Origin of the sequence: Kineococcus haloalkalitolerans, assembly GCF_050871905.1 — a bacterium.
Classification (GTDB): Bacteria; Actinomycetota; Actinomycetes; order Actinomycetales; family Kineococcaceae; genus Kineococcus.
In genome coordinates this window covers 57,672-101,177 of record NZ_JBJLSH010000007.1, presented here as the reverse complement: position 1 = coordinate 101,177, position 43,506 = coordinate 57,672, and the positions used below count along the sequence as shown (strand labels likewise).

Genomic DNA, 43,506 nt, shown 5'->3' with positions numbered 1-43,506 from the left:
TGGTCCGGTGGTCATAGCGGTGGGGAAACGCCCGGTAACATTCCGAACCCGGAAGCTAAGCCCACCAGCGCCGATGGTACTGCCCGGGAGACTGGGTGGGAGAGTAGGACACCGCCGGCCACACTTCTTCGAGCAAGGGGTGTCGGTCCCTGGCACCACCCGTGAGGGTGGGTGCCGGGGACCGGCACCCCTTCCTCATGTCCGGGCGCACCCCCCGACGGTGGGCCTTGAGGCGAGTCTCGAGCGGGCGGTGCGCTGACCGGCCGCCACGCGCAGGAGGGCCAGCGTCTCCTCGTCCGGGGAGCCGGTCCTGACGGTGTGGACGACGAGGCGCACGTCGCTGGCCCGGCACCGGCATGACGTCGCAGTCACAGGTGACGTCCCCGACGAGGGGGTGCTCGACCGTCTTGTGCGCCGAGACGTGGCGGCCCACCGAGCCCCGCTCCCGCAGGCCGACGAGGCGGTGCGCGTGCTCGGCCTCGATCGCGCTCAGCTGCAGGGACCGGGCCAGCGACGCCACGCCCTGCGCCGACGGGTGGCGTGCCCGCCCCTGCTCGAGCCGGACCACGTGGTCCACGGGCAGACCCGCCAGCTCGGCCAGCTCTTCCCCGGACCGCTCGGGCCCCGTGCCTGGTGAGGCGGGGGCTCAGGCGGGCTTCCACCCCATGTGCGGGGCGACGTCCTCGGCCGTCGCGCGCAGGATCCGCTCGTGCGCCTCGACAGGTCCGTTCGCGGGGAGCACGACGACCAGCTCGTCCACCAGCGGCAGGGCCGCGTCGCGCAGGAGGGCCTCGACGAGGTCGTCGGGACGGCCGGCCAGGGCGGGGCTGAACCGCATCGGCGGCCCACCCTCACCCTTGGGGCGCCCGTCCGCCGTCATGCCGGAGCGGTAGCCGTCGAGGAACTCGCGGTGGTCGGCTTCGTCCCGCGCGTCGAGCTGCGGCAGGAGGATCCGGCCGGCGCTGACCCGGCCGTCCCCGTGCCCGGCGGCGGCGCGGGCGGCGCGGTAGGCCTCGACCTGGTGGGCCTGCGCCACGTCGAACGGCTCGCCGGTCTCCTCGGTGTTGAGGGTGGACACCTGCAGGTGCAGGCCCTGCTCGCCGGTGCGCGCCGCGCTGGCCCGCGAGCCGGCCCCGTACCAGAGGCGGTCGACGAGGCCGGGGCTGTGCGGGGTGGTGCGCAGGTCGCTGCCGGCGGGCAGCGACATGAAGCCGTCGGGGGCGTGGCCGACGGCGCGGCCGGCCAGCGCGTCGCGCAGCAGCGCGGTGCGGTGCTGCGCCTCGCCGGAGAACCCGCGCGGGGACGGCCCGTGCACGGTGTCGAGGACGGAGGCGGTGACGGGGATGCCGCCGCTGACGCCCAGCTCGAGGCGACCGCCGCTGAGCAGGTCGACGGTGGCGGCGTCCTCGGCCAGGCGCAGCGGGTCCTCGTAGCGCATGGGGATCACGCCGGTGCCCAGGTGGACGCGCCGGGTGCGCTGGGAGGCGGCGGCGAAGAAGGTCATCGGGGAGGACAGGAACGGCTCGTGGTGGCGCACGCGCACCCAGGCGGTGTCGTAGCCGAGGTCCTCGGCCAGCTCCACGAGCCGCAGGCCGTGCTCGAGCGCGGCCGCCCCGCCGGTGTGGTCGGGCACGAACGTCAGCAGCCCCAGACCCAGGCGCCCCGCACGTCGACCCACACCGCACCGTCCTCAATGGTTGTTGTTGCTTCAACTATACGCCGTGGGGGACGTTGCGGCCACCGCCAGCCGGGGCGATCGTCCCGCCGGGTGTTGACTGGCCGCGTGCACCCCCTGGTGAGCGTCGACGAGCTGCGCGCCGAGCTGGAGGGCGCCGACCCGCCCGTGGTGCTGGACGTGCGCTGGAGCCTCGGCGGGCCCGACGGGGCCGCCGAGCACGCCCGCGGGCACGTGCCCGGCGCGGTGTACGTCGACCTCGACACCCAGCTCGCCTCCCCACCCGGCCCCGGCACCGGCCGGCACCCGCTGCCGGACCCGCTCGCCCTGCAGGAGTTCCTGCGCGACGCCGGGGTGCGCGAGGGCTCGCGCGTCGTCGTCACCGACGCCGGCCCCGCCACGAGCGCCGCGCGCGGGTGGTGGGTCCTGCGCTGGGCCGGTCTGCGCGACGTGCGCGTCCTGGACGGCGGGTGGGCCGCGTGGGTCGCCGCCGGCGGCCCCGTCGAGACCGCCGCGCCGCTGCCCGCACCCGGCGACGTGGTGGTGCGGCCGGGCGCCCTGCCCGTCCTCGACGCCGACGAGGCCGCCAGCCTGGCCCGCGAGGGCGTCCTGCTCGACGCCCGCGCGCCCGAGCGGTACCGCGGGGAGGTCGAACCCGTCGACCCCGTCGCCGGGCACGTGCCCGGTGCCCGCAGCGCTCCCACCACCGCGGTCGTCGGTGCCGACGGCCGCTTCCTGCCGCCGCAGGAGCTGCGGGACCGCTTCGCCGCCCTCGGCGCCCTCGACGGCCGGCCCGTCGGGGTCTACTGCGGCAGCGGTGTCACCGCCGCGCACGCGCTGCTGGCCCTCGAGGTCGCCGGCGTCCCCGCCGTCCTGTGGCCGGGCTCGTGGTCGCAGTGGGTCGCCGACCCCGCCCGGCCCGTCACCACCGGCCCAGAGCCGGGCTGACGGGAAACTCCCGGGAACTCGTGCATCCGGGGGCGCCCCCGCGCCGGAAGAGGGGGCACAGGGACGCCGCACCGGCGTCCCACCGCCCGAGGAGGACCCCGTGCGCAAGGTTCCCAGCACCGCCGCCCTCGTCGCCGCGCCGTTCGTGGCGCTCGCGGCCCCGCTCGCCCTGGCCGGCACCGCCGCCGCCTCGACCGCGGGCACCGCGACCGTCTCGATCCTGCACGGCGTGCCCGACACCCCCGTGGACGTCTACGCCAACGGCGACGCGCTGCTCACCGGCTTCACCCCCGGCACCCTGACCGACCCGCAGGAGCTGCCCGCCGGCAGCTACGACCTGGCCGTGTACCCGGCCGGCGCGGACCCGGAGAGCACCGAGCCGGCCATCTCCGCCGACGGGGTGCAGGTGCCGGCCGGCGCGAACGTCACCGTCGCCGCCCACCTGTCGGCCGAGGGCACGCCCGTGCTGACCCCGTTCGTCAACGACCCGTCCGACCTGGCGCCCGGCGAGGCCGAGCTCACCGTCCGCCACACCGCCGCGGCCCCGGCCGTCGACGTGCGCGCCGGCGGCCAGCCGGTCCTGACCGGGCTCACCAACCCGGACGAGGCCAGCGCGACCGTGCCCGCGGGCACCGTCTCCGCCGACGTCGCGCTCGCCGGGACCTCCGACGTGGCGATCGGCCCCGCCGACCTGAACCTGCCCGAGGGCGTGCAGACCATCGTCTACGCGTGGGGCTCGGCCGAGGACGGCAACCTGCAGCTGGCCACCCAGACCGTCCACGGCGGCGGTTCCAGCCCGAGCGGCGTCCCCTCGGGCGAGGCCGGCCTCGCCAGCGCCGGGCTGCCCGGCTGGGTCGCCGGTGCCGGCGCCCTGGCCCTCGTGACCGCCGCCGCCGGTCTCGTCGCGATCCGCCGCACCCAGCCGGCCGACCGGTCGTGACCGGGCGAGCGCGGGCGCTGCTGTGCGCGGTGTCGGCGCTCGCCGGGCTCGCCCTCGTGGGGGCGTGGTGGGGCAGCCGGCCCGCCGAGGAGTTCGGGCCGGCTGCCGCCGCACCACCCCCCGCGGCGGTGGCCACCAGCGCGCCGACCGCCGGACCGGGCGCCGGTCCGGACCCCGCCGCGCGCCCGTCGTGGACCGCGCGACCGGCCACCCCGACGGTGCCGGTCGCGCTGCCCGCGCCCGTGGGGCTGCGCATCCCCGACCTGGGCGTCGACGCACCCCTCGTCGACGTCGGCGTGCGCGACGACGGCGCCTTCGACGTGCCCGCCGACGGCGACGTCGTCGGCTGGTACCGCTGGAGCGCCGCCCCCGGCGGTGAGGGCACCACCGTCGTCGCCGGTCACGTCGACACCGCCGCGGCCGGGCCCGGCGCCCTGTACCCGCTGGCGGGGGTGGCCGAGGGCGCCCGCGTGGAGGTGCTGCTGGCCGACGGGTCCACGGCGGCCTACGAGGTCGTCGCCCGCCGCTCGGTGGAGAAGACGGCCCTGCCGCTGGACGAGGTGTTCCGGCGCGCCGGGCCGCACGAGCTGGTCGTCGTCACCTGCGGTGGCGACTTCGACCCCGTCACGCGCAGCTACGAGGACAACGTCGTGGTCCGCGCGCAGCCGGTCCGGTGAGCGCCGCGGTGGTGGAGCGGACCGGTCTCCGGCTGGCGGACGGGTCGCCGCTCCGTACCGTGGAGGTCATGACTCCGCGCGCCGTCGTCGCCCTGCGGCGCGCCTGGGCCGGCCGCGAGGAGGCCGACGCGCTCGTCGCGCCCGCCGCGGTGCACGAACCGACCCGCCCGGACCTGTCGGTCGCCGACGACGCCACCGTGGCCGCCGCCTTCGCGCAGGGCGCCGAGGACGCCCTCGCCGAGGCCTTCACCCGCTGGTCCGGTCTCGTGCACGCCCTGGCCCTGCGGCGGCTGCCCGACGCGGACGCGCAGGACGTCGTGCAGGCGGTGTTCGTCTCCGCGTGGCGCTCGCACGACCGCTACGACCCGGCCCGCTCGGCGCTGCCGGCCTGGCTGGTCGGCATCGCCCGGCACCGCATCGCCGACGCCCTCACCGCCCGCCACCGCACCGCCGAGGTGGTCGCCGAACCGGGTAGCCTGCCCGCCGGCGAGACCGGGACGTCCGGCCCGCTGCCGCACGACCTGGTCGCCGACCGGATCGTCCTGCTCGACGAGCTGGACCACCTGGGCGAACCGCAGCGCACGCTGCTGCGGATGGCGTTCTTCGACGACCTGACCCACCGCCAGATCGCCGAGCTCACGGAGCTGCCCGTCGGCACCGTGAAGAGCCACCTGCGCCGGTCGTTGCGGCGCCTGCGAGACCGGCTGGAGGACGACGGTGCCCGGACCTGAGGACGGCGGCGCCGCGAGCAGCGGCGAGCACCTCAGCGACGAAGAAGCCGTCCTGACAGCTCTCGGAGAACCGGCCCCCCCGCGGGTGGCCGAGCACCTGGCCGCGTGCGCGGCCTGCCGCGAGGAGGTCGACCGCTTCGCGCGCACCGCCGCCGCTGCGCGCAACACCGAGCAGGTCGCGCCCGTGCCCGTGCCGGCCGGCACGTGGGAGGCGGTCGCCCGCGAGGCCGGGGTGCGCTCGCACCCGCAGCGGCCGGTGCCGGTGCCCGTGCCGGACGCCGTCCTGCCGCCGCAGCCCCGCCCGCTGCCGGTGTCCCGCCCGGCGCGCTGGCTGCCGGTGGCGGCCGCGCTGCTGGTGGGCGTCACCGCGGGCGCGCTGGGCGCCCGGGCGTGGGACCGCGGCGCGGAACCCGTGGCCGCCCCTCCGTCCGCTCCCCTCGTCGCCTCCGCGGTCCTGGACCCGTTGGACTCCGACGGGACCGGCATCGCCGACGTCCACGAGGTCGACGGCCACCACCAGCTCGTCGTGCGGGTCAGCGGCGTCGCGCCCGCCGCCGACGGGGTGCTGGAGGCGTGGTTGCTCGACGCCGACGGCGGCCTGATCGCCCTCGGCCCGCTGGTGGGGGAGGAGTTCACGGCGGTGCTGCCGGCCGACGTGGACCTGGACCGCTTCTCCACCGTCGACGTCTCCCGGGAGCCGCTGGACGGCGACCCGGGGCACTCCTCGGACTCGGTGCTGCGCGGCCAGCTGTCCCCGCGGGCCGAGAGCGCCTGACCCGGACGGGCGACGTCGCCGCCGCGGACGGGTGGTGCCCGCCGCCGCGGGTGCAGGGGCCCGGGGCGCCGGCCGATCCGCTGCTCGTGGAACGGACGACGACCGGGACGGTGCGGGGCCTGCTGCGCGGCCTCGCCGCGGGTGAGGCGCTGGGCGCCGCTGACGGTGGCGCGGGCGGCGTGCTGCGGCACGGGGTGGCCGCGCAGCTGGCCTGCGCCAGCGCCGAGGGGGTGCTGCGCGCCGGGGCGGGCGCCGACCCCGTCGCCGAGGTGCACGCCGCGTACCGCCGCTGGTCGCAGCGCCACCGGGCTCCCGTGGCGCCCGGTCCGTCCCCGCTGCACGAGGACCGCGGCCCCTCCGGCGCGACCTCGCGCGCGCTGGCCACCGGCGCCGCCGGGACGCTGCGCGAGCCGCTGACCACGAGCGCGGGCTGGCACGCCGTGGTGCGCGCGCTGCCCGTGGCCGCGCTGGGCCTCGCCGGGGAGGGCGCGGACGCCGCGGTGGCGCTCACCGCCGCGCGCACGGCCGTCCTCACGCACGGGAGCGTCACCGCGGCGCCCGCCGGGGTCGCCGCGCTCGTCGCGGCCGCCGCCCTGCGCGGGGCGCCGCTCGCCGAGGCGGTTGGGCACGCGCTCGCCGCGGCGGTGCTGGCCGGGCTGGACGCGCGCGCCGTGTGGGCGGCCGACGCCGCCGTGCGGGCCGCGCACCGCGCCCCGGGGGACCCTCAGCTCGCCGAGGTCCTGGCCGGCGGCCCCGCGTGCACGGGTGTGCTGGCCGCCGCCGTCTACGCCGTCCTGTCCCACCCGGCCGAACCGCGCCTGGCGCTGCGGCTGGCGCTCACCGGTCCGCGCGCGGCCGGGGCGGGCGCGCTGGCCGGTGCCTGGCTCGGCGCCGCGCACGGCCCCGCGGCGCTGCCGGGGCGGGTCGACGTCGCCGACGTCCTCGACGCGCTCGCCGACGGGCTCGGCGGCCTCCGCTGCGCCTGACGCCGTTCAGGGCGCCGGTCGCTCCGGTGCCGGGACGGGCAGGTGCTCGGCCAGTCCGGCGGCGATCGAGGCGGTGACGGAGCCGACGAGAGCGGGCAGCGCCGCGGACGCGACCGCCAGCAGGACGACGGCCAGCAGGAACCGGGCCAGGGTGCGGCGGACGGACCCGGTGACGGGGGGACGGCCCGCCGGTCGGGTGGCTGTGCGCGTGGTCGGGCGCCGGGCGGTGCCGCGGGCGCGGGCCGGGAGCTCGCGGGTGGCCGCGCGGGTGCGCGCGAGGTCCGCCGTCGTCGGCGTCGGGGGTGTGCGCCGGGACGTCAGCCGGTGCAGCTCGGCCGCGGTGGCCTCCACGGCGGCCGGGGACAGCACCGCGGGCAGCGCGGTCAACGCGTCGACGAGGTGCGCGCGGCCCACCACGGTGACCCCGGCGACGGGACGCGGGCGCACGTCCTGCTGCACGAGGCACAGCACCCCGGCCACGGTCGTCCGCCGCCTCGGCGGCAGGTGGGCGGTGACGGCGGCCGCGGCGTCGCGCACCCCGGCCAGCTCGCCCGCCTTGGACCGGGAGCCGACGCGGAGGGTGTCCGCCTGCACGTCCACGGTCCCGGACCAGTTCTTGCTGTCGACGACGACGACCCCGCCGGGTCCGACGGCCAGGTGGTCGATGTTGGCCCGCTGCCGGCCGGGCCAGTGCACGTCGTGCAGGACCCGCCAGCCGTGCGGGACGAGACCGTCGAGGACCTCGCCGACGAGGCGCTCGCCCTCCGCGCCGGCGGCCCACGCGTGGTGCCGCCGTTCGAGGTCCGCGAGCCGGGCCCGCAGGTCCTGCACCTGCTCCGCGTACCGGGCGGCCTGCTCGGCAGCGCCCTGGCCGGCGGCACGGTGCTCCACGGCGTGAGCGTCGGCGGGTGCGCGCACCGGCTGGAGGGGTGGTCACCCGACCGGCCCAGCGCCGCGGTCAGCGGGTCAGGACGGTGGTGCCCGCGCGGGCCGTCAGGGTCCCCGCGGCGGTGGCGACGTCGACCGTCCCGGGCACCGGTTCGGGCGGCAGGCCCGCGACGGACGCGGTCGCCGTCCACGTCGTGGTCAGCGCCACCTCGTACGTGCCCGGGGTCGTGTACGTGTGGGTGGTCGTCATCGCCGGCCACGGCGCGCCAGGGTCGGCCGTCGGGCCGAGGACCGCCCCGTCGCCGAAGCTCCACGTGAAGCTGACGGGGGTGGCGCGGATCGTCACCGGGAATCCCAGCAGTTCCGTCTCGCGGACCACCGGGCCGGTGTCCGCGAACACGTTGACGGGCACGTTGAGGACGACGTTCCCGGTGCCGGGTTCCAGCGTGGCGCGTGCGGGCGGTAGGCCGAGGCGCGCGACGTCCTCGATCGTCACGGCGGGCAGCACGACGACGGCCGTGCCGTCGGCTGCGCGGGCGGCGGGGACGCACGAGTTTCCTGCCGACGCCCATGGCCCCTCCGTGCCTGCCGACCGGGTCCAATTGGCCATGAGGGTTTCGCCGACGGAGCAGGCTTGGTCGCCACAGTTGTTGTCGCCACATGCTGGTTGAGACCGGCGTTCAAGGCTGGGTGGTCGTGGTGCCGATGGGGCGCTCTTACGCTGTGGCTTGGAAGGTGCTGTGCGAGGAGAACAGGTCTTCCGAATGTTTACCGAGAAGTCCTTCTTTCCAGCCGCGCTAGACCGAGACGGTGTACAAGCGGCCGATGCGTCAGGAGCGGGTGCGATCGAGGTGGCTAGGAGGACGGCTACACCGATCCCTACATACGTCAGACGATCTCCGCGATCTGCCACTTTCCGTTCTCCATGACGATGTAGACGGGACCCTCTTCGTATTCGTACTCAGGGAACTCTGCGAGCACTTCGCCGTCTCGCGAGAGAGCGCGTCCTGCCACGGTGCGAGTGATGAGTTCGACCGTCATCTTTTGCGTTTCGGGGAAAACTTCGGTGACCATGGTGCTGCGCAGATACGTCTCACCGCCTTCGTAGATAGTCCCGTTTCGCAAGGCGGCGTCCATCGACTCGGCCCACTCGGCACACGTCTGGCACGTCGGACTGCTGATGGCGCGCAGTGGCCGGCTGTCGTTGTACTTCCAGCCGTATGACATGACGGGAACGAGGTACGCGACAAAAAGCGATGCCTCGTTCTCCTCGAACCGCCCGTTCTGCTCGTACACCCACTCCATCCCCGGCCCGGTCGGCGTGGGCGCCGGCGCTGGCTCCTCCACGACGGGCGCCAAGACGTCGACGGGTGTCGGTTCCACAACCGGCGGCGGCGCGACGGAGGGCGCCGGCGCGAGCGCGGCGACGGGATCCGCGTCGCCGGAGCACCCGGTCAGCGCGGCGAGCGCGAGGACGGTCGCGAGGAGGGGGTGGGCACGCACCCGCGTAACGCTAGGCGCCGCGGCTCACCGCGGTCGCCGACCGGCGGGCCGGTGTGGACAACCCGTCCGCCGTCCGGGTGACGGCGGAGCAGCAGTGGTCTGCGGCGGAGTTCGTGGTCCGGCTCGCTCCCAGGTCGAGGAGGTGGACCGGTGGTGGGGGTGCTGGTGCTCGACGACGTGGCGGCGGGCGGGTGAGCTACCGGGGGAGGGTCAGAGGGGGAGGGTCCGGGAGCGTGCTCCGCTGGAAGTGGTGCCCCGGTCTTCGCGGGCGGCACTGTCCTCGCCGGTGGCGCTGGCGCAGCACGGGCTGCTCGAGGTGAGGGGGTGCAGCCGCCGGCCCAGTGACCCCTCGCCGTGGTCCCGACAGCTCGCGCCGTCAGCCAGTGGCACCCTTCGCAGGCCGCGGCGGCAGGGCCTCCCGCGGGCGCGTCGGCGTCGTCGCCGCCACCGTGCTCGTCCTGCTCCACTGCGACCACGAGCGCACGAGCTGGGCGCGGACGATCGTCACGGCTCCACGGTGGAGGACTCGTTGACCCGGTCGGTGACGTCGCGCAGGACCTCCGGCCAGTCCACGCCGCCGTGGTCGCGGCCGAGGCGGACGGCGACGACGTCGGTCGCCGGGTCGACGTAGACGAACTGCCCCTTGTTGCCGCGCGCGAAGAAGCGGCCCTCGCGCTCGGTGTCCACCCACCACCAGAGCTGGTAGTGCTCTGCCGGATCGGCGCTCGTGTCGCGAGCCGTGGCCTCGCGCACCCATTCCGCGCTGACCACCTGCCGGTTCCCGACCCGGCCCTCGTGGGCGAACAGGTAGCCGAGGCGGGCGAAGTCGCGTGGCCGCGCGTTCACACCGCTCTCCATCTTCTCGAAGCCGCTCGCCTCGCTGTCCAGGCTCCAGGAACCGTCCGCCTCCATGCCCGCCGGCCCCCACAGGTGCTCGCCGGCGTAGTCGGCGACGTCCGTGCCGGTGGCGCGCTCGAGGGCCATCCCCACGAGGAGGGGGTTGTAGTTGTCGTACACCCAGGTGCGGCCGGGCGGTTCGCAGATCCGCGCGGACAGGGCGGTGGCGCGCAAGTCGGTGGAGTAGTAGGTGACGGCGTCGTCGCTCCACGGCGTGCCGTGCTCGCTGTAGCAGATGCCCGAGGACATCGACAGCAGGTGTCGCAGGGTGATCCGCCGGAACCGCTCGTCGGAGTCGAGCAGTTCGGGCAGGTAGTCCGTCACCGGGTCGTCGAGGGAGCGGACGTCGCCGCGGTCGACGGCGATGCCCACCAGGGTGGACAGGAACGACTTCGCGACGGAGAACGACGTGTGCGACCGGTCCGGTCCCCCGCCGTTGGCGTAGCGCTCGTGAACCACCTCGTCATCGCGCAGCACGAGCAGCACCTCGGTCTCCGTGGACTCCACGAGCCCCGCCAGTGAGCGGGTCCGCCCCGCGACCGTGACCTCGTCCAGGGTGCCGGGCGGCAGCGCCGCGGTGCGCAGCGGTAGGACGGTGCGCCCTGCGGGGATGCGGCGGGCGGGGAAGCGGTCGATGTCGTCGACGTCGGCGTCCATCCACGCGATCGCCCGGGCGGTGCCGGAGCGGTCGACGGAGAGGTGCGCCCACCCCACGGTGCTGCCGGCCAGGAGCGCGAGGGTCGTGACGGCGCCGACGGCGGCGGCGAGCAGCCGTCCGTGGCGACGGCGCACGGTGCGGGTGGCGGCGAGGCCGACCGCGGCGGAGAGCACCGCGAGCAGCAGCAGGACCAGCGACGAGGACAACGCGCTCTCCAGTTCGAGTCGAGGGGAGTGCGGCGACGCTACAGCGGCTCTCTCGCCCTCCTCGCTCACGTCACGAGGTGAGCGTTCGAACGCAGGACGGCGATCGCCCTGCGTGGCCGCGTGCACCGCCGGACGACGGGGCGAGCGGACAGGTCCTGCTCCGCCGCGGTGGCACCGTCCACGGAATGTTCGTGGTGCTCGGCCCGCCGTGGCAGATCACTAGGGTCGGGCCGACACCGTCGTCGACCGAGCGGAGGGACCGTGGAGCGCAGCGGGACGCACGGACGCCTGGGCGTCCCCGAGGGGCTGGTGGAGCTGGCGGCCCGCAGCTGGCCGCTCTTCGGCGACGACGACCCCTCGGGCGAGGAGGTGTCGCGCCGCCTGCGCGCGGTGCTCGGGCTTCTGGAACCCCCGGTCGACCTCGACGTGCGGGTGGAGGCCGAGTGGACCCGCGACGGCCTGGACGGGACGGAGCTGTCGTGGGACGCGGGGTTCGGCCCGCGGGTCGCCGGCCGGCTGCTGCGCCCGGCGGGGGAGCGGTCGACGCTGCCGGGGGCGCTGCACCTGCACTGCCACGGCGGCCTGAAGCGGTTCGGCCTCGACAAGCTCGCCGACGGCGCCGACGGGCGGCCCGTCCACCCGGTGCTGCAGCGGGTGCGCGACGACCTGTACGACGGGCGGCCGGTCGCGGAGGACCTGGCGCGCACCGGCCGGGCCGTCCTCGTCCACGACGCCTACGGCTGGGGCAGCAGGCGCCTGCCGGTGGCGGGGATGCCGGCGCGCAGCGAGCACGTGGCCGCCCTCGACCTGGCGGCCCGCTGCGCGCGCGGGGAGGTCCCCGACGAGGCCGCCGAGTACGACGTGCACGCGGGGCCGGCGGAGGACGCGGTCGCCAAGGCGCTCGGCGTCCTGGGCACGTCGTGGGCGGGGGTGGTCGCGCGCGAGGACCTGCTGGCGCACCGGGTGCTCACCGGCTTCCCGGGCGTCGACGCGGACCGCACGGCGCTCCTCGGCCTGTCGGGCGGCGGGGCGCGCGCGGCCGTCGCGTCGGCGCTGGGTGCGCCAGCGGCCGCGGTGGTCGTCACGTGCATGACGTCGACGCTGCGCGAACTCCTGCCGGAACACCTGCACGGTCACAGCTGGGCGCTGGTGTCGCCCGGGCTGGGCCGGGTCGGGGACTGGCCGGACGTGGTGGCCGCGGCGGCGCCGCGCCCGCTGCTGGTGCAGTTCGGGACGCGCGACGAGCTGTTCCCCGCGGAGGGGATGCGCCGCGCGGACGAGCGGATCCGCGCCCGCTACGGCGACGGCCCCTACACCGGCTCGCTGCACGAGGCCGGGCACGTGTTCGACGCCGCCATGCAGCGCGAGGCGTTCACGTGGCTGGCGGAGGTCACCGCCTGAGTCAGCAGCCGGTGACCCACACCGGGTCGGGCAGGTCGTCGGGGCCGCCGTCGATGCGCACCAGGCCCTCGCAGGCGAACCCGAGCGCGACGACGTCCCCGCGGCGCACCACCCGCACGTCCGGGGCTGCGCTCGCCGCCGCCACCGTGGACTCCTTCGCGGCGCGGTTGCCGCGCGCCAGGTTCAGCACCATCCACTCCGCGGGGTTGGCGAACCGGGCGGCGGCCTCGCGCACGACGAGGTCGCCGCGGCCGGTCAGGTAGGCGCCGGAGTCGGCGTCGGCGGCGACGACCGCCCCGCGCGGCAGCTCGTCGCGGACGGCGACGAGGTCGCGGGCGACGGGGCCGGGCCGCCAGGCGTCGGCGTCGAAGGGGTTCGGGTCGTCGCCGTGGCGGGCGGTGTTCACGGCGCTGGCGGCCAGCCCGCACACCAGCGCCAGCGCGAGGACGGCCCGGCGGTGCCGGGTGCGGGAGGCGACGTCCACGACGGCGAGCGCCACGACCGGCATGAGCACCGCGTCGTAGTGGAACCCCGTGGAGGTGTGGTTCTCCACCGACGTCACCAGCCGCCACCCCACGGTGGGCAGGGCGACGAGCGCGAGCGGCGAGGCGACCCAGCAGAACCCGCCCGCGGCGAGCGCGGTGAGCACCAGCGCGACCTTCGGCCCGACGGGGGCCGACCCGTCCGACGACCCGCCCGACGACCCGCCGCCGAACAGCGAGGCGAACGCCGGTGCGAAGGGGTTCTGCCCCGACGGGTTCGCGGCCTGGATGACGAACGCCGCCCCCACGAGCCCGGCGACGGCGGCCAGCGCGAGCGCCACCGCCCAGCGCCGTTCGGCGCCCGTGCGCGCGCGCAGGAACAGCAGCACCGCCATCGCGCCGACGCTCAGGCCGAGGTCCTCCTTGACGAGCAGCAGCGGCAGCGACCACGCCACCGCGGCGCGGACCCGCCGTTCCAGCACGGCCGACAGCGCCCCGACGAGCAGCGGCACCGCGAACGCGACCTCGTGCACGTCGAACGTCGCCATCGCCACGACGCCGTACGACAGGACGAACAGGACGGTGACGGCCCACGCGCCGCCGCGGCCCACGTGCCGGGACGCGGTGCGCTGCAGCAGCCCTGCCGCGACACCGAGGCTGATCCCCTGCGCGACGAGCAGGGAGCGCGGGTCCTGCCACAGCGCCCACGCCGCCCCGAACAGGACGGTGACGGGGGAGAAGTGCTCCCCGAACAGCAGCCACCCGCCGGGGGTGCGGATCTCGCTGCGCGGCAGCTCACCGGCGACCCACGACTGCGCGGCCTGCACGAAGATCCCGAGGTCGTACGCGCCGGCGCGGCCGAGGTTCCACTGCGCCAGCCCCAGCCAGGTGACGACCGCGGTGCCGAGGAGGGCCGCGAGGGCGACGTCGAGGCGGTGCGTGCGCGGCGGGGCCGTGGACGGCGGGGCGGGACGGGCGGCGACGGGCACGGGCAGCATCGTCCCCCAGCGCGCGGGCCCCTCGTCGTCCCGCCCCCTCCCACCGTGATCTTGCTGGGACTACCTGCAAGATCACGGCAGGAGTGGGTGGGCCCGTCGTCGTCCTGCCCGGCCGGGACGGGTCAGCGGGGCTCGACGGCCGCGACCCGGCACACGGCGGCGCCGGCGACCCCGCCGGGCACGTCCACGACCACCTCCGCGTCGCCGGTGACCTCGACGTCCGCGGTGGCGGTGCCGAGCTGCGCGTCGGCGGCGTCCATCCACTCCACGGTGACGCGGTGCGCGCCGGGGGCGAGCGCGCCGGGCGCCACGGTGACGCGCGCTGTCGTCCCGCCCGGCGGGCAGGTCGCCTCGACGCCGGGGAACTCGTCCGCGAGCCGGGTGCCGGCGGCGTCACCGGGGTCCGTCGTGCTGCCCGCGGTCGGGGCGCCGCCCCGCGGTGCGGGATCCCGCAGCGACGCGCCCACGGCGACCGCCGCGCCGACGACGACCGCGGCGACGAGGAGGGCGAGGACGTGACGGCGTCGGCGCGCGCTCATCGGCCCACGGTAGGCGCGCCCGCCCATCCGGGCACCGCCGTCGGGTCGAGCAGGTCGTACGCGCCGCGCGCCCGCCACAGCGGCGTGCCCGGCGGGCTCGTGCGGTACAGGGTGCGCGCGGCGCCGAGGACGCGCTCGCGCTCCAGCGGCCAGCGCAGCGGTGCGGCCAGGGCGGCGAGGTCGCCGGGCGGGCGGTGCAGGGCGGCGGTGACGTGGTGCACCGCGGGCAGCGTCGCGGACTTGTCGCCGTTGCACCGCGGGTCGGCCAGGACGAGGTTGGCGAGACCGTCGATGCCCGTGCGCGACCACGGCAGGACGTGGTCGACGTGCGTCTCCTCGCCCAGGCCGGTGCCGCAGTAGAAGCAGCGGCCGGACTGCAGGTCGCGCAGGCCGGCGCGCACGGGCCCCAGGTCGATCCGGTCGGCGCCGAACAAGAACGCCTCGACGTCCGGGGCGGCCAGCTCGGCGCGGTTCATCCGCTGCACGTCGGTGACCCACCAGCGCTGCACGACCGGCTGCAGCAACCCCGACACCCGCGCCAGGGCGTGCGCGACACCGGGCAGCAGCTCGACGCTCCAGCCGTGGGCGTCCAGGTCGCGGGTCGTCACCTTCTTCGACAGCCACCCGTCGTCGTACAGGAACGGCCGCGCCCGGTCGCCGTTCCCCGTGCGCTGCAGCGCGAACAGCGGCTGCTGCGCCAGGGTGCGCGCCACCTCGCGGCGCTCGCGCGCCCACCCGGCGGGGTCGGCGGCGCGCGCCTGCGCGGGGGTAGCCAGACCCGCGGCGCCGGCGGCCGCGCGCAGGGCGGCGACCCGGTCCAGCAGGGTGCGGGTGGAACGCCCGGCCTGCTCGTTCTGCCGCAGCGGCCCGAGGTCGCCGAAGGGCCGCACCTGCGGCCAGTACAGCTCGACGACCCGGTCGGCGAGGTCGGTGATCGGGACGGTGAGGGCGTCCGCCGGCCCGGCGGGGTGCTCCAGGCAGTGCTGCAGCAGCGCGGACAGCGTCGCCAGCTTGTACGTGGACACGCGCCGACCGGTGGCGAGCAGACCGGCGACCCGGGCACCGACGTCCAGCGGGTCGAGCCCGCTCACGCGGCACCGGCCCGGCGCAGCAGGTCGTCGATCCGGCGCGCGTGCGCGCCGCGCCAGTACAGCGCCGCGCAGGCGGTGCAGCGGGAGAACTCCTCGTAGCTGCGCCGCGTCCCCGCCGGCAGCCGGTCCTCGACCTCGTCCTTGCCGACCGCCTCCAGCGGTGCGCCGCAGCGCGTGCAGCGCGTCAGCGGCCGCAGGGCGGGCGCGAACCGGTCGAGGACGTCGGCCAGCTCGGCGTCGGGGCCGTCGCCGCGCACGAGCGCTCCGCGGCGCAGCGCCCGGCGCAGCAGCAGGCCCCGGTCGCGGGTCAGCAGGACGCGGTCCTGCGCGACGGCCCGCTCGACGAGGTCGGGGTCGTCGGCGTGCGCGGACCAGGCGACGTCCAGGCCGAGCAGCCGCATCCGGCGCGCCAGCGTCCCCAGGTGCACGTCGAGCAGGAAACCGCCGGCCGGCACCGGCTGCGGCCGCCGCACCGGCGACACCCGCAGCACGGCGCCCGCGGCCGGGCGGGCCTCGGCGCCCACGGCGGCCCCGTCCAGCACCAGCGCACCGACCTCCGGCAGCGGGACGCCGAGGGACTGCACCACGTGCCCGGCGGTGGCGTGCTCCTCGTGCGGGACGTCGACGGCACCGCCCGCGCGCGCCCGCCGCGGCAGCAGGTCGCGCAGCGCCGCGTCGACCTCGACGCGCACGACCCCTCCACCGGTCACCGGCCCAGCCTGCCCGCGGCCGCCGTCCGGTGCAGCCTCGGGCAGGCTGGGCCGGTGACCAGCACCCCGGGCCCGCGCAGCGTCGTCGTCCTCGGCGGCGGCGTGCTGGGCGTCTCGACGGCCGCGCACCTGCGACGCGCCGGCGCCGACGTCGTCCTCGTCACCGAGGACGAGCTGGCCAGCGGGGCGTCCGGGCGCTCGCTGTCGTGGTTGAACTCCGCCGGCGCGCGCTCGGACGCCTACCACCTGCTGCGCAGCGTCGGGATCGACCGCTACCGCACCCTGTTCGCCGCGGACCCCTCGCGGGAGTGGCTGCGCTTCGACGGCGGGCTGTGGTGGACGACGCCGGACGACGAGGACGCCCCCCGCGAGCGCCACGCCACCGAGGTCGCTCACGGCTACGACTCCCGGCTCGTGACCCGCGAGGAACCGCCGGTGCCCGGGGTGGAGCCGGGGGACGCCGGCCACCTCGCGGTCCACAACCCCGGCGAGGGGTGGGTGTCGCTGCCGCACCTGGTCGAGCACCTGGCCGCCGAGCTGACCGCCGCCGGTGGGCGGGTCGTCATCGGTGCGGGCCGGTGCTCGGTGCTGGTGGAGGACGGCCGCGCCCGCGGGGTCCGCACGGCGGCCGGGGACGTCCACCGCGCGGACGCGGTCGTCGTGGCCTGCGGCGCGGGAACCCCCGCGGTCCTCGCCGCGCTTGGCGTGGACCTGCCCGACGCCTCGCCGCTGTCGGCGCTCGTGGTCACCGAGCCGGTCGACAGCGACGCCCGCGTCGTGCTCAACACCCCGCGGGCGGCGCTGCGCCCGCACCCCGGCGGGCGTTTCGCCGTCGACCACGACTGGTACGAGCAGCGGATCGTGGAAGGCCCCGACGGCTGCACCGTCGACGAGGAGGTCGTCGGGGAGCTGCTCGGCGAGGCGTCGGCCCTGCTGGCCGGCCGTCCGGCGCTGCGGGCGGCGTCGTGGCGAGCCGGGCGCAAACCCGTGCCCGCCGACGGCGAACCCGTCCTCGGTGAACTGGACGAGGTGCCCGGCTGCCACGTCGCGTTCACCCACTCCGGGGCGACGCTCGGGCTGATCGCCGGGGAGCTGCTCGCGCACCAGGTGCTCACGGGCACCGTTCACCCGCTGCTGGAGCCGTTCCAGCCGGGGCGGTTCCGCCGCTGAGGCGCCGCTCGCCGGAGCCGGGACGGTCTCCGCCCGCGAGGGCGCGTACGACCGCGGGAGCACGTGATGATCACCCCGCGGTCCGACGACGGCGCCTCCCGAACTCGGCACCCTCGACGTCGTGCCCCACCGCTCGTGCGCGTCCCAGGCCGCGCGCTGCGGGGGACGCCGCGGCCGACGAGCCGGGTGGTGGGGCCGTGCCCGGGCCGCCCCGTGGAGGGGAGGGGCGGCCTGGGGCTGTCGTCTTGCCGGAAAATCCTGGCGAGAGGCATGATGGTCCGCGATGACCGGAAATCCTGGCAATCGAGGTGTCCGACGGGTCGCCACGCCGGAGCAGCTCGGGCAGGCGCTCGCCGACCTGCGCCGGGCCGCGGGCATGAACCAGCAGGAGCTGGCCGAGTGGGCCGGGGTGAGCCGCCAGTACCTCAGCGTCTTGGAGACCGGTGACGTCTCGCTGCAGGTGCGGCGGCTCCTCGACCTGCTCGCGGTGCTCGGCCACGACCTCGCCGTCGTCCCCCGCGCCGGCCTGGAGGAGGGGTGAGCGCCAGGCCCAGCCCGCTGCAGGTGTGGCTGCGCGGCGAGCGGGTGGCCGAGCTCGTCGAGGTGCGCAGCCGCCACCTCAGGCTGCGGTACACCGCCGCCGCGGTCGAGCGGTGGGGCGAGGGGGCCGTCCTCCTGTCGGCCGCGCTCCCGGTGCGGAGCGAGCCCCACACCCTCGGGGCGACCCGTCCCTTCGTCGAGGGGCTGCTGCCCGAGGGGGAGTTCCGCACCGTCCTGGAGCAGCGGTTCGGCGTCCCCCGCGGCGACGCGGGACGCCTGCTCGCCGCCATCGGGGCCGACTGCGCGGGAGCGGTGCAGGTGCTCCCGGCGGGCGAGGAACCGGTCGACGACCTCGGCGCCGCGGAACCACTGGACGACCAGCAGCTGGTGCGGGCGATCGCCGACCTGCCGCGGCACCCCCTGGGCGCGGGGGACGGCGTGCGGCTGTCCCTGGCGGGCCGGCAGGACAAGCTCCTGCTGACCCGGCTCCCCGACGGGCGCTGGGCTCGGCCCGTGGGTGGGGCACCGTCCACGCACCTGCTCAAACCGCAGCCCGACACGTTCCCCGACCTCGTGGACGCCGAGCTCTTCGGGCTGGCCGTCGCCGCTCACCTGGGTGCCGGGGCGGCCGCGGCGCGGGTGCTCGACGTCGGCGGGCGGGCCGTCCTGGCCGTCACCCGGTACGACCGCGAGGTGAGCGCCGGCGGGAGGGTGCGCCGGCTGCACCAGGAGGACTTCTGCCAGGCCTGCGGTCGGCTGCCCGAGGCGAAGTACGAGGTGGACGGCGGGCCGGGGTGGCGCGACGTCGCAGCCGTCCTCCGGGCCGTCGCGACAGACCCGCGCGGTGAGCTGCAGGCGCTGGTCCGCGCTCTGCTCGTCACCGTTCTCGTCGGCAACGCCGATGCCCACGCCCGGAACCTGTCGTTGCTGCTGGAGCCCGGGCACCGCCGGCTGGCGCCCCTGTACGACGTCGTGCCGACGGTCCACCTCGCCAGGACCCCCGGCGCCGCTCCCTTGGACGAGCGGATGGCGATGGCCGTCGCCGGGCGGTGGAGGGTCGACGAGGTGGCCCGCGACGACGTCCTGGCCGAGGTGGCCTCGTGGCGGGTTCCGCGGACGGTCGCGGAGGAGGTCGTCGACGACGTGGTGGCGAGGACCGACAGGCCTGCGCTGAGCGGACTGCCGGGCGCGCGCCACGACGTCGTGCAGGGGCTCACCGCGCGGGCGGCGCGGTTGCGGCGCCCCTGACCGGTTCAGCTCTCCCGGGCCAGCAGCCAGTGCTCGCGCCCCGGCAGGTGCTCCTCCAGTTCGGCGAACAGCTCGTCGGGCAGGTCCGCCCCGGCCTGCGCGAGCGCCCGCTCCCACTGCTCCACCCGCGTCACGCCGGCGATCGTCGACGTCACCCGCGGCTCGCGCAGGCTGAACACCAGCGCCGCGGTCGCCAGGTCGGTGCCGTGGCGCTCGCACGCGGCGGCCATCGCGGTGGCCGCGTCGAGCAACGCGGGCGGGGCCTCGCGGTACGCGTACGTCGCGCCGGGAGCGCCGGGGCCCTTGGCGAGCAGGCCACCGCCGAACGGCGCGGCGTTGAACACCCCGAGACCGCGCTCGGCGCAGTCGTCCAGCAGGGCGTCCGCGGAGCGGTCCAGCAGCGTCCACCGGTTGTGGGTGACGACGTACTGCGCCTCGCCCGTGGCGACGAACCGCCGCAGCAGGCCCACCGGCCCGCCGGCGACCCCGACGGCGCCGACGACACCCTGCTCGCGCAGCTCCAGCAGCGCCCGCCACGGCCCGTCCGGCGCGACCGCGTCCTCGAAGCTGATCCGCTCGGGGTCGTGCAGCGACACCAGCGGCAGGTGGTCGGTCCCGAGCCGCTCGCGCGACTCCGCGATCGAGGTGCGCACCCGCTCGGCGTCGAACGGCCCGCCGGGCAGGGGGTCCACCTTCGTGGCGAGCGTCGAGGCGGTGCCGGGCCGGGCGGCCCACGCCCGGCCGACGCGGACCTCGCTGTTCCCGCCGCCGTACTCGTTGCTGGTGTCCACGGTCAGCCCGGCGTCCAGCGCGGTGGCGAGCACCTGCGCGGCGGTGTCGTCGTCGACGCGCTCGGTGCGGCCCAGCGCGGACGTGCCGAGGGTCAGGGCGGTGACGTCCGCGCCGGTGGCGCCGAGCGGTCGGGTGCTGGTTCCGGTCACGGTGCGGCTCCTCGTCGTCGGGGGTCGTGCGCCCACCCTGGCAGGCCGCGTCCAGGGCTCACCCGGCGGACCGCGGGCGGCTGACGACGACGAGCTCGACGGGCGACTCCTGCCCGGCCCGGTCGAGGACGTCTCGCACGTCCGGCCAGGGCAGGCCGCCGATGCCCGCGCCGATGCGGGGTACCCCCAGGCGCGGCAGGCCGCGGGCCGCGGCGTCGGCGAGCGCCGCGCGGACGGTGGAGCCGACCGCCTCCAGCCGCGCGTCGGCGCCCCAGTCTTCCTGGGTGGCGAGGTTGTAGACGACCACGCCGTCCTCCTCCCAGGGCAGGACGTCGCCGAGGCGGTACTCGCCGGCCTCGCAGGCGCGCCGGTACGCGCGGGCCATGGCCGGCCAGCGGCGCTCGAACTCGCGCGCGATGCCGCCGGCCATGGAGCCGCGGGTGTTGCAGCCGTGGGCGAGCGCCGGCAGGCCGAGGGTGAACAGGTCGCCGACGGTGTGGGTGACGGGCACGTGGACCTCCCGGGGTCGTGGTCGTCCCGACGGTCGCACGCCGGGCGGTCGTGTCGGTGGTGGCTGCCACGATCCGCGGCACCGGTCGGGGAGGGTTTCGGGTGGGTGCGTCGTGGCAGGAACCGGGTCCCGCGCCGCCCGCGTCGTCGGCGGCGACCGCCGCTCTCATGCGGCGCACGGGCCGGCGGGACACCCGTCCCGAGCTCGCGCTGCGCCGCGAGCTGCACCGCCGCGGCCTGCGCTACCTCGTGGACACGACCCCGCCGGGTACGAACCGGCGCCGCCGCGCCGACCTGGTGTTCCGCGGCGCTCGCGTCGCGGTGTTCGTCGACGGCTGCTTCTGGCACTCCTGCCCGGTGCACCACCACCCGCCGCGGGCCAACGCGCAGTGGTGGCGGGTGAAGCTGGCGAGCGTCGTCGCGCGCGACCGCGACACCGACGAGCGGCTCGCCGAGGCCGGGTGGACGGTGCTGCGGGTGTGGGAGCACGAGGACGTCGTGGCGGCCGCCGACCGCGTCGAGGCCGTCGTCCGGCGACCGCGCTCGGTGACGGCTGTAGTGCCGACGGTGGCGTGACGACGCGGACGGGTGATCGCTGGGCGCCCCCCAGGGACCTTCACGATCTCGAGTGGCGGGCCCCGCCGCGCGCTCCTACCGTCACTGGCCACCGGACGAGAGGAGAACACCATGCGAGGCAGCGGTCTCATCTGGACCATCGTCGGCATCCTGCTGGCGATCGCCCTGATCATCTGGATCGCCAGCGCCATCTGAGCCGGCGCTAGCCCCGAGCCGGTCCGCGGTCGAGACCTGGCCAGGACCGGAGCGGGGCCGCAGAAGGTAGCGCAGGGAGCCCGCAGAAGGTAGCGCAGCGGGGCTGCAGGAGGTAGCGCAGCGGCCTTCGGGCGGCGTCGGTGGGCTCTCGAGTCGCCACGGACGAGCGTCCCCGCGGGCGGTCGCCCGCCCACGGGGACCCGGCCGTCAGGACTCGAACGCGGTGGGCAGGTACTGGTCGACGTTGTCGGCGGTGACCACGGGCGCGTACAGCTGCACGGTCCGCGGCACCTCGACCTCGACGAGGTCGCTCATCGCCTTGCCCTGGACGAGCAGGCGGGCCAGGCGGATGCCGTCGGCGGCCTGGGTGGACGGGTAGATGACGGTGGCCTGCAGAACAGATCCGCCGGCCTGGATCTCCCGCATGACGTTCGCGGAGCCGGCGCCGCCGACCATGACGAACTCGTCGCGCCCGGCCTCCTGGATGGCGGCCATGACGCCGACGCCCTGGTCGTCGTCGTGGTTCCACAGGGCGTCGATCTGCGGCGCGGCCTGCAGGAGGTTCGCGGCGGCGGCCTGCCCGCCCTGGACGGTGAAGTCGGCGGCGACGCGGTTGTCGACGTCGAGGCCGCAGTCCTCCAGGGCGTCGGCGAAGCCCTGGCTGCGGTCCTGCGTCAGCGGCAGCGAGTCGATGCCGGCGATCTCGGCGACGACCGCGTCCGGGTTGTCGCCGACTTGCTCGCAGATGTACGTGCCGGCGGAGACGCCCATGCCGTAGTTGTCGCCGAGGACGGTGGTGCGGGCGGCGAACGGGGTGGAGAACTCCCGGTCGACGTTGACGACGGGGATGCCGGCCTCCATGGCGCGGGTGGCGACCTGGGTGAGCGCGGCCCCGTCGTAGGGCAGCAGGACGATGGCGTCGACGCCGTCGTTGATGAACTGCTCGACCTGGCTGATCTGCAGGTTGACGTCGTTGGTGCCCTCGGCGACGCGCAGCTCGACGTCCTCGTAGCGCTCGGCCTCGGCCTGCGCGGCCGTGGTGATGGCGCCCATCCAGCCGTGGTCGGCGGCGGGGGCGGAGAAGCCGATGACGACGGTGTCTCCGGGCTCGTCGTTGGCGCCGGCGGGAGCGGCGGGTGCCGCCTGGCCGCCGCCGTCGCCCTCGGGCGCCTCGGGGGTGTTGGACGTGCAGGCGGTGAGCAGGGCGACGGTGCTGACGGCGGCGCCGGCGCTGACGAGCCATCGGCGCAGGCCGGTGCGGGAAGCGGACACGTGATCCTCCTCGATCGGTGGTCCTCGGGACGGTGCGGGTTCTCGGCGTGCGGGGGTTCAGGTGCTGCGCGAGCGGGCGGCGAACCGCTGCTGCAGCATGACGGCGGCGACGATGATCGCGCCCTTGGCGATGGCCTGCGTGGAGATGGACAGGTTGTTCTGCGTGAAGACGTTCGTGAGGGTGGCGAAGATCAGCACCCCGAAGACGCTGCCGACGATGCTGCCGCGGCCCCCGGCGAGCAGGGTGCCGCCGACGACGACGGCGGCGATGGCGTCCAGCTCGTACAGCTGGCCGTTGGTGGAGGCACCGGCGGTGGTGCGGGCCAGCATCATGACGGCGGCGATACCGGCGGTCAGACCGGCCAGCGCGTACAGGTAGGTGGTGTGCCGCTGCACCTTGATGCCGGCCAGGCGCGCGGCCTCCGGGTTGCCGCCGACAGCGACGGTGCGGCGGCCGAACGTCGTGCGGTTCAGCAGGAACCAGCCGCCCAGCGCCACCAGCCCGAACATCCAGACGATGACGGGGATCCCCAGGACGCTGGCCTGGAACGTCTCCAGGAACGGGCGGACGGTGACGAGCTGGGTGCGGCGGTTGGCGATGATCTCCGCCAGGCCCCGGGCGGCGACGAGCATCGCCAGGGTCGCGATGAACGCCACGACCCGCCCGTAGGCGATGAGGACGCCGTTGACCACCCCGCACGCCGTCCCCACCAGCAGCGCGGTGCTCACCATGACGATCCAGTGGACGTCCGCCGCGATGGACTGCGTCGCCAGCGTCGTCGCCCACACCGACGCCAGGCCGAGGACGGACCCGACGGACAGGTCGATGCCGCCGCCGGTGATGACGAACGTCATGCCGACGGCCAGGACGCCGTAGACGGCGGCCAGCCGCAGGATCGTCAGGAGGTTGTCGACGCTGGCGAACCGCTCCCCGGCGGTGGCGACGCCCACCCCGCACAGCAGGGCGAGGGCGATGACGAGGCCGATGCTGCGGGCGGCGCTGCCGCTGAAGGGGTTGCGCCGGGCCGGCGGCGCGCCGGGGGCGGGTCCGGTGCGCGCCAGCGGCGTCTCGCGGTCCGGGTCGGGGGGGACGCTGCCCGCCGTGGACAGCGGCGGCGGCTGCTGCTCGCTCACGCGGCACTTCCTTCCATGACGAGGTCGAGCACCCGGTGCTCGTCGATCTGGGCGGCCGGGCCGCTGTGCACGACGCGGCCCTCGGCGAGGACGAGGACGTGGTCGGCCAGGCCGAGGACCTCCTCGATCTCGCTGGAAACCACGACGACGGCGTTGCCGGCGCGGGCGAGGTCGTTGACGAGCGCGTACATCTCCGCGCGGGCGCCGACGTCGACGCCGCGGGTGGGTTCGTCCAGCAGCAGGACGCGGCAGCCGTGCACGAGCCAGCGCGCCAGCATCGCCTTCTGCTGGTTGCCGCCCGACAGGGTGCGGATCGCCCGGTCGGTCTCGGCGGGCCGCACGTCGAGGGCGTCGATCTGCTCGCGCGCGCGGGCCCGCTCGGCCCGCTCGTCGAGGACCGGCCCGCGGGCGAACCGGGAGAACGTCGAGAGGGTGATGTTGCGATAAACAGGTTCGTCGAGGAGGAGCCCCTGCGCCTTGCGCTCCTCGGGGGCCAGCCCGATCCCGGCACGCACGGCCGTGGGCACGGAACCCGGGCGGAGCTTCTTCCCGTCGACGAGCACTTCACCGGCGGTGGCGCGCCGCGCGCCGTAGACGGTCTCCAGGACTTCCGAGCGCCCGGACCCGACGAGGCCGGCCAGGCCCACGACCTCCCCGGCGCGCACGGTGAACGAGACGTCGGAGAACACCCCGCGCAGCGCGAGGTGGCGCACCTCCAGCAGCGGCGGCGCGTCGGCGGGCACCGGTGAGCGGGAGGGGAACACCCGCTGCACCGAGCGACCCGTCATGAGGCGGATGAGGTCGGCCGTCGGGGTTCCCGCCACCGGCAGCCCGGAGGCGACGGTGCGCCCGTCCTTGAGGACGGTGATGCGGTCGCCGATCTGCCGGATCTCCTCCAGCCGGTGAGAGATGTAGAGGACGGCGACCCCGTCGGCGGTGAGCTGGCGCACCACCCGGAACAGGTTCGCGACCTCCTCGGAGTCCAGCACCGCGGACGGTTCGTCCATGACGATGAGCCGGGCGTCGTGCGAGAGGGCCCGCGCCATGCTCACCACCTGCTTGCCCGCCGCGGACAGCGTGCCGACCTCCCGGGTGGGGGACAGGTCACCGTGCCCGAGGCGCCGCAGGAGTTCGCGGGTGCGGGCGTGCGCGTCGTGCCGGCGGGTCACCCCGCCGCGGGACAGCTCGTGGCCCAGGTAGACGTTCTCGGCGACGGTGAGGCCGTCGACGACGTCGAGTTCCTGGTACATCGTGGCGATGCCGGTGCGCAGCGCGTCCACCGGGGAACTGGGCCGGACCTCCTGCCCGCGCCACTCCACCGTCCCGCTGGTGGGGCGGTGCGCGCCGGCCAGGACCTTGATGAGCGTGGACTTCCCCGCGCCGTTCTGCCCGAGCAGGCAGTGCACCTCCCCGGGGCGGACGTCGAGGTCCACCCCGTCGAGCGCGCGCACGCCGGAGAACTCCTTGACGATGCCCCGAACCGCGAGCAGCGGGGCGGTGGGACTGCCGGGCGCGTCGGCCCTCGTGCGGTCGTCCTCGACCATGCGGTGGAAACTAGAACTGCTTCTGACGGCCGTCAAGCAAAAGTCGCTCGCATTCTGCCGTCGGCCCCCTCCCGGGTGGCGGAAGTGGTGCTTCACTGTCCGCCATGCCCGGGCACGTCGGCGTCGACGGTCTCAGCTCCACCCTCCAGCTCCTGCGGGACGGGCGGCCCCGCACGCGCGCCGAACTGGCCCAGCTCACCGGCCAGGCCCGCTCGACGGTCTCCCAGCGCGTCGACGCGCTCATCGCCGCGCGGCTCGTCGCCCCCACCGGGGAGGCCACCTCCACCGGCGGCCGGCCCCCGGCGACGTTCGCGTTCAACCCCGCCGCCCGCGTCGTCCTCGCCGTCGACCTCGGCGCGACCCACGCCCGCGTCGCCGTCACCGACCTCGCCGCCACCGTCCTCGCTGAGGAACTGCGCTCGATCGTCATCGGCGACGGACCGGCCCCCGTGCTGGACGTCGTCGCGGCCGTCGCACACGAGGCGCTCGCCGCGGCGGGGCGCTCGCTCGCCGACGTCGCCGGGATCGGCGTCGGCCTGCCCGGCCCCGTCGACCACGCCACCGGACGCCCCACCAACCCGCCGATCATGCCCGGCTGGCACGACGCCGACGTGCGCGGCGAGCTGCACGCCCGCCTCGGCGTCCTGCCCGTCGTCGTGGACAACGACGTCAACGCGATGGCCGTCGGGGAGCACGCCGCCGCTTGGCCCGACGTCGACCACCTCGTCTTCGTGAAGGTCGCCACCGGTATCGGCGCCGGCATCGTCAGCGACGGCCGCATCGTCCGCGGCGCCCAGGGAACCGCCGGCGACCTCGGCCACGTCGCCGTCCCCGGCGGCGCCGACGTCCCCTGCCGCTGCGGCAGCACCGGCTGCCTGGAGGCCCTCGCCAGCGGCCGCGCCGTCGCCGGCGCGCTGCGTGCCGAGGGTCTGCCCGCGGAGGGGGGTGCCGACGTCGCCGCCCTCGTCGCCGCGGGGGACGCGGTGGCCGCCGCCGCGGTGCGGGACGCGGGGCGGGCGCTCGGGCGGGTGCTCGCCGGGTGCGTCAGCCTGCTCAACCCCTCCGTCATCGCTGTCGGCGGCAGCCTCGCCACCGCCGGCGAGCAGCTGCTCGCCGGGGTGCGGGAGACCGTGTACCGGCGCTCGCCGCCCATCGCCACGCAGCACCTGCGGATCGTCACCGGCAGGACCGGGGCGCGGGCGGGGGTGATCGGGGCGAGCACGATGGTCATCGAGCAGGTGCTGTCGGGGGAGCTGCTGGACGGGATCGTGTGAGGCGGGTCGTCGGCGCGGAGCCGCAGCGCGCGGCCGGCGGATCCCTCAGCCCCGACGCGCCAGGTCCTCCAGCGCCGCTGAGAAGCTCCCGTTCCACGTGCCCAGGTGCGGCCACACCGCCGCCACCCGCTGCGTCGCCTCCTCCGCGCTGAGCCCCTCCTCGCGCACCAGCCAGGCCCGCAGCACCAGCCCCGTGCGGGAGGCGCCCGCGTGGCAGTGCACGAGAACCCGCCTGCCCTCGGCGCGCAGCGCGGCCACGTCGCCCAGGACGTCGTCGAGGACGGTGGCCAGCTCGGTGTTGCTGTCGTCGTCGGTGAGGTAGGCGAAGCGCTGCACCTCGTGGCCGAAGCGACCGCCGGTGCGGCACAGCGAGACCACCGCGAAGTCGCGGTCGCTGCGGCGCGCGCCGTCGAGGTCGGCCGCCCACACGCCCGGGGCGACCTCCGTGGCCGGCAGGCCGGCGGTGGCGGCCGGCTCGTGCAGGCGCAGGTGGCGCGCGCCGTCGAGCTGCGCGGCCAGCAGCTGCAGGTCGCGCAGTTCCCACGTCCGGTCCGCGAACCCCGGGACGTACTCGTGGAGGACGGAGGTCCAGCGGACCGGGATGCCGGTGATGCCCGCGCGGGCACCGGCGAGCGCCCCGGTGACGCAGGCGACGGTGTCGGTGTCGCCGCCGAGGTCGACCACCAGGCGCAGCGCCTCCTCGAACGTCGTCGACCTCCGCAGCGCCCACAGCGCCGACCCCAGCGTCGGCCACACCGCGCCGTTGCCCTCGGTGGCGTCTTCGGGCCTCCAGCCCGGGTCGCACACCCGCGCCCACTTCGTCCGGTGCTGCTCCGCCACCAGCGGCAGCGCGCCGGCAACGGCGTCGTCGGCGTCCCCGCCCCCCAGCAGCACCCGCAGCACCTCGTGGAACAGCGCGCACCCCTCGCCCGCCGCGGGGTCGCCGTGGGTCAGGGCGCTGATCCGCCGGGCGGCGTCCATCGTCACCCGCTGCCCGGCGCGGGCGAAGAACAGCGCCGCCGGGGTGGCGCGCATCAGCGAGCCGTTGCCCGCCGCGCGGTGCCCGGCGCGCACGTGCTCGGCCGCCGCTGTGTCCCACGGCAACCCGGAGCCCAGCACCGCGGACGTCTGCACCCCGATGTCCGGCGGGCCGGCCTGCGCCCAGCGCTGGAACCGGCCGAAGACGTCGGCCTCGTCCAGGCCGTCGCGCTCCAGCAGCGACTGCGCGAGGAGCAGCGCCGTCTGCGTGTCATCGGTGAACTCGCCCGGCTCCCAGCCCAGGGAGCCGCCGCCGCACATCTCGGTGGCGGTCCCGCGCGCGGCGGTGGGGAAGCGGGCGCTGAACGCGCCCGGCGGGCCGAACTCGAACGGGGCGCCCAGGGCGTCGCCGACGGCGGAGCCCACGAGGGCGCCCATCACCCGGTGCTGACGGTCCACGGCCGCCTCCTCAGTCAGCGCAAGATTGAGACAACTCGACATTAGCGCACATCTGCGACAACATCGAGGGGTGGACGCGGACCTGTCGAGCTACGTGCGCCCGTCCGTCGCCGTGGACACCGTGGTGCTCACCGTGTCCCCCGGCGGCGACCTGCGCGTCCTGCTGGTGCGCCCGCGCGACCCCCGGCACGGCGACTGGGCCCTGCCCGGCACGTTCCTGCACGAGGGCGAGACCCTCGCCGACGCGGTCCTGCGCTCGCTGCGGACCAAGGCCCACGTCGAGGGCCTGCGCCCCCGCCAGCTGCACGTCTTCGACGACCCCCGCCGCGACGACCGCGGCTGGGTGCTGTCGGTGGCCCACCTCGACCTCGTGCCCTGGGAGCTCCTCGGCGACGCGCCGGAGCGCGACGACGTGCGGCTCGCCCCGCCGGACCGCACCGGCCCGCTGCCCTTCGACCACGCCGCCGTCGTCCGCCTCGGCGTCCAGCGCGCCCGGCAGGACTACGCCACCGCCCCCGACCCCGCCGGCCTGCTCGCCGGCCCCTTCACGCTGCGGCAGCTGCAGCAGGTGCACGAGGCCGTCGCGGGCGAGGCGCTGCCGCGCGACACCTTCCGGCGCCGCGTGGAACCCGCCCTGCGGGCGACGGGGCGGATGAGCAGCGGACGGGTGGGGAAACCGGCCCGGCTGTTCGAGCGCCGCTGAACCGCAGCCCGCGCGCCGCGCCAGCGCACGGTCACGCGGCGAGCCCCTCGAGCCACGCCACGACCTCCGCCGGCAGGTCCGCGCGACGCCGCCACGACTGCTCGACGCCCGTCACCGACCGGGTCCAGTGCCAGGAGCGGTGCGCGCAGACGTAGAAGTCCACGGGCAGGTCGAAGTGGTGCCACGCGTTGGCGCGGCGGAAGACGAGGACCGCGGCGTTGCGGTCGGCGGCGTAGACCTTGCCGCAGCGGCAGAGCCGCACCCGGTCGCGGCGGACGCGCTGGTGGGACATCGGGTCTCCTCCCGTCGTGGTGGGTGGGGAGACCGTGGGGGACGGGTCCGACACGAGAGGGTTGATGTCGATGGAGTACGGACAAGCCCGTTCCGTTGCGCTGCAACCTCTGTGCTGACGGTCAGCGTGTTCGGATCCTCATCGGGGGCGCGAAAGTCCACTCGTCCGGCGCAGTGCGAGACGGTCGCGCCCCGGCGATACCTCTGAGCTCAGCGTCGCACGCATCGTATTGATCTCGAGAGCTGGCGCAGGGCGCACCGTGCGCGACCTGTCGAGCGGGGACCAGCGATGTCGATCTCCCGGGAGGACCTCAGCTCACTGGGAGCGTGCTGAGCGCCCCGGCTCCTGCTGTGGAGCCGGGGCGCTCAACACGACATCACCAGCGAACGCCGGCCGAAGCGGCCTCGGCGGCCACGACGACGAAACCGCTGGTGACGAGCGTGATGGCGGCAGTGCGAATCTTGGTCCTCAGGGACATGGCGATCTCCTCAGTTGACGCGGAGCCCGGCCGAGGCAGCCTCGGCCGCGACGACGAGCAGGGACGACGCGGTGACGGTGACCGCGACAGCGCGAACCTTGTGCTTCAGCGACACAGTGCCTCCTCGGTGTGACGAGCAGTGACAACACTGTGGACGAGGATCACGGTCGCCGTCCTCCGAACGGCGCAACTGCCCGCAACTCCCGTGCACCTGGAGATCGGCGGCGATGCCGGCGGTTCACCCCGCTGCGACGACGGCTGCCTCCGCGTAGAAGTCCGTCGGCATGAGGTGCCGCAGCCGCCACGTGATCGCGATGGGCTTCTCGCCCACGTGGCTCACGTGGTCGACGGGTCCGAGGAACAGGTACGGCTCCGTGCCGAGCTCACCGGTCTTGGCTTGCCGAGCGAACAGCACGACGTGCGTGCCCCGCTCGCGGTGGTGCACGTACCGCTGCCCGGTGGCGGAGGCCAACGTCGTCCGCGACTGCGACTCCCAGTGGAACAGCTCCCGCGTGATCGGGTAGTCGCGGTACATCGTCGTGGGGGAGTACTCCGCTTCCGACTTGGCGAGCGTGACGAGCAGGGCGTCGGTCTGGTGCTCCTCGGACCAGACGACGCCCTCACGGAACTGCACCGGCGGCCGCTTCGGGGTGACGAGGCCGAGCCCGGAGACGATCTCGTCGCGGGAGTACCGGGCGTGCACGGCGAAGGGCAGGTGGGCGAGGGACCCGGTCAGCTCGACCGTGGGGTGGCGGGCGCTGTCGTAGGCGATGTCGACGACCTGCCGCATCTCCTCGCGGACCGCCTCGTCGTCGGCGAGGGCGGCGAGCGCGGCACGGGCGTCCGCCGGAGTCCGCGACGGCCACAGCGACGCGGCGAGCATCGCGGCGAACCGCTCCTCCACCGCGGACACCTCCCCGTCCAGGACCTGCCGGTAGGCCTCGGCGCGGGAGCGGTCGTCGACGTGACCGACGGCCGCCACGCGCTTGAGCAGGACCGACTCGGCCGCCCCTGCCGCGGGGACGTCGAGACCCGCCACCCGGCAGAGCGCCGTCCACGACCGGTCGCCCTTGACGACGTCGCGCAGCGTGCGTCCGGTGTGGCCGAGGAAGCCGGCGAGGTCGCGCGAGCCGTGGGCGCGGACCTCGCTGACGAGGGCGGGGGTGCGCGGGTTGAGCTGGCGGCGCAGGTTCGTCAGCACACGGTCCTGCACCACGCGGTCGAGGACGATGGAGCATCCGGCCGGCAGGAACGGGAAGTCCTTCTCGACCGCGTCGACGAGCTTGCCCCGAGGCACTCCGGTGAGGGCGTGGAAGCGCTCGTCGAAGCGGAAGTCCTCGTGCTGGTGGCCGACGAAGTCGAGGGCCGTCAGCACCGCCTTGCCGTGCGCGGTCCGCAGCCCGCGCCCCAGCTGCTGCAGGAAGATTGTGGCCGACTCCGTGGGCCGCAGGAACAGGACGGTGTCGACCTCGGGGATGTCGACGCCCTCGTTGAACAGGTCGACCGCGAAGAGGACGTTCAGCTCGCCGGCCTTCAACCGTCGCAGCGAGTCGGCGCGGACGTCGGCCGCGGTCTCGCCCGAGACCGCCTCCGCGGCGATGCCCGCCTCGCGGAAGACCCGAGCCATGTACTGCGCGTGGGCGACGGACACGCAGAACCCCAGTGCCCGCATGCCGTGGACGTCGCCGACCCGTCGCTCCAGCTCCCGCAGCACCACCCGTGCGCGGGCGTCGTTGCCGGTGAAGAGCCCCTCGAGGCCCGCGGTGTCGTAGCGGCCGCGGGTCCACCGCACCGCGGTCAGGTCGACGTCGTCGTTGAGGCCGAAGTAGTGGAAGGGCACCAGGAGGTCGTCGGCGAGCGCGTCCCACAGCCGCAGCTCCGTGGCCGTGCGCCCGCCGAACATCGCCAGCACGTCCGCGCCGTCGGCGCGCTCCGGGGTCGCCGTGAGGCCCAGCAGCTCCACCGGGCGCAGCCGCTCCACGACCCGCCGGTAGGAGTCGGCGGGGGCGTGGTGGCACTCGTCGAGCACGACGACGTCGAAGGCGTCCGGTCCCACACCCAGCAGGCGCTCGCGGGACAGCGACTGCACGCTGGCGAACACGTGCCGGCCCGACCGCGGCCGCTCCCCGGCGACCAGCAACTCCCCGAACTCCCCGTCGCCCAGCACCTGCCGGTAGGTCAGCTGCGCCTGCTGCAGGATCTCCCGCCGGTGGGCGACGAACAGCAGGCTCAGGCGGCGACCGTGCTGCCGGCACAGCTCGCGGTAGTCCAGGGCCGCCAGCACCGTCTTGCCGGTGCCCGTGGCGGCCACGACGAGGTTGCGGTGCCGGTCGTGCAGCTGCCGCTCGGCGGCCAGCTGGTCGAGCATCTCCTGCTGGTGCGGCCGCGCCGTCACCTCGATCGACGACATGTCCACCGGCGCTCCGGCCCGGCGCGCACCGCCGGCCTCGCGCAGCGCGTCGTCCAACCGCTGCCCGTCGACGTCCGGCCGGTACGTCAGGAAGGCCGGGTTGTCCCAGTAGCTGGCGAAGGTGGCCTCGAACGTCGCCAGCGGCGCGGGCGTGCTCACGCCCGACAGGCGCACGTTCCACTCCAGCCCCTCCACGAGCGCCGAGTACGACAGGTTGGACGAGCCGACGTAGGCCGTGTCGTAGCCGGTGGCCCGGTGGAAGATCCACGCCTTCGCGTGCAGCCGCGTCCGTGTCGTCTCGTAGATGACCTTCACCTCGGCGCCGTAGTCGCGCACCAGCGCGTCCACCGCGCGGCGCTCGGTGGCGCCCATGTACGTCGTCGTGATGACCCGCAGCGGCACGCCGCGGTCGTGCAACGCGCGCAGCTCCGCGTCGAGAAGCCGCAGACCCGACCACTTGAGGAACGCGCACAACAGGTCCACCCGGTCGGCGCTGGCCAGCTCGCGGCGCAGCTCCGCACCCAGCGCCGGCGCACCCCGCGCGTTCGTCAGCAGCGCCGCGTCCGACAGCGGCGTCGACGGGCGCGGCAGCCGCCCCGTGGCCAGGCCGCCCGGTGCTGTCACCTCGTACAGCTCCTGCACGCGTCCCTTCTCGTCCACGACCGGTGCGGCCCCGGCCCGGTCCAGCAGGGCCAGCACCTGGCCGGCGAGCGCCCGTTGGTCTTCGGCGCCCAGACCGGTGAGGGCGGTGCGCAGGGCGCCGGACAGGTGGCGGGTGAGGACGTGGGCCGTGTCCTCCGGGTCGACCGGTCCGAGGACCGTCCCCCCGGGGTGGGACGCGGAACGGTCGCGGAGGTCGGACGTCCAAACGGCCTCCCACAGGCCGGTGGGGAGGTCGTCGTGCGCGGAGGTCACCTGATCGATCTTGCCGCAGAACGCCTAGTTGTAGACAAGTTGGGGTGACATCGTTAGCGGGAGATCATCCGAGTGCAATGCTTGATCCAGTGTCACTGCCACTAGATCAAGCAGCAGACCCCCTCGCCCATGTGGCCTTGGTCGGCCTGAGCTGCTCCTCGTCGAAATCCTTTACGGACGAGACCCTAGAGCTGCCTGGAGCGTTCGGTGCGCAGATGTCACGTCGAACGAGCGCAGGGAGTGATCGAGGAGCTTGAGGTCATCAGGCAGGTAGTGGTCGAACTTCCCGAAATTCGTGTTCACGCTGCCTGAATTCAGTGACTCCAAAGAGGGCGGGCCGCTCATGAGCATCGCGCTGAGCGCTCGCTTGACCGGCGCTTCATCCTCTGCAATTAGAACCCCCACTGCGTTGGCGTCAACAGGAGTTCCCGGATGAGCCGAAGACCACCACCGCGCCACCGTCTGCAGTTCTCGATCGCCGGTCCACAGGGCGATGAAGGTCCCTTCCGGAGTATTGACGACAGAGCTAGCGTCCAAGCCCAGCGAGGAGAACGTGGCCTGCCCTTCGATCAGCTGCTGATGGCCGGCAGTGTCCAAGTAGTTGAGATCAATGTCCCGACCGTAGATTGACCGCATCTCCTGGCGCACCCGTCGGTGTACGCGGCCAAATCCTCCGAGGTACTTGGGAACTTTGCCTGACGGGTGAGGAACCACGTCGATGGTCCAACCTGCCTCGTAGACCTTCACGACCTTCCAGGAACGGCCAGCCAAGCTGAAGGAAGAACCTTCAGCGACACGATGAGTGACCGGTAGAGTTCCGACCTCGCTGTCCCCGTGCCTGACGATGTACTCGGCCGGCGTGCTGAAGGCAGTCACGAAGTCGCGACGACCCACCACCTCGTGACCCGCCTCTCCCAGGACGATGAGAGCGCCTCGCCCTTGACGAACGAGCCCCTTGCGAGCCAGGTGCTGCAAGAACAGACCGAATTGGTTCGCAGTGATGCGGTCCCAAGGTCCTCGGGCGCACAGTGCGTCGTACATGGAGGCGGCCGAGCTGCCCCCCCCACAACAACGTACGAGAACTTGCTGCACGAGCGTCGACAGGTTCAAGGGCTGCATGTCGGGTGGCTCGACCCAACCTGCGCTGCGGATCAGTTCGACGACAGCAGCGCTCTCCACGAGGTTCGAGCGGAGGAGGGAGCTGATCCGCTCTGCACCCTGGCGCTGACCAGCAGCTTCAAGACTGTCCTCGACGACGTGCACCTGCAATGAGGGCCGGGTCCCCTCCCTCCTTCCACTACGTCCGAGCCGTTGCCGGAGAGCTGCAGCGGACGAGGGACTCCCCAGCTGCACCACGACGTCCAAGTTGGGTAGGTCGACACCGAGCTCCAGGGTGCTGGTCGCCACGATTACCGTGTCGATCTCCACCTGCATGGCCCGTTCCGCCGCGCGGCGTTCCCCAGTCGCCAGGGAGCCGTGGTGAGCGAAGTACCTCTCTGCTTTGGCTGTGCCGGTGACTTGGCGGTCCTTGAGCAGGAGGCACATCTCTTCGACTGAAGCCCGACTCGAACCGAAGACGAGGCTACGGCGACCACGCGTTCGCTGGTCGACGGCTCTGGCGATGTCGAGCTGCTGCCCTTCCGCCGTCAGGCGCACTTCCAAGTCATCTCCAGCGTGAAGGTGCGATGCTGTCGCGACGGAGGGCGCCGTACGCGTGTGACCCGCTACTAGAACGTCGATGTTGGACGACGAGGCTCCTCCGACCTGCACCACTTCAACCGCATCAGGGGCAGTTGGTCGGATGAAGCGGGCCATGCTGATCAGATCTGAGACTGTAGCGCTCAGGGCGATTCGTGGGATCCGCCTACCTACCAGCTCTTCTACTCCGTCCAAGACGGCTTGCAGTTGAGAGCCGCGATCCGTACCCGCGAAAGCGTGTACTTCGTCGATGACGACGAAACGCAGGTCGCGCAGAAGCTCGGGCAGTTCGGGGGGTCGTCGGACGAGCAACCCCTGCAGCGACTCAGGGGTGATGAGCAATGTCCGCGGTGGATGCTTCAACCACCGCGTCTTCTTCGTGTGCGAGACATCTCCGTGCCAAGCGCCGACAGAGACGCCCAGGTGCGCGCCGTAGTGCTCCAGCCGAGTGCGCTGGTCATCGATCAACGCCTTGAGCGGGCTGACGCCGACGATGGACAGTCCGGCTCTCACATCCCCCAAGATCGTCGAGAGGGCAGGTAGCCATGCGGCCTCGGTCTTGCCGCTGGCCGTCGTCGACACGATCAGAACGTCGCGCTGCCCTGCCACGACGAGCGGGATCGCGGCAGCTTGAACAGGACGTAGCGTTCGCCACGACAAGACGTCGGTGAGCAGGTGCTGCACCTTCGGGTGAAGGTGCTCGAACGCCTCTCGTTGAGCCGTTGCAGTGCTCACAGGCGAAACCCAGCGAGTTCTGCGGAGGACTCGTGCGCTGAATGAGCGTGAGGGTTGAGCGGCTCGGGCGCCGAGGCCGTCTCCATCTGCGGAAGCGAGTACCCGTCGACGCGAGCGTCTTCGTCCGGCGCAACGGTGACGATCTTCAACAGGTCCCTCCACTCCTTCTTGCGATTCTGGTCCAAGATGTTGAGCAGGTGGAGCCAAGTGCGGGTTGCTTCTCGCGGGCTGACCCTCGTGATGCCGCCCAGCTGCTCCGATGCTTGTTGCATGAAGGCGTGCAGAACCTCCTCCACTTCGCCGCGGAGAGGATCTCTCTGTCCATTGCTGCAGTAGACGGAGTGCACGTTGAGGAGAAGGACGAAGAGGTCTTCGCGGTCGAGCGGCTCGAGGTCGATGACTATCCCCGAAGCGTCGCGCAGGCCTGCTTCCGCGTAGGGGTTCTCGCCCAGGCGTTGCCGGAGCGCGCCGTAGCTGTACAGACCGGTCGTGTTGCTGCGGACGAAGTCAGGCGTTCCGGCGAAGATGACGCTCAGCCCGGCAGCTTGACCCGTGAGCAGACTGTTGATCATCGTGAGGATCTGCTCGTAGTTCATGTTGCGGGTGGCTCGGTTGAGTCGCGTGAGAACAGCCATCTCGTCGACCTGGATGTGCAAGCCGCCGTAACCTGCGAGCATCACCAGCTGTGCGAACAGGCGCCAGGAGTTGAGGAGTTCGCCGTCGCCGAGGAACGCGTCGACGCCGATGGCTCGTCGGGCTTCTGTTCGTGACGAGTACTCAGCGCGGAACCAACGGAGGACGGCTTCTCGAGTGGCATCGTCCGAGCGCTGCGACGCGTGCCAGTACGTCATGACGACGCGCGCGAAGGCGAAACCGCTCTGGAACTGGTGCAGCGAGGTCAACCGCCGGGTGACAACGGCCTCCAAGTCTTGACCAGCATCCTGAGCTTGCTGACGGCAAGACGCGAGGAACCGCTCCAAGACTTCGGCCAGAGCGCCGCCCTCAGGTTGAGTACGGCTTCCCATCGAGGCCACGAGGGCTGAGTGCAGCGAGCGCACCTTGCCGCCCGTGCCGTACAGGCGAGCGTCTTGGGTGATGTCGGCGCTCATCGTCACCAGTCCTGCACGATGAGCTGCGCCGCGTGTCAGCTGGAGGAAGAAGCTCTTACCGGCACCGTAGTCCCCGATGATGAATCGAACAGCGGAAGAGCCGCTCTTGGCGAGCAGGAGGTCGCTCGTCACAGCCTCGACTTCGTGCTCACGACCGACCTGCAAGTGCTGCAGTCCTCGGTTGGGAGCGATGCCAGCCTGAAGAGCGCGCAGGATGGTGGTGCGATCGAGCTTTCGGATGTTCATGAGCCGAGGACCTCCTTGGCGGCGTCGGTGTCGACCCACAAGTCGTCACCCGAGATTTCGAGGAGCTGCTGGTCCTCGGTGAGGGAGCTGGCTGTCCGGTCGTTGATCTCACGGACAGCGTCCAGTGGCACGAGGCCGGCTGCGAGGGCACGGGCGCGCACGGATGCGAGGCGGTGGTAGTCCGACTGAGCGAGGTAGCTCAGCAGGTCCCGTAGCGGACCCGTCAGCCCCGATGCTTCTCCAGTTCCTTGGCTCGATGCGTTCAAGACGTCCTGGGCGACGATCGGGCCGGCATCGGCATCGGCATCGGCATCGGCATCGGCCTCGCTGAGCGACTCCAAGAGTGCCTGAGCCCGTTCACTGGCCAGACGCTTCTCGCGGATGCGCTCAGTGTCCAGTGGTGTCGGTGCCACAGCGTGTCCTTCGCTCGGCGCCACCGGTGGAGTTCCCGGGGGAGAAGCCGGCGCGGGTAGCTTCATGGTGGCGCGCGTCAGCCAGGTGTGGGCGAGGGACACGACACGTTGGTCGCGACCGTGCGCTCGGGTGTCCTTCAGCCAAGCAGCGATGATGGTGGCTGAACGTGGATCCTCGGTGAAGAGCTGGCTCACGTCGCGCACGCCACATCCGCGGCGCAAACGCACGGTGCCGTGCGCTTCGAGGTGGGGCAGGTGAGCTTTCGGTACCATCGGGATGGCTGACAGGGTGCGCATGGCGATGATGAGCAGTGACCCGTCCAGGCGGTTTCCGTACCCTTGCGCGCTCAGCGCATCGAGGTAAGTCGTCCCGCGTCGGAACCACCAGTCCTCTGCGTCACGCGGAGTGCCACTCACGTAGACGAGGTGGGCTCCTTCCTGGTCGGCGTGCTCGGTGATGAACCACCCGCGGGGGAGGCGTCTTTGGAGCTCGTCGAACGTGAAGTGGCCGTTCAGGTGAACGAATCGACCTCGACGGTCGACTTGCTCCAGGAGGCGACCCACCGCTCCCGCTGATGCACCGCCGAGGGTGAGGGTTGGCTTGAGAACGGCCGGTTGGGAGTCGCCGTCAGCGGGCGCTGTCGGCGGACTCGCAGGATGTGCCTGCTCAGACGGCTCGCCCTTGTCCAAGGGAATGTGGTGGTCGTCGCGGGTTGTGGTTCGAGCGCCGGCTGCCGTAGAGGAGGTTGCCTCGACGGAAGCGGAGTTGTGCGCGATGTCGGTCGGCTGGTCGGCTTGGGCAAGTCGAGTGGCGATCGCCTCGATGCGGGTCAGCGCGCGGGACAGACGGCTGTCCAACTGGTCCGACTGGGCGAAGAGGTCTGCGATGATCGATGTGCGCTGATGCTCGGCAGCGGACAGGTCTGAGCGCAGCTCGGTGATCCGGCGATCACACGCACGGAGAGCGCTCAAGAGCGAGTACCGGCCCTGCCGGTCCGCAACCAGCTCCGCTCCGCTGGTTGGCGTCACCGCTGTCATCTCAGTCCTTAAGTGCGCGGGAAGGCGGTACCTCGCCGCCTGTGGCTGTACTAGAGGATCGGACGACGATGAGACGCCTTGACCCGGCTCACCCATTCGTACGATGTCTTCGGCAGGTGTGGAGCCTTGGCCAGGACGACCCGGTTGGATGGAGGTCAAGCCGACATGCGGTACTTCGGCGCTGTTGACGGTGTTGCAGAAGGCGCGCTGTTCCCCGATCGATCATCAGCGGCTCGGGCGCGGGTTCACCTCCCGAACATGGCTGGGATCAGTGGGACGAAATCTGAGGGTGCAGATTCCATCGTGGTCAACGGCGGGTACGAGGATGATGTCGACTTCGGCGACGAGATCGTCTACACCGGCGCGGGCGGCAATGACATGAACACCAAGAAGCAGGTCGCAGATCAGACGTTCGATCACCCGGGAAATGGTGGCCTCGTTACAAGTCAAGAGCGTGGCCTTCCGGTGCGCGTGGTGCGCGGCTTCAAAGGTGATCCGTTCTTCTCCCCGCCGAAGGGGTACCGCTACGACGGCCTGTACCGGGTGGTCGAACATTGGAGCGAAACCGGCTTGTCGGGCTTCCAGGTCTGCCGGTTCCGGCTCAAGAAGTTCGTCGAGAACTCTTGAAACTCCCGCGCTCGCCGCAGGATCGGTCCGGGTGGACATCGGACCGCCCCGGCGAGCGCGCGGCACGGCACTGATGTGCGGCTCGATTACTCGTCCGCACGTCCGGCCAGCTCACGAAGTGGTGGGCGACCGGGTGTGTTGATACCACCGCTGTGCACATCGTCTTCTGGGGGCTTGACGGCTTTCCTGTATTCGTGAACACCCAGGTCGACGACCGCGCCCCCCTTTCGAGGGGCGCAGGATGGCGTGTTGCCCCACCCGAGTGATGTGACCACCCCACAGCACAGCTGATCCGGATGAATGCCGATGTGATCTGGCCACCGGTCACACCGTGTCGCCACCTGTGTCGGACTGGCCTGCCACGATGGGTGAGAGGTGAACGACGGGGGGTCGTGACGGTGCAGGTGCACGCGGAGCAAGAGGCTGAGCAGGCGTACTTGGACGAGGCGTACCGCTGCCTGGACCAGGGGCACGCGCTCGCTGAGCGCCACGTCGCCCAGCACCAGGCCGGCGACCTGGCGGCGCACCGCGCCATGCGGCGGGCCCTGGCCATCCTCAAGGACGCCAAGGGGCAGGGGCAGCTCATCCACGGCCGCCTCGACCGCCCCGGTGAGGACCCGCTGTACGTGGGGCGCCGGGTGGTCTTCGACGAGGACCGCGACGTGCTCGTCGTCGGCTGGCACGCTCCCGCTGCGGAGGCCTTCTACGCGGCGACGCCCGACGAGCCCGGCACCGCGCAGCTCAAGCGCACCTTCGTCGAGGAGGAGCGCCGGCTGGTGCGGCTCATCGACGAGATCGTGCGCGGCGGTGCCGGCGCGGCGACCGCGGTGCCGTCGGGCGACGCCGTGGTGAGCGACGCGCTGCTCGCCGAGCTGGACCGCTCTCGCGACGGCGCCATGCGGGACGTGGTGGCGACCATCCAGGCCGAGCAGTACCGGATCATCCGGGCTCCGCGCGACGGCGTGCTCGTCGTGCAGGGCGGGCCCGGGACGGGCAAGACCGTCATCGGGCTGCACCGCGCGGCGTGGCTGGCGCTCAACGACGAGGAGCTGCGCCGTCAGGGCCTGCTCATCGTGTCGCCCAACGCGGCGCTGCTGTCGTACACCAGCGGGGTCCTGCCGACCCTGGGCGTCGCCGACCTGTACCAGACCGACGTCGCGGGGCTGTACCTCGGCGAGGCCGCGGAGCGGGGCGTCGACGAGCCGCTGGCCGCGCGCGTCAAGGGCTCGGAACGCATGGCCGAGGTGCTGCGCCGGGCGCTCGCCGCACGCATCGGGTGGACCGGGCAGGACCTCGTGCTCAGCGTCGGACCGATGCGCGTGGTGGTCCCCCGCGCCGAGGTGGAGGCCCTGCTCGACGACGTGCGGCGGCGCCGGCTGAGCCACGCCGACGGCCGGGTGATGGTCCGCGAGCGCCTGTCCGCGCTCGCCTTCGCCGCCTACCAGCGGTACTCGTCCGATGCGGGCCGGCTCGTCGCCGTCAACGAGGTCGCCATCCGCCGGCTGGCCGCGTTCACCAACGCGGTGGACCGGATGTGGCCGACGTTCACGCCGGAGGAGTTCCTGCGGACGCTGTTCGGCACCCAGAGCCTGCTGGTCGCCGCCGCCGAGGGGGTCCTCACCGCCGAGGAACGCGCCTCCCTGTTCCGGCCCCCCACGGCCTCGATCGGCGAGGAGCCGTGGACCGCGGCCGACCTGTTCTGCCTCGACGAGCTCGCCGGCATGTTCGACGGCGACGACACCCGGTACGCGCACGTGGTGGTGGACGAGGCCCAGGACCTGACGCCCATGCAGGCCCGTGCCCTGGCCCGGCGGTGCCCGTCGGGCTCGTTCACGGTCCTCGGTGACCTGGCGCAGGCCACGGGGTCGTTCATCCGCGACCGGTGGGAAGAGCTCACCCGGCACCTCGGGGGCGCTGCCGCACCGGTCGAGGCCTCGGTGGAGACCTTGCGCTTCTGCTACCGGGTGCCCGGCTCCGCGCTCGACCTGGCGGCTCGTCAGCTGCCGCTCATCTCCCCGGACCTGCGGGCACCGACCGCGGTGCGGCCCGGCCGGCTGGAGCCGGTCGCCACGTGGGCGGAGGAGGGAGAACTGCTGGAGCAGGCGCTGCTGGCCGCGCGCACGGCCGTGGAGGCCGGCGCGACGACAGGTCTCCTCGTGCCCGACGCGCTCTACGACGAGCTGATGGACGTGGCGGCCCGCAGCGGTGGTGGCGTGGGCGACGGCCGTTCCGGGGACTTCTCCGCGGACCTGTCCGCCGTCCCCGTCACCCTGTCGAAGGGACTGGAGTTCGACGCCGTCGTCGTCGCGGCGCCCGAGCGTGTCGTGGCCGACCACGAGCACGGCCGCAGGTTGCTGTACATCGCCCTGACCCGGTGCACCCAGGAGCTGCGGCTCGTCCACAGCGGTGACCTGCCCGAGGGGCTGCAGCACCTCGACCTGCGCGCTCGAGACGTCGTCCCCGAGGCCGGCCCCATCGCGACCACCGAGGAGGCGCCGGAGGGGCCGGTGGTGGTTCCCGCCGACGACCTGGTCGCGCTCGTGGGGCGGCTCAGCGACGAGGATCGGCAGCTGGTGCACGACCTGGTGCTGCGCCTGCTGCGGAACGCACCCGGACCAGGGGCACAGGCCGCCGTGAGCGGCGAGGAGGCGTGAGCGTGGACACCCGCCTGCAGGAGGCGATGCACCGCCAGCTGGAGCAGTGGCGCGAACGTCTGCTCGACCTGACCCGCCGCCAGCGGCTGCTGTACTTCACGCACGTGCGCACCGGGTCGCTGGAGATCGACCACCCGTCGGCGTCCGACGTCCTCGCGCTGGTCGACGCCGACCGCGGGACCCTGGTCGCCGAGGGGGTCGGGCTCACCGTCTCCAACAAGACGGAGGACGAGCTGCCCGGCGCGGGTCGGCGCATCGCGCAGAAGGCGCAGCAGGACTTCGCCGACCGCGGCGTGTGGACGCTGCACCTCGGCCTGGGGATGCTGCAGTGGGTCGACCCGTTCGACGGCAAGCCCGTGAACAGCCCGCTGATCCTCGTGCCGGTCCAGCTCACCCGGCCCGCGTCGAACGCGCCGTACCGCGTCAAGCGCGCCGAGGATGCGGTCGTGGTGAACCCGGCGCTGCTGCTCAAGCTCGAGCGCGACTTCGGCGTCCAGCTGCCGGCCGTGGACGAGTTCTCCCCGGACGTGGCCAAGTACCTCGCCCAGGTCGACGCCCTCGTCGCCGGGCGCACTGGGTGGTCCACCTCCGAACGCGCCGTCCTGACGAACTTCACGTTCCAGAAGGAGGCGATCTACCGCGACCTGGAGGAGAACGCCGCCCAGATCGCCGAGCACCCGCTGGTGCAGCTGGTCGCCCTGGGTCCCCACGCCCCCGCGGCACGCGAGCTGCCGTTCGAGCCGATCGGCGACGACGCCGACATCGACGCCCTCGTCCCCCCGGAGTCGATGCACACCATCCTCGACGCCGACTCCAGCCAGCGCCGCTGCATCCTCGCCGCCCGCGACGGCAGGAGCTTCGTCATGGACGGTCCTCCCGGGACCGGCAAGAGCCAGACGATCGCCAACATCATCGCCGAGCTCATGGCGGCCGGGCGCACCGTCCTGTTCGTCAGCGAGAAGGCCGCCGCGCTCGACGTGGTGCACTCCCGCCTGAAGGACCGCGGTCTGTCGAACTTCCTGCTGGAGCTGCACAGCCACACCGCGGGACGCCGCGAGGTCGCGCAGGCGTTCGCCGCCGAGCTCACGGTGCGACCCACGACGCGAGCCGGTTTCGAGGCCACCGACCGCAGGACGCTCGTCGACGCGCGGCAGCGCCTGAGCCAGTACGCCGCGGCGATGAACGAGACCCGGGAGGGCCTGCAGCTGTCCCTGCACACCGTGCTGGGGCAGATCGCCCACCTGGAGGCGTCGGGGCGTTCCGGCAGCGCCGACCCGGCGGCGGGACGGGACCTCACCGCGGACCGCCGGGCCGACGCGGTGGCCGCCGCGGCCGCGCTGGCGCGCTCGTGGCGTCCGGTCAGCGAGGGCGAAGACTTCCTGTGGCGCGGGGTGGACGCCGATACGGCCGACGGCCGTCTGCTGGAGCGGCTGCGGACGACCACGCTCGCCGCGCAGACCGCCGCCGAGCACCTGCGGGCACGGGTGCGAGCCGTGGACGACGACCTGCCCCTGGGCCTGCCCGTCGACACCGACGGTGCCCGGCGGCGCGCCGAGCTGCTGCGGGCGCTGGAGGACTTCCCGCCCGTGCCCGGGGACTGGCTCACCCGGGCCGACCTGGGTGCGGTCGAGGAGCGCGTCCTGGAGCTGCAGGAGCTGACGGAGGCCTTCCAGCGGACCGCGGCGCGCGCCGTGGAGCTGACCGGCGAGCGCTGGGCGGAGGTCGACGCCGACGAAGCGCCCGTGCTCGGCGCGGCGCTGAGCCCGGCGACCTGGGCTCCCGCGGACACCGCCTCGGCGGCCGAGCTGCGCCGGCTGCACCAGGTGGCGGCCTCCTGCCCGCAGCAGGCGCTCGACCTGCGCGACGACGCCCGCCGGCTGGCGTCGCTGCTCGGCATGCCCGTCGAAGGCCTCTCGCTGCGCCGGATCGCGCGCCTCGCGGACCTGGGCCGGCTGGCGGAGGAGACGGCGTTGCCGGAACCCGCGTGGCTGCACCCCACGGTGCAGAACGCGCTGCAGGAGAGCCGCCGTGTCCTGGAGCAGCTCGTCGGTGTGGTGCGCCAGCGGCAGGAGGCCGTCGCCGCCGTCTTCACCCCCGACGTCCTGGAGCTGGACCTCGTCGGGCTGCGCACCCGGTTCCGGGAGACCCACACGGGTCTGCGGAGGTTCTCCGGCGCCGCCCGCGCCGACAAGGCCACCCTCAAGGCGGCGACCGTGGCGCAGCGGGTCACCAAGGAGACGAT

General features: G+C 74.0%; 37 protein-coding genes and 1 rRNA gene (1 of these 38 cut by a window edge). 17 read left to right on the top strand and 21 right to left on the bottom strand.

Going from position 1 to position 43,506, the window contains the following annotated elements; genetic code table 11:
- The first annotated feature begins 3 nt into the window (after nt 1–3).
- Nucleotides 4–120: ribosomal RNA gene (gene rrf / locus ACRYMY_RS05035) — 5S ribosomal RNA — on the top strand.
- A gap of 526 nt (nt 121–646) precedes the next feature.
- On the opposite strand, the gene ACRYMY_RS05030 is transcribed toward rrf, so the two are convergent.
- Nucleotides 647–1,678, bottom strand: a complete 1,032-nt coding sequence (locus tag ACRYMY_RS05030; protein ID WP_432546175.1) for an LLM class flavin-dependent oxidoreductase — start codon at nt 1,676–1,678, stop codon at nt 647–649.
- Nucleotides 1,679–1,783: 105 nt separating this feature from the next.
- On the opposite strand from ACRYMY_RS05030, the gene ACRYMY_RS05025 reads away from it, so the two are divergent.
- From ACRYMY_RS05025 to ACRYMY_RS05000, 6 genes are all read left to right on the top strand, one after another.
- Nucleotides 1,784–2,623 carry a sulfurtransferase gene (locus ACRYMY_RS05025; protein ID WP_432546174.1) on the top strand — a complete coding sequence of 280 codons (840 nt, stop codon included), beginning with the start codon at nt 1,784–1,786 and terminating at the stop codon, nt 2,621–2,623.
- Nucleotides 2,624–2,723: 100 nt separating this feature from the next.
- Nucleotides 2,724–3,563 carry a DUF4397 domain-containing protein gene (locus ACRYMY_RS05020; RefSeq protein ID WP_432546173.1) on the top strand — a complete coding sequence of 280 codons (840 nt, stop codon included), beginning with the start codon at nt 2,724–2,726 and terminating at the stop codon, nt 3,561–3,563.
- Nucleotides 3,560–4,240, top strand: coding sequence for a class F sortase (locus tag ACRYMY_RS05015; protein ID WP_432546172.1), 681 nt, complete (start codon nt 3,560–3,562; stop codon nt 4,238–4,240). The genes ACRYMY_RS05020 and ACRYMY_RS05015 overlap by 4 nt, the downstream gene beginning before the upstream one ends.
- A gap of 68 nt (nt 4,241–4,308) precedes the next feature.
- The gene (locus tag ACRYMY_RS05010; protein WP_432546171.1) at nt 4,309–4,971 is read left to right on the top strand and encodes an RNA polymerase sigma factor; all 663 of its coding nucleotides are present in this window, start codon (nt 4,309–4,311) and stop codon (nt 4,969–4,971) included.
- Nucleotides 4,958–5,746 (top strand): anti-sigma factor, encoded by a 789-nt coding sequence (locus ACRYMY_RS05005; protein ID WP_432546170.1) that lies wholly within the window; start codon nt 4,958–4,960, stop codon nt 5,744–5,746. The genes ACRYMY_RS05010 and ACRYMY_RS05005 overlap by 14 nt, the downstream gene beginning before the upstream one ends.
- Nucleotides 5,747–5,832: 86 nt before the next feature.
- Nucleotides 5,833–6,732, top strand: a complete 900-nt coding sequence (locus tag ACRYMY_RS05000; RefSeq protein ID WP_432546169.1) for an ADP-ribosylglycohydrolase family protein — start codon at nt 5,833–5,835, stop codon at nt 6,730–6,732.
- A 6-nt stretch (nt 6,733–6,738) separates the two neighbouring features.
- On the opposite strand, the gene ACRYMY_RS04995 is transcribed toward ACRYMY_RS05000, so the two are convergent.
- The 5 genes from ACRYMY_RS04995 to ACRYMY_RS04975 all read right to left on the bottom strand — a co-directional run bounded on the left by ACRYMY_RS04995 (nt 6,739) and on the right by ACRYMY_RS04975 (nt 10,884).
- Nucleotides 6,739–7,623 (bottom strand): nuclease-related domain-containing protein, encoded by an 885-nt coding sequence (locus ACRYMY_RS04995; RefSeq protein WP_432546168.1) that lies wholly within the window; start codon nt 7,621–7,623, stop codon nt 6,739–6,741.
- Nucleotides 7,624–7,690: 67 nt separating this feature from the next.
- Nucleotides 7,691–8,128, bottom strand: a complete 438-nt coding sequence (locus tag ACRYMY_RS04990; RefSeq protein WP_432546167.1) for a PKD domain-containing protein — start codon at nt 8,126–8,128, stop codon at nt 7,691–7,693.
- Nucleotides 8,129–8,508: 380 nt separating this feature from the next.
- Nucleotides 8,509–9,123 carry a DUF6318 family protein gene (locus ACRYMY_RS04985; RefSeq protein WP_432546166.1) on the bottom strand — a complete coding sequence of 205 codons (615 nt, stop codon included), beginning with the start codon at nt 9,121–9,123 and terminating at the stop codon, nt 8,509–8,511.
- A gap of 376 nt (nt 9,124–9,499) precedes the next feature.
- Nucleotides 9,500–9,631, bottom strand: coding sequence for a hypothetical protein (locus ACRYMY_RS04980; RefSeq protein ID WP_432546165.1), 132 nt, complete (start codon nt 9,629–9,631; stop codon nt 9,500–9,502).
- Nucleotides 9,628–10,884, bottom strand: coding sequence for a serine hydrolase domain-containing protein (locus tag ACRYMY_RS04975; RefSeq protein ID WP_432546164.1), 1,257 nt, complete (start codon nt 10,882–10,884; stop codon nt 9,628–9,630). Before ACRYMY_RS04975 ends, ACRYMY_RS04980 begins: the two co-directional genes overlap by 4 nt.
- 261 nt (nt 10,885–11,145) lie before the next feature.
- Between ACRYMY_RS04975 and ACRYMY_RS04970 the strand changes: the two genes are divergently transcribed.
- Nucleotides 11,146–12,285, top strand: coding sequence for an alpha/beta hydrolase (locus ACRYMY_RS04970; protein WP_432546163.1), 1,140 nt, complete (start codon nt 11,146–11,148; stop codon nt 12,283–12,285).
- A 1-nt stretch (nt 12,286) separates the two neighbouring features.
- On the opposite strand, the gene ACRYMY_RS04965 is transcribed toward ACRYMY_RS04970, so the two are convergent.
- The 4 genes from ACRYMY_RS04965 to ACRYMY_RS04950 form a co-directional block, all read right to left on the bottom strand.
- Nucleotides 12,287–13,756: a DUF2079 domain-containing protein gene (locus tag ACRYMY_RS04965; protein WP_432546162.1), complete on the bottom strand. Its 1,470-nt coding sequence runs from the start codon at nt 13,754–13,756 to the stop codon at nt 12,287–12,289.
- Nucleotides 13,757–13,887: 131 nt separating this feature from the next.
- Complete coding sequence (locus tag ACRYMY_RS04960) at nt 13,888–14,304, bottom strand: hypothetical protein (protein WP_432546161.1); 417 nt, start codon at nt 14,302–14,304, stop codon at nt 13,888–13,890.
- Nucleotides 14,301–15,395, bottom strand: a complete 1,095-nt coding sequence (locus tag ACRYMY_RS04955; RefSeq protein ID WP_432546160.1) for an HNH endonuclease — start codon at nt 15,393–15,395, stop codon at nt 14,301–14,303. The genes ACRYMY_RS04960 and ACRYMY_RS04955 overlap by 4 nt, the downstream gene beginning before the upstream one ends.
- Nucleotides 15,392–16,105 (bottom strand): Mut7-C RNAse domain-containing protein, encoded by a 714-nt coding sequence (locus ACRYMY_RS04950; protein WP_432546159.1) that lies wholly within the window; start codon nt 16,103–16,105, stop codon nt 15,392–15,394. Before ACRYMY_RS04950 ends, ACRYMY_RS04955 begins: the two co-directional genes overlap by 4 nt.
- 54 nt (nt 16,106–16,159) lie before the next feature.
- Here ACRYMY_RS04950 and ACRYMY_RS04945 point away from each other — a divergent pair, with 54 nt between their 5' ends.
- The 3 genes from ACRYMY_RS04945 to ACRYMY_RS04935 all read left to right on the top strand — a co-directional run bounded on the left by ACRYMY_RS04945 (nt 16,160) and on the right by ACRYMY_RS04935 (nt 19,063).
- Nucleotides 16,160–17,275, top strand: a complete 1,116-nt coding sequence (locus ACRYMY_RS04945) for an NAD(P)/FAD-dependent oxidoreductase (protein WP_432546158.1) — start codon at nt 16,160–16,162, stop codon at nt 17,273–17,275.
- Nucleotides 17,276–17,558: 283 nt separating this feature from the next.
- Nucleotides 17,559–17,816 (top strand): helix-turn-helix domain-containing protein, encoded by a 258-nt coding sequence (locus ACRYMY_RS04940; protein ID WP_432546157.1) that lies wholly within the window; start codon nt 17,559–17,561, stop codon nt 17,814–17,816.
- Nucleotides 17,813–19,063, top strand: coding sequence for a HipA domain-containing protein (locus ACRYMY_RS04935; protein ID WP_432546156.1), 1,251 nt, complete (start codon nt 17,813–17,815; stop codon nt 19,061–19,063). Before ACRYMY_RS04940 ends, ACRYMY_RS04935 begins: the two co-directional genes overlap by 4 nt.
- A gap of 5 nt (nt 19,064–19,068) precedes the next feature.
- On the opposite strand, the gene ACRYMY_RS04930 is transcribed toward ACRYMY_RS04935, so the two are convergent.
- Together ACRYMY_RS04930 and ACRYMY_RS04925 are read right to left on the bottom strand one after the other, a co-directional pair.
- Nucleotides 19,069–20,004: an aldo/keto reductase gene (locus ACRYMY_RS04930; RefSeq protein WP_432546155.1), complete on the bottom strand. Its 936-nt coding sequence runs from the start codon at nt 20,002–20,004 to the stop codon at nt 19,069–19,071.
- 58 nt (nt 20,005–20,062) lie between these two features.
- Nucleotides 20,063–20,515: a macro domain-containing protein gene (locus tag ACRYMY_RS04925; protein WP_432546154.1), complete on the bottom strand. Its 453-nt coding sequence runs from the start codon at nt 20,513–20,515 to the stop codon at nt 20,063–20,065.
- A gap of 101 nt (nt 20,516–20,616) precedes the next feature.
- Here ACRYMY_RS04925 and ACRYMY_RS04920 point away from each other — a divergent pair, with 101 nt between their 5' ends.
- Nucleotides 20,617–21,090 carry a very short patch repair endonuclease gene (locus ACRYMY_RS04920; RefSeq protein WP_432546153.1) on the top strand — a complete coding sequence of 158 codons (474 nt, stop codon included), beginning with the start codon at nt 20,617–20,619 and terminating at the stop codon, nt 21,088–21,090.
- Between the two features lie 402 nt (nt 21,091–21,492).
- Here ACRYMY_RS04920 and ACRYMY_RS04915 read toward each other — a convergent pair whose 3' ends face one another.
- The 3 genes from ACRYMY_RS04915 to ACRYMY_RS04905 are packed head-to-tail and all read right to left on the bottom strand — an operon-like array spanning nt 21,493 to nt 25,235.
- Nucleotides 21,493–22,557 carry a substrate-binding domain-containing protein gene (locus ACRYMY_RS04915; protein ID WP_432546152.1) on the bottom strand — a complete coding sequence of 355 codons (1,065 nt, stop codon included), beginning with the start codon at nt 22,555–22,557 and terminating at the stop codon, nt 21,493–21,495.
- A 57-nt stretch (nt 22,558–22,614) separates the two neighbouring features.
- Nucleotides 22,615–23,691: an ABC transporter permease gene (locus tag ACRYMY_RS04910; RefSeq protein ID WP_432546151.1), complete on the bottom strand. Its 1,077-nt coding sequence runs from the start codon at nt 23,689–23,691 to the stop codon at nt 22,615–22,617.
- Entirely contained in the window at nt 23,688–25,235 is a 1,548-nt protein-coding gene (locus tag ACRYMY_RS04905; protein WP_432546150.1) for a sugar ABC transporter ATP-binding protein, read from the bottom strand. The genes ACRYMY_RS04910 and ACRYMY_RS04905 overlap by 4 nt, the downstream gene beginning before the upstream one ends.
- Nucleotides 25,236–25,339: 104 nt before the next feature.
- Here ACRYMY_RS04905 and ACRYMY_RS04900 point away from each other — a divergent pair, with 104 nt between their 5' ends.
- Nucleotides 25,340–26,509, top strand: a complete 1,170-nt coding sequence (locus ACRYMY_RS04900) for an ROK family transcriptional regulator (RefSeq protein ID WP_432546149.1) — start codon at nt 25,340–25,342, stop codon at nt 26,507–26,509.
- A gap of 45 nt (nt 26,510–26,554) precedes the next feature.
- On the opposite strand, the gene ACRYMY_RS04895 is transcribed toward ACRYMY_RS04900, so the two are convergent.
- Nucleotides 26,555–27,946: an ADP-ribosylglycohydrolase family protein gene (locus ACRYMY_RS04895; RefSeq protein ID WP_432546148.1), complete on the bottom strand. Its 1,392-nt coding sequence runs from the start codon at nt 27,944–27,946 to the stop codon at nt 26,555–26,557.
- Nucleotides 27,947–28,016: 70 nt separating this feature from the next.
- On the opposite strand from ACRYMY_RS04895, the gene ACRYMY_RS04890 reads away from it, so the two are divergent.
- Complete coding sequence (locus ACRYMY_RS04890; protein ID WP_432546147.1) at nt 28,017–28,649, top strand: NUDIX hydrolase; 633 nt, start codon at nt 28,017–28,019, stop codon at nt 28,647–28,649.
- Between the two features lie 31 nt (nt 28,650–28,680).
- Here ACRYMY_RS04890 and ACRYMY_RS04885 read toward each other — a convergent pair whose 3' ends face one another.
- From ACRYMY_RS04885 to ACRYMY_RS04865, 5 genes are all read right to left on the bottom strand, one after another.
- Nucleotides 28,681–28,941: a hypothetical protein gene (locus ACRYMY_RS04885; RefSeq protein ID WP_369068375.1), complete on the bottom strand. Its 261-nt coding sequence runs from the start codon at nt 28,939–28,941 to the stop codon at nt 28,681–28,683.
- Between the two features lie 716 nt (nt 28,942–29,657).
- Entirely contained in the window at nt 29,658–32,744 is a 3,087-nt protein-coding gene (locus tag ACRYMY_RS04880) for a DUF3427 domain-containing protein (protein ID WP_432546146.1), read from the bottom strand.
- A gap of 171 nt (nt 32,745–32,915) precedes the next feature.
- Nucleotides 32,916–35,177, bottom strand: coding sequence for a DEAD/DEAH box helicase (locus ACRYMY_RS04875; protein WP_432546145.1), 2,262 nt, complete (start codon nt 35,175–35,177; stop codon nt 32,916–32,918).
- The gene (locus tag ACRYMY_RS04870; RefSeq protein WP_432546144.1) at nt 35,174–36,532 is read right to left on the bottom strand and encodes a BREX system ATP-binding domain-containing protein; all 1,359 of its coding nucleotides are present in this window, start codon (nt 36,530–36,532) and stop codon (nt 35,174–35,176) included. The genes ACRYMY_RS04875 and ACRYMY_RS04870 overlap by 4 nt, the downstream gene beginning before the upstream one ends.
- Complete coding sequence (locus tag ACRYMY_RS04865) at nt 36,529–37,974, bottom strand: hypothetical protein (RefSeq protein WP_432546143.1); 1,446 nt, start codon at nt 37,972–37,974, stop codon at nt 36,529–36,531. The genes ACRYMY_RS04870 and ACRYMY_RS04865 overlap by 4 nt, the downstream gene beginning before the upstream one ends.
- Before the next feature lie 174 nt (nt 37,975–38,148).
- On the opposite strand from ACRYMY_RS04865, the gene ACRYMY_RS04860 reads away from it, so the two are divergent.
- From ACRYMY_RS04860 to ACRYMY_RS04850, 3 genes are all read left to right on the top strand, one after another.
- A complete protein-coding gene (locus ACRYMY_RS04860) occupies nt 38,149–38,610 on the top strand; it encodes a YDG/SRA domain-containing protein (RefSeq protein ID WP_432546142.1) in 462 nt (153 codons plus the stop codon).
- A 392-nt stretch (nt 38,611–39,002) separates the two neighbouring features.
- Nucleotides 39,003–41,264 (top strand): HelD family protein, encoded by a 2,262-nt coding sequence (locus tag ACRYMY_RS04855; protein ID WP_432546141.1) that lies wholly within the window; start codon nt 39,003–39,005, stop codon nt 41,262–41,264.
- Nucleotides 41,261–43,506, top strand: partial view of a DUF3320 domain-containing protein gene (locus ACRYMY_RS04850; protein WP_432546140.1) — the 5' end (the start) only. 3,169 nt of this gene lie beyond the right edge of the window; 2,246 of the gene's 5,415 nt are visible here — the first part of the coding sequence; it begins with the start codon at nt 41,261–41,263; the stop codon falls past the right edge of the window. The genes ACRYMY_RS04855 and ACRYMY_RS04850 overlap by 4 nt, the downstream gene beginning before the upstream one ends.

What these genes read in the sequence shown, in the direction of transcription:
- ACRYMY_RS05010 (WP_432546171.1), top strand. Translation starts at nt 4,309, where the DNA reads ATGACTCCGCGCGCCGTCGTCGCCCTGCGGCGCGCCTGGGCCGGCCGC.
- ACRYMY_RS04960 (WP_432546161.1), bottom strand. Translation starts at nt 14,304, where the DNA reads ATGAGCGCGCGCCGACGCCGTCACGTCCTCGCCCTCCTCGTCGCCGCG.
- ACRYMY_RS04940 (WP_432546157.1), top strand. Translation starts at nt 17,559, where the DNA reads ATGACCGGAAATCCTGGCAATCGAGGTGTCCGACGGGTCGCCACGCCG.
- ACRYMY_RS04905 (WP_432546150.1), bottom strand. Translation starts at nt 25,235, where the DNA reads ATGGTCGAGGACGACCGCACGAGGGCCGACGCGCCCGGCAGTCCCACC.
- ACRYMY_RS04900 (WP_432546149.1), top strand. Translation starts at nt 25,340, where the DNA reads ATGCCCGGGCACGTCGGCGTCGACGGTCTCAGCTCCACCCTCCAGCTC.
- ACRYMY_RS04885 (WP_369068375.1), bottom strand. Translation starts at nt 28,941, where the DNA reads ATGTCCCACCAGCGCGTCCGCCGCGACCGGGTGCGGCTCTGCCGCTGC.
- ACRYMY_RS04870 (WP_432546144.1), bottom strand. Translation starts at nt 36,532, where the DNA reads ATGAACATCCGAAAGCTCGATCGCACCACCATCCTGCGCGCTCTTCAG.
- ACRYMY_RS04860 (WP_432546142.1), top strand. Translation starts at nt 38,149, where the DNA reads ATGCGGTACTTCGGCGCTGTTGACGGTGTTGCAGAAGGCGCGCTGTTC.